Annotated in this window: 52 protein-coding genes, 1 tRNA gene and 1 pseudogene (2 of these 54 running past the window's edge); 21 read left to right on the top strand and 33 right to left on the bottom strand. The window is 36.8% G+C overall.

Annotated elements, in window-relative coordinates; genetic code table 11:
• The 4 genes from gyrB to PHO43_RS00515 all read right to left on the bottom strand — a co-directional run.
• Positions 1–343, bottom strand: the 5' portion of a protein-coding gene (gene gyrB / locus PHO43_RS00500) for a DNA topoisomerase (ATP-hydrolyzing) subunit B (protein WP_045089354.1). The gene continues 1,616 nt to the left of window position 1, outside the view; 343 of the gene's 1,959 nt are visible here — the first part of the coding sequence; its start codon is at positions 341–343; the stop codon falls past the left edge of the window.
• A 199-nt stretch (positions 344–542) separates the two neighbouring features.
• Positions 543–848 carry a Dabb family protein gene (locus PHO43_RS00505; protein WP_045089353.1) on the bottom strand — a complete coding sequence of 102 codons (306 nt, stop codon included), beginning with the start codon at positions 846–848 and terminating at the stop codon, positions 543–545.
• 113 nt (positions 849–961) lie between these two features.
• Entirely contained in the window at positions 962–1,216 is a 255-nt protein-coding gene (gene rpsT / locus PHO43_RS00510) for a 30S ribosomal protein S20 (RefSeq protein ID WP_045089352.1), read from the bottom strand.
• Positions 1,217–1,244: 28 nt separating this feature from the next.
• Positions 1,245–1,316, bottom strand: a tRNA-Glu gene (locus PHO43_RS00515).
• 456 nt (positions 1,317–1,772) lie between these two features.
• Between PHO43_RS00515 and rpmH the strand changes: the two genes are divergently transcribed.
• The 6 genes from rpmH (at position 1,773) to PHO43_RS00545 (ending at position 6,718) form a co-directional block, all read left to right on the top strand.
• Positions 1,773–1,919, top strand: coding sequence for a 50S ribosomal protein L34 (rpmH, locus tag PHO43_RS00520; protein ID WP_045089351.1), 147 nt, complete (start codon positions 1,773–1,775; stop codon positions 1,917–1,919).
• A gap of 188 nt (positions 1,920–2,107) precedes the next feature.
• Positions 2,108–2,773, top strand: coding sequence for a PASTA domain-containing protein (locus PHO43_RS00525; RefSeq protein ID WP_045089350.1), 666 nt, complete (start codon positions 2,108–2,110; stop codon positions 2,771–2,773).
• A gap of 11 nt (positions 2,774–2,784) precedes the next feature.
• On the top strand, positions 2,785–3,870 hold the full coding sequence (locus PHO43_RS00530; protein ID WP_082057345.1) for an RluA family pseudouridine synthase: 1,086 nt from the start codon (positions 2,785–2,787) through the stop codon (positions 3,868–3,870).
• Between the two features lie 58 nt (positions 3,871–3,928).
• Entirely contained in the window at positions 3,929–4,924 is a 996-nt protein-coding gene (locus PHO43_RS00535) for a D-alanine--D-alanine ligase (protein ID WP_288010965.1), read from the top strand.
• Positions 4,925–4,937: 13 nt separating this feature from the next.
• On the top strand, positions 4,938–6,089 hold the full coding sequence (locus PHO43_RS00540) for a 1-acyl-sn-glycerol-3-phosphate acyltransferase (RefSeq protein ID WP_053826501.1): 1,152 nt from the start codon (positions 4,938–4,940) through the stop codon (positions 6,087–6,089).
• An 8-nt stretch (positions 6,090–6,097) separates the two neighbouring features.
• Positions 6,098–6,718: a NigD1/NigD2 family lipoprotein gene (locus PHO43_RS00545; RefSeq protein ID WP_045089347.1), complete on the top strand. Its 621-nt coding sequence runs from the start codon at positions 6,098–6,100 to the stop codon at positions 6,716–6,718.
• On the opposite strand, the gene PHO43_RS00550 is transcribed toward PHO43_RS00545, so the two are convergent.
• The 3 genes from PHO43_RS00550 to ahpC all read right to left on the bottom strand — a co-directional run bounded on the left by PHO43_RS00550 (position 6,701) and on the right by ahpC (position 9,864).
• On the bottom strand, positions 6,701–7,558 hold the full coding sequence (locus PHO43_RS00550) for an energy transducer TonB (protein ID WP_045089346.1): 858 nt from the start codon (positions 7,556–7,558) through the stop codon (positions 6,701–6,703). The genes PHO43_RS00545 and PHO43_RS00550 overlap by 18 nt on opposite strands.
• Positions 7,559–7,645: 87 nt before the next feature.
• The gene (gene ahpF, locus PHO43_RS00555; protein WP_053826503.1) at positions 7,646–9,202 is read right to left on the bottom strand and encodes an alkyl hydroperoxide reductase subunit F; all 1,557 of its coding nucleotides are present in this window, start codon (positions 9,200–9,202) and stop codon (positions 7,646–7,648) included.
• A 95-nt stretch (positions 9,203–9,297) separates the two neighbouring features.
• Complete coding sequence (ahpC, locus tag PHO43_RS00560) at positions 9,298–9,864, bottom strand: alkyl hydroperoxide reductase subunit C (protein ID WP_045089344.1); 567 nt, start codon at positions 9,862–9,864, stop codon at positions 9,298–9,300.
• Between the two features lie 269 nt (positions 9,865–10,133).
• Here ahpC and typA point away from each other — a divergent pair, with 269 nt between their 5' ends.
• Positions 10,134–11,936 carry a translational GTPase TypA gene (typA, locus tag PHO43_RS00565; protein WP_053826504.1) on the top strand — a complete coding sequence of 601 codons (1,803 nt, stop codon included), beginning with the start codon at positions 10,134–10,136 and terminating at the stop codon, positions 11,934–11,936.
• Between the two features lie 147 nt (positions 11,937–12,083).
• Here the strand turns inward: typA and folE are convergent, their stop codons facing one another.
• The 7 genes from folE to ndk all read right to left on the bottom strand — a co-directional run bounded on the left by folE (position 12,084) and on the right by ndk (position 17,603).
• Entirely contained in the window at positions 12,084–12,662 is a 579-nt protein-coding gene (gene folE / locus PHO43_RS00570) for a GTP cyclohydrolase I FolE (protein ID WP_045089342.1), read from the bottom strand.
• Between the two features lie 18 nt (positions 12,663–12,680).
• Positions 12,681–13,190: an SPOR domain-containing protein gene (locus PHO43_RS00575; RefSeq protein ID WP_045089341.1), complete on the bottom strand. Its 510-nt coding sequence runs from the start codon at positions 13,188–13,190 to the stop codon at positions 12,681–12,683.
• 95 nt (positions 13,191–13,285) lie between these two features.
• The gene (gene tpiA, locus PHO43_RS00580) at positions 13,286–14,041 is read right to left on the bottom strand and encodes a triose-phosphate isomerase (RefSeq protein WP_288010968.1); all 756 of its coding nucleotides are present in this window, start codon (positions 14,039–14,041) and stop codon (positions 13,286–13,288) included.
• Positions 14,042–14,072: 31 nt separating this feature from the next.
• Positions 14,073–15,320, bottom strand: a complete 1,248-nt coding sequence (locus tag PHO43_RS00585) for a BT_3928 family protein (protein ID WP_052673114.1) — start codon at positions 15,318–15,320, stop codon at positions 14,073–14,075.
• Positions 15,321–15,373: 53 nt separating this feature from the next.
• Positions 15,374–15,955, bottom strand: coding sequence for a DUF1599 domain-containing protein (locus tag PHO43_RS00590; protein ID WP_045089338.1), 582 nt, complete (start codon positions 15,953–15,955; stop codon positions 15,374–15,376).
• A gap of 114 nt (positions 15,956–16,069) precedes the next feature.
• Positions 16,070–17,092: a peptidoglycan DD-metalloendopeptidase family protein gene (locus tag PHO43_RS00595; RefSeq protein WP_053826506.1), complete on the bottom strand. Its 1,023-nt coding sequence runs from the start codon at positions 17,090–17,092 to the stop codon at positions 16,070–16,072.
• Positions 17,093–17,141: 49 nt separating this feature from the next.
• Positions 17,142–17,603 carry a nucleoside-diphosphate kinase gene (gene ndk, locus PHO43_RS00600; protein ID WP_045089336.1) on the bottom strand — a complete coding sequence of 154 codons (462 nt, stop codon included), beginning with the start codon at positions 17,601–17,603 and terminating at the stop codon, positions 17,142–17,144.
• Positions 17,604–18,096: 493 nt separating this feature from the next.
• On the opposite strand from ndk, the gene PHO43_RS00605 reads away from it, so the two are divergent.
• The 11 genes from PHO43_RS00605 (at position 18,097) to pdxA (ending at position 32,416) form a co-directional block, all read left to right on the top strand.
• Positions 18,097–21,567 (top strand): glycosyltransferase family 117 protein, encoded by a 3,471-nt coding sequence (locus tag PHO43_RS00605; protein ID WP_288010970.1) that lies wholly within the window; start codon positions 18,097–18,099, stop codon positions 21,565–21,567.
• A gap of 77 nt (positions 21,568–21,644) precedes the next feature.
• Entirely contained in the window at positions 21,645–22,271 is a 627-nt protein-coding gene (locus PHO43_RS00610) for a polysaccharide deacetylase family protein (RefSeq protein WP_045089334.1), read from the top strand.
• A gap of 215 nt (positions 22,272–22,486) precedes the next feature.
• Positions 22,487–23,209 carry an ABC transporter ATP-binding protein gene (locus tag PHO43_RS00615; protein ID WP_045089333.1) on the top strand — a complete coding sequence of 241 codons (723 nt, stop codon included), beginning with the start codon at positions 22,487–22,489 and terminating at the stop codon, positions 23,207–23,209.
• A complete protein-coding gene (locus PHO43_RS00620; RefSeq protein WP_053826509.1) occupies positions 23,206–24,468 on the top strand; it encodes an ABC transporter permease in 1,263 nt (420 codons plus the stop codon). The genes PHO43_RS00615 and PHO43_RS00620 overlap by 4 nt, the downstream gene beginning before the upstream one ends.
• Before the next feature lie 20 nt (positions 24,469–24,488).
• Positions 24,489–25,736 carry an ABC transporter permease gene (locus tag PHO43_RS00625; RefSeq protein WP_053827221.1) on the top strand — a complete coding sequence of 416 codons (1,248 nt, stop codon included), beginning with the start codon at positions 24,489–24,491 and terminating at the stop codon, positions 25,734–25,736.
• Between the two features lie 33 nt (positions 25,737–25,769).
• Positions 25,770–26,873: an efflux RND transporter periplasmic adaptor subunit gene (locus PHO43_RS00630; protein ID WP_053826510.1), complete on the top strand. Its 1,104-nt coding sequence runs from the start codon at positions 25,770–25,772 to the stop codon at positions 26,871–26,873.
• A gap of 51 nt (positions 26,874–26,924) precedes the next feature.
• A complete protein-coding gene (locus PHO43_RS00635; protein WP_288010972.1) occupies positions 26,925–28,238 on the top strand; it encodes a TolC family protein in 1,314 nt (437 codons plus the stop codon).
• A gap of 48 nt (positions 28,239–28,286) precedes the next feature.
• Entirely contained in the window at positions 28,287–29,003 is a 717-nt protein-coding gene (locus PHO43_RS00640; RefSeq protein ID WP_045089329.1) for a head GIN domain-containing protein, read from the top strand.
• Between the two features lie 145 nt (positions 29,004–29,148).
• Positions 29,149–30,180 (top strand): dual-specificity RNA methyltransferase RlmN, encoded by a 1,032-nt coding sequence (rlmN, locus tag PHO43_RS00645; protein WP_045089328.1) that lies wholly within the window; start codon positions 29,149–29,151, stop codon positions 30,178–30,180.
• A 102-nt stretch (positions 30,181–30,282) separates the two neighbouring features.
• Positions 30,283–31,284, top strand: coding sequence for a DUF4837 family protein (locus tag PHO43_RS00650; RefSeq protein WP_288008676.1), 1,002 nt, complete (start codon positions 30,283–30,285; stop codon positions 31,282–31,284).
• Positions 31,285–31,324: 40 nt separating this feature from the next.
• Positions 31,325–32,416, top strand: a complete 1,092-nt coding sequence (gene pdxA / locus PHO43_RS00655; RefSeq protein WP_288008674.1) for a 4-hydroxythreonine-4-phosphate dehydrogenase PdxA — start codon at positions 31,325–31,327, stop codon at positions 32,414–32,416.
• Between the two features lie 140 nt (positions 32,417–32,556).
• On the opposite strand, the gene ilvC is transcribed toward pdxA, so the two are convergent.
• From ilvC to PHO43_RS00700, 9 genes are all read right to left on the bottom strand, one after another.
• Positions 32,557–33,603, bottom strand: a complete 1,047-nt coding sequence (gene ilvC, locus PHO43_RS00660; protein WP_045089325.1) for a ketol-acid reductoisomerase — start codon at positions 33,601–33,603, stop codon at positions 32,557–32,559.
• 84 nt (positions 33,604–33,687) lie between these two features.
• Entirely contained in the window at positions 33,688–34,278 is a 591-nt protein-coding gene (ilvN, locus tag PHO43_RS00665) for an acetolactate synthase small subunit (RefSeq protein ID WP_045089324.1), read from the bottom strand.
• 58 nt (positions 34,279–34,336) lie between these two features.
• On the bottom strand, positions 34,337–36,097 hold the full coding sequence (ilvB, locus tag PHO43_RS00670; RefSeq protein ID WP_082057344.1) for a biosynthetic-type acetolactate synthase large subunit: 1,761 nt from the start codon (positions 36,095–36,097) through the stop codon (positions 34,337–34,339).
• 26 nt (positions 36,098–36,123) lie between these two features.
• Positions 36,124–37,968, bottom strand: a complete 1,845-nt coding sequence (gene ilvD, locus PHO43_RS00675) for a dihydroxy-acid dehydratase (protein ID WP_045089323.1) — start codon at positions 37,966–37,968, stop codon at positions 36,124–36,126.
• Positions 37,969–37,976: 8 nt separating this feature from the next.
• Complete coding sequence (leuB, locus tag PHO43_RS00680) at positions 37,977–39,047, bottom strand: 3-isopropylmalate dehydrogenase (protein ID WP_045089322.1); 1,071 nt, start codon at positions 39,045–39,047, stop codon at positions 37,977–37,979.
• A gap of 70 nt (positions 39,048–39,117) precedes the next feature.
• Complete coding sequence (locus tag PHO43_RS00685) at positions 39,118–40,650, bottom strand: hydroxymethylglutaryl-CoA lyase-like TIM-barrel protein (protein ID WP_288008662.1); 1,533 nt, start codon at positions 40,648–40,650, stop codon at positions 39,118–39,120.
• An 84-nt stretch (positions 40,651–40,734) separates the two neighbouring features.
• Positions 40,735–41,331 (bottom strand): 3-isopropylmalate dehydratase small subunit, encoded by a 597-nt coding sequence (leuD, locus tag PHO43_RS00690; RefSeq protein WP_502867163.1) that lies wholly within the window; start codon positions 41,329–41,331, stop codon positions 40,735–40,737.
• 11 nt (positions 41,332–41,342) lie between these two features.
• Positions 41,343–42,725 (bottom strand): 3-isopropylmalate dehydratase large subunit, encoded by a 1,383-nt coding sequence (gene leuC / locus PHO43_RS00695; RefSeq protein WP_053826516.1) that lies wholly within the window; start codon positions 42,723–42,725, stop codon positions 41,343–41,345.
• Positions 42,726–42,790: 65 nt separating this feature from the next.
• A complete protein-coding gene (locus PHO43_RS00700; protein ID WP_045089318.1) occupies positions 42,791–44,278 on the bottom strand; it encodes a 2-isopropylmalate synthase in 1,488 nt (495 codons plus the stop codon).
• Positions 44,279–44,766: 488 nt separating this feature from the next.
• Here PHO43_RS00700 and PHO43_RS00705 point away from each other — a divergent pair, with 488 nt between their 5' ends.
• Positions 44,767–45,750 carry an aminodeoxychorismate synthase component I gene (locus tag PHO43_RS00705; RefSeq protein ID WP_288010974.1) on the top strand — a complete coding sequence of 328 codons (984 nt, stop codon included), beginning with the start codon at positions 44,767–44,769 and terminating at the stop codon, positions 45,748–45,750.
• 69 nt (positions 45,751–45,819) lie between these two features.
• The gene (locus PHO43_RS00710) at positions 45,820–46,371 is read left to right on the top strand and encodes an aminotransferase class IV (protein ID WP_288010976.1); all 552 of its coding nucleotides are present in this window, start codon (positions 45,820–45,822) and stop codon (positions 46,369–46,371) included.
• Between the two features lie 81 nt (positions 46,372–46,452).
• Here PHO43_RS00710 and nqrF read toward each other — a convergent pair whose 3' ends face one another.
• The 8 genes from nqrF to PHO43_RS00750 all read right to left on the bottom strand — a co-directional run bounded on the left by nqrF (position 46,453) and on the right by PHO43_RS00750 (position 54,548).
• The gene (nqrF, locus tag PHO43_RS00715) at positions 46,453–47,733 is read right to left on the bottom strand and encodes an NADH:ubiquinone reductase (Na(+)-transporting) subunit F (protein ID WP_045089315.1); all 1,281 of its coding nucleotides are present in this window, start codon (positions 47,731–47,733) and stop codon (positions 46,453–46,455) included.
• A gap of 52 nt (positions 47,734–47,785) precedes the next feature.
• Complete coding sequence (gene nqrE, locus PHO43_RS00720) at positions 47,786–48,400, bottom strand: NADH:ubiquinone reductase (Na(+)-transporting) subunit E (protein ID WP_045089314.1); 615 nt, start codon at positions 48,398–48,400, stop codon at positions 47,786–47,788.
• A gap of 27 nt (positions 48,401–48,427) precedes the next feature.
• Positions 48,428–49,060 carry an NADH:ubiquinone reductase (Na(+)-transporting) subunit D gene (locus tag PHO43_RS00725; protein WP_045089313.1) on the bottom strand — a complete coding sequence of 211 codons (633 nt, stop codon included), beginning with the start codon at positions 49,058–49,060 and terminating at the stop codon, positions 48,428–48,430.
• A gap of 3 nt (positions 49,061–49,063) precedes the next feature.
• The gene (gene nqrC, locus PHO43_RS00730; RefSeq protein WP_045089312.1) at positions 49,064–49,771 is read right to left on the bottom strand and encodes an NADH:ubiquinone reductase (Na(+)-transporting) subunit C; all 708 of its coding nucleotides are present in this window, start codon (positions 49,769–49,771) and stop codon (positions 49,064–49,066) included.
• Between the two features lie 2 nt (positions 49,772–49,773).
• Positions 49,774–50,982, bottom strand: coding sequence for an NADH:ubiquinone reductase (Na(+)-transporting) subunit B (locus PHO43_RS00735; protein WP_045089311.1), 1,209 nt, complete (start codon positions 50,980–50,982; stop codon positions 49,774–49,776).
• 28 nt (positions 50,983–51,010) lie between these two features.
• A complete protein-coding gene (locus tag PHO43_RS00740) occupies positions 51,011–52,357 on the bottom strand; it encodes a Na(+)-translocating NADH-quinone reductase subunit A (protein ID WP_288008652.1) in 1,347 nt (448 codons plus the stop codon).
• Between the two features lie 194 nt (positions 52,358–52,551).
• Positions 52,552–53,316: a zinc ribbon domain-containing protein gene (locus PHO43_RS00745; protein ID WP_045089309.1), complete on the bottom strand. Its 765-nt coding sequence runs from the start codon at positions 53,314–53,316 to the stop codon at positions 52,552–52,554.
• Between the two features lie 137 nt (positions 53,317–53,453).
• Positions 53,454–54,548, bottom strand: a complete 1,095-nt coding sequence (locus PHO43_RS00750) for a Nif3-like dinuclear metal center hexameric protein (protein ID WP_288010979.1) — start codon at positions 54,546–54,548, stop codon at positions 53,454–53,456.
• A 122-nt stretch (positions 54,549–54,670) separates the two neighbouring features.
• On the opposite strand from PHO43_RS00750, the gene PHO43_RS00755 reads away from it, so the two are divergent.
• Positions 54,671–55,903 (top strand): PNGase F N-terminal domain-containing protein, encoded by a 1,233-nt coding sequence (locus tag PHO43_RS00755; RefSeq protein ID WP_288010981.1) that lies wholly within the window; start codon positions 54,671–54,673, stop codon positions 55,901–55,903.
• Positions 55,904–55,992: 89 nt separating this feature from the next.
• Here the strand turns inward: PHO43_RS00755 and PHO43_RS00760 are convergent, their stop codons facing one another.
• Positions 55,993–57,234 carry an NAD(P)/FAD-dependent oxidoreductase gene (locus PHO43_RS00760; protein WP_045089307.1) on the bottom strand — a complete coding sequence of 414 codons (1,242 nt, stop codon included), beginning with the start codon at positions 57,232–57,234 and terminating at the stop codon, positions 55,993–55,995.
• A 435-nt stretch (positions 57,235–57,669) separates the two neighbouring features.
• Positions 57,670–57,671, bottom strand: a pseudogene (rplQ, locus tag PHO43_RS09800) (50S ribosomal protein L17) (its annotated part continues 478 nt past the right edge of the window); the annotation flags it as partial.

Consider the following 57,671-nt stretch of genomic DNA (forward strand, 5'->3'; position numbering starts at 1 on the left):
TTCCCTTATCAAATTTACCACCTGCATGAAGAACAGTCAGTACCACTTCAAGTGCAGACTTCTTCTCTTTCTCGTGGTAATCTACAGGAATACCGCGACCATTATCTATAACTGTAATTGAATTATCTTCGTTGATTACTACATCAATCTCATCACAATATCCTGCAAGCGCCTCATCAATAGAGTTATCTACAACCTCGTTTACCAAATGATGCAAACCTTTTTCACTTACATCTCCTATATACATTGCAGGGCGTTTACGTACTGCCTCAAGACCTTCAAGAACCTGAATATTTTGAGCGGAATAGTCAACGCTTGCTGATTTTCTTTCTTCTTCTGACATGTTATATGATTAATTAAATCTTTCTTAAAATTAGGCTATTACAATCAAGTAATAATTGCAATTTAAACAGAGCAAATATACGAAAAAATCGCCTCTTCACCAACCCTTTTTTGCTTTTTTACGGCCGATTTACATAGTCAGTTTACAAAAAAAGAGCGAGCAAATAGCCCACTCTTACATGTACTTTAAACAATCAATGTCAGAACTCGTAATCAATTGCAGCTCTTGATGTTCTAACCTTTGCAATGAATTCACCCACCTTTATATGCTCCGGGTGAACAGCATAAGTTCTTACATCCTCCAGGGTATCAAATTCACTCTCCAGAATTACATCATGATTATCTGCAGACGCTTCTGAAAGATTTATCTTCACTTCGATCTTTCTTATTACAGGGATAGTGTTTTTCAACTCCTCAAGTCTCTCTTTTATTATAAGAGCATTCTCTGCTTTCGACCTACCTTCGGCCTCATCAGCAAGTTTAAATAAAACTATATGTCTAACCATTTCTTATATATCTTTTTAAATGATTAATTATAATACATCTTATTCATAAAAAACAAAAAAGCCGAACAAAATGATCGGCTTTCTGTATATGTAGTTTGACATTTAAGTCTTAATTAACTCAACTGATTCATATGAGCAGCTAATTTAGACTTCAGATTGTTTGCTTTATTCTGATGTATAACATTTTTCTTAGCCAGCTTGTCTAACATTGAACAAACCTCAGGATACATCTTTTGTGCTTCCTCTTTAGAATCAGTAGAACGGAATTTACGAACTTTATTTCTAGTTGTGCGTGAAACATATCTGTTTCTTAGTCGCAAAGCTTTTGCTTGTCTGATTCTTTTTTCTGATGATTTATGATTTGCCATTTCGTTGACTTTATTTCTTTTTTATTAGTAGCCCATAGGAGAATCGAACTCCTCTTTCAAGAATGAAAATCTTGCGTCCTAACCGATAGACGAATGGGCCATTGTAGGCGTTAACCTTTTTAATCTGATAGCCGAGGCTCAAATTGCGGGTGCAAATATAGAGCGTTTTTTTTAAACTGCAAAACTTTCCTGCAATTTTTCTTTATTTTTTTCGAATCAAATTAAAAAAAACAACTTTTGAAGTGCCTATGCAATATATTAATGTGTAATCGCAAATATAGTGCAGATAAATAGTTTTCACAAACCTCTTTGAATATTATTTTATTTCCCTTACAATACTTAGTCATAAAAGAAGAATATAAGAAGAATATAAGAAGAATGTAAGAAGAAGATAATAGCAATGTAATATTATATATTAATTCGGGATATCAATTACAATACTTTTTCCGTTTAATAAAATTGGTACTTTTAAATATTTTATCTATTTTTGCACCCCGTAATGGATTTGAATTAAACGGATCAATAGAATTTGAAAAGTAAATAATAATATAGTCAAATGAAAAGAACATTCCAGCCGTCAAACAGAAAGAGAAAAAATAAACATGGTTTCCGCACCAGAATGGCTACAAAGAACGGTAGAAAAGTACTTGCCTCACGTCGTGCAAAAGGTAGAGCAAGATTAACTGTATCCGACGAATATTAATTATTCCGTAACTGTAACAGTCGGAGTCGGAGAAAGAACTATACCCGCAATATATCTTAACAGATTTGCGGAAGAAACAGGAATTCGGTATATCCGCATTTCTGTTTTTTTGTATGTTCTTCCTCTGCTATCATTTTTTTAGTACTTTTGTAAAGCAAATCGTTTACGCAAATACTAACGCTGTAGTTATGAGCAAAAAAAATGCTGACAGACCAATTTTCGGTAATAATATTTTAAAAAATATATTAGTTATGATCATAACCGGAATAATTCTAGTTGTGATCGCATTATTATTACTTAATTTCTACACCAGACATGGACATAATGTTGTAGTGCCCCGATTAGAGGGTTTACAGATAGAAGAGGCAAACATTATTCTAAAAGCAAAAGGCCTTCATGCCGAGATTGTAGATTCCGTTTACAACCGTGATGCGGTTCCCGGAGCCATATTGGATCAAACTCCAAAAGCAGACAATAAGGTAAAAGAGGGTCGTTCTATATATGTTACAGTATACTCAAAGAATCCTCAGCAAATAGCGGTACCGGGGCTGGTGGACTACTCTACCCGTCAGGCTGTTGCTCTACTCAACTCTTTAGGTTTCACTCAGATTTCAATACAAGAAGTGCCATCGGAATATTCAGGACTGGTTATGGCAGTTGAATATCGAGGCCGGGCACTATTACCTGATGAGAAAATCCCAGCAGGATCGCCTTTAAATCTGGTTGTAAGCAGTAGCACTCTTGCTGACTCATTAGGTGTAAACGATGAGATAATTATTGCTCCAGGAATATCAGATATTGACACAGGAAATCAATCCTCAGGTGAAGGTATATTCGACGATTCATTTTTCTAATACGGTACTTTGTGACAGAAAACGATTATAACAGCATCGATTTTTTGGCGGAGGATGAAGATGAAATTATTGAAGACTCCGTCGAACAAAATCAAAAATATGAACATTATAGATTCGTTGCCGACAAAGGGCAAGGACTGCTCAGAGTAGATAAATTTTTATCTGTTCGCATAGAAGGTGCATCTAGAAATCGCATACAACAGGCTGCCGAAGCCAATTCAATTCTCGTAAACGGCATTCCTGTAAAATCTAACTATAAAGTAAAACCACTGGATGTAATTACTCTTGTTCTTGACTTTCCCAAACGTGAACTGGAGATCATACCTGAAAATATTCCTCTTAATATAGTATATGAAGATGACTATCTGATAGTGGTTAATAAACCACCAGGATTGGTTGTACATCCAGGTCACGGAAATTACACAGGCACACTAGTTAATGCACTGGCATATCATCTTGGATATAAAAACATCAAAGATGTTGATGATCCCAGGCTGGGATTAGTACACAGAATTGACAAAGATACATCGGGCTTACTGCTAATAGCCAAAACTCCAGATGCAAAAACTGACTTATCGAGACAATTCTTCCGGAAAGAGACAAAGCGACTCTATACTGCACTTGTCTGGGGAAATATAGCCGAAGACAGTGGTACAATAGAGGGAAATATTGGTCGCGACCCCAAAGACCGTATGCTCATGAAAGTATTTCCTGATGGAGATCAAGGCAAAACAGCCATAACACATTATCGTGTACTTGAGCGATTTGGCTATGTAACTTTAGTAGAGTGTAAACTAGACACTGGTCGCACCCACCAGATACGTGTTCACATGAAACACCTGGGACACACACTGTTTAATGACGAAAGATATGGTGGAAACGAAATACTTCGTGGCACACGCTTTGCAAAATACAAACAATTTATATATAATTGCTTCGAAATTTGTCCAAGACAATGTTTGCATGCACAAACTCTTGGATTTATACACCCCTCTACACGTGAGGAATTAAATTTTAAGAGTGAACTGCCCGACGATATGCAAGCAGTGATTGAAAAGTGGAGGATTTATACATCTTCAAGAGATTTCGAAGGTTAAAACAGAGACTTGAAAAAAATTAGACAAGGTATCCTATTAGCTCAATTTATAAAAGTATATGAATAAAAATATTGCTGTTGTCTGGGGTGGATATTCAAGTGAAAAGGTTGTCTCAGAGAAGAGTGCTGAAGGAATCAGCTCTTTCATTGATAAGGACAGATATAATATCTACAAGGTAAGAATCGACCGTGAAAGCTGGATGGTAGAGTATAATAATGATTTTATCCCAGTTGACAAGAACGATTTTAGTTTTGTTGCAAACGAAGAAAAGATAGTTTTCGATTTCGTATACAACACAATTCACGGCACCCCCGGAGAAGATGGACTGCTGCAAGGCTATTTCGACATGCTTGGTATACCCTACTCCAACTGTGGTGTACTTGCATCTGCAATTACTTTCAACAAATATACATCAAACAACTTCCTCAAGAATTTTGGCATCAAGGTGGCCGACTCTATATTATTACGAAAAGGTGACAATATTGATATTGAGGCGATTGAAGCTCAATTGGGACTACCTGTTTTCGTTAAACCTAACGTGGGTGGATCAAGCTTTGCAACCAATAAAGTAAAGGATGCAGCTAAAATGATGGAGGCGATCAATGAATCATTCATAGAGGCTCCTGAAGTGATTATTGAGAGTTTTGTGAAAGGCGTAGAAGTTACCTGTGGATGCTTCGAAACAGAAAAAGGTTTAACCGTATTGCCATTAACAGAAGTGGTCACCCAAAATGAGTTTTTTGACTATAGCGCAAAATATCTGGGAGAGGTGGAAGAGATTACACCCGCCCGCATATCAGAAGAACTAACTCATAAGATACAGTCACTGACAAAGCAGATTTATAAGTTAATCGGAGCTAAAGGAATTATAAGAGCTGACTATATAATCAGAGAAGAATCACCGGTTTTACTGGAGGTAAATACCACCCCGGGAATGACAACTACAAGTTTTATACCCCAACAGGTTAAAGCTGCAGGCTTAGAGATGAAGAATGTAATGACAGAAATTATTGAAACAGAAATCAATAAAATAAACAGCACTCCATCACACTAAAAAAATCAGCATTATGAACATTTCAGATAATCAGTTTGATGATATTAGGCCTCTGAATGATAACGAAGTGGCAGAAGCAATAGCTCAGCTTTTAGTTGATGAAAGATTCAAAAAGGCTGCAGAGCAGATAGTAAAACCATATACATGGGAGCAATTCGCTTCTCTGCTATCAAGTTGCAAAACAAAATTTGACTTCCAGAAAAGGGTCATTTATCCTACAATGAATCGGTTTATCGAGAAGACCACAAAGGAGATGAACGGATATGGATGGGAAAATATAAATGAAAACGAAAGTAATCTTTTCATTTCAAACCATCGTGATATAGTACTGGATGCCGCATTCTTCAATATTCTCCTTTTTGATCAGAATAAAGAGACTACCGAAATAGCGATTGGCGACAACCTGCTTATCTATCCATGGATTGAGAAACTGGTTCGCTTAAATAAAAGTTTCATTGTAAAGAGAGGAGTTTCTGTGAGACAGATGCTTATAGTTTCAAAACATCTGTCAGATTATATCCACGACACAATAAGAAACAGGAAACAATCAATCTGGTTGGCTCAAAGAGAGGGACGCGCTAAGGATTCTGACGACAGAACACAAACAAGTCTGTTGAAGATGCTAACACTACATGACAGCTCAGATCCGTTGAATACTATAAAAGAACTTAATATTATACCTCTCTCAATTTCATATGAATATGACCCTTGCGATTTTCTAAAAGCAAAGGAGTATCAGCTTAAGCGAGATAACGCAGAGTATAAAAAAAGTCAGGCCGATGACATTGAGAATATGTATACCGGTATAACAGGATATAAAGGCAGGGTGCATTTCCGGCTAGGTAAATGTATTAATTCTTTTTTAAGTGAAATCCCATCAGACACCGGAAGAAATGAGATGCTTGATAAAGTTGCAGAGATAATAGACAGAGAAATATTCAGAAACTACACATTTTATCCTATAAACTATATAGCATATGATTTGATGACCGGTACTGAAAAGTTTTCTTCTGAATACAATAAAGAGGAGAAACAAAACTTCATCAGTTATATTAATTCGCAGGTTGAAAAGATCGACATACCAAATAAAGACTTGGATTTTCTTCGCAGAAAGATTATCGAGATGTATGGAAATACAGTAAAAAATAACTTAAACATAAAATAATATCTTTAATGAAGCAGATAGCATTCACTCTTCTGGTTATATTATCTCTTACCCTTATTCAAGGTTGCGATAAAAAGCCTGAAAGAATGGATGATTTTCTTGCCGAGTTCGCCACAGTGATTAAACAGGGTGACACCTACCGTTTCAAATTAGATAATGGTAAAGTACTATCACCGATTGAAGTTAAAGATTTTCACGGTAGTGATGGCGACAGGGTTATTTTATACTGGACACCCTTGAATGGTGATAAAATAGAAATTAAAAATATTACACCAGTATTCTCAGGTGATGTGCTTTTTGAAGGCTATCCCGAGAATTATAAAAATGACCCATTAAAAATTATAAGTGTGTGGGTTGAAGGTGACTATCTGAATTTAATTCTTGAGATTGAATATCACAGTACACCACATACAATTGCTCTTTATAAAGACACTTCAACAGAAGGTACAGATCTATATCTTTCTCACTCAATGAATAATGATCCTCCCGGATACTTTCAAATTATGTATGCTTCATTCAGACTTAGCAAACTAAAAAGTCTGAACGAAACCGAAGTTCCATTCAGACTTTTTATATATTCAAATAAGGAATTGCGTCAATTCAATTTCACCCTAGTTGGAGCTGGTTAATGGTGGAATAGGCTGTTCATCAATAGTAAAATCTATCGGAAGCAGACACTTTACATTCACTTTTTCACCATTATTTTCACCCGGAGTCCATTTAGGCATTAAACCCAATACACGAATAGCTTCATTATTAAGAGCCTCATTTGATCCGCTCACAACTTCAATATTTGATATAGAGCCATCCTTGCCCACTATAAAGGAGCATAATATCCTGCCCTCAATACCCTGCTGTAATGCCTCTTTCGGGTAGCGCATGTTATATGATATAAAATTAGCCAGTTCCTTTTCACCATACTCATACACCGGCATTTTATCCACTATCGTATAAATCTCACTATTTTCCAGGATTGACTGGTCGGTCTTCGCATACGCTCTTGCTGTAGCAGAACTTGAAGTTCTTGTTGAGTACTGAACATTCTTGTTAAGTTTAAAATACATTGGAACATAAGTTTCCGACCTTACAATCTCTCCATTATGACGTGCAGGTCTCCATGGTGGCATATTTTTTAGAATACGCAACGCCTCTTCATTCAAGAGAGGATCTGCACGATGAATTATATTAAAATTGGAGAGTGAACCATCTTTTTCAACTACAAATGTATAAACTACCAAACCCTGTGCATTTCGTTCAGCAGCATCTGCCGGGTAACTTAATGTATTGGAAATAAAGCGGTGCATCTCAGCCGTTCCACCAGTAAACATAGGAACGATATCAGGATTTTCTACAATCTTGTCACTTTGAGATACCGGAACATTTTGAGCAATTGCATCTATTGTAGATAAAGAAGTAAAGCAAACTATAAAGAATGTTGCTATAACAGTGTGAATTTTACGTAGTTTCATGTAACAATTTTCTCTTAACTAATTTATTGCATTAATGTTACAAACTTACATAAAAAATATGATTTTCCTGTTACTGCAACAGCTCTTTTAAGATAAAACACCTCTAATTCTGTCATCAAAAGCAGTAAGGGCAGCTTTAGCTCCTTCACCCATGGAGATTATAATCTGCTTGTAAGGTACAGTTGTAACATCACCCGCTGCATATATACCCGGAACATTAGTGCGACAATGAGAATCTGTCTCTATTTCTCCGAATCTGTTAACATTAACAACACCTTTAAAAACAGAACTGTTTGGGGCTAGCCCTATCTGTATAAATACCCCATCTACATCTACAACCCTCTCCTCTTCAGTTTTTCTGTCTTTCACTTTCAAACCGCTAACTTTATTACCATCGCCAAGCACCTCCATTGTTTGAGAGCTTAAAAACAGTTCTACATTTGGCAAAGAGGCAACTTTCTCCTGTAGCACCTTATCAGCTTTAAGTTCATCAAGAAACTCAAATACAGTAACCTTTGAACATATTGCAGCTAAATCAATTGCAGCCTCAATACCTGAGTTTCCTCCACCTATAACAGCTACATGCTTATCTTTATAAAACGGTCCGTCACAATGCACACAGAATGCAACCCCTTTACCAATATGATCAGCTTCTCCGGGAACATTAAGCTTTTTCCAGTTAGCACCAGTTGCAATTATAAGAGCACCAGTTGCAAACCTCTCACCCCCTTTAACATGTACAATTTTCTCATTACCATCTACCTCAACTTTCTCAACAATTCTATGCTCAAGAATCGAGATAGGATACTCCTCCATATGTTTTCTAAGATCAACAGTAAGTTTTTCTCCAGTTGTCTGGGGTACTGAAATCATATTCTCGATTCCAGTAGTTTCCTTTACCTGTCCTCCTACTGTCTGAGCCAGCACTGCCACATTCAGCCCCTTTCGTGCAGAGTATATTGCCGCAGAAGCGCCTGCAGGACCTCCACCTACAACTAAAACATCAAACCTCCTGATTTCCGAATCAGTGGTCTCTTTTTCTACAACACCATACTTCTCTTCAAGTTTAGTCAATAGTGTTCCAAATTCACCCCTGCCCACATGAAGCAGTTCTCCATCAGCATATACAGCAGGTACAGCCTGAATCTTCAATGATTCAACCTCCTCCTTATAAATTGCACCGTCAACCATCTCATGTGTTATATCAGGATTGATAATTGCCATGAGATTAAGGGCCTGTACAACATCCGGGCAATTTGTACATGTTAGTGAAACATAAGTTGTAAGATTAATCTTTCCCTTTAATGATTCTACCCTCTTTCTTATAAATTCGTCAGGTTGATTTTTCCCTTTGCCATCACTATTCAGCACGGCCAACAGAAGTGAAGTAAATTCATGACCATTGGGTATACCTCTGAAGACCACACCTGTCTCTTCTCCATTTTTCAGCAGATTGAATGCAATGTAGTTTCCTTCATTTATTTTCAGAGAAAACTTTGGTGAACTTGCAACTACATCCTCCAGCAGCTCAACCAGTTCACTATAGCTTTCATGATCCTGAGATGCATATATATCAAATTGATATTCTGATTCTAAATTTGCAAAAATTGCTTTTAATTGTTCTTTTAATGAATTGTCGAGCATAATAACTATTTCATTTTTTATATAAAAAGCCCTCTGTTAATATTTATGGCCTGGCCATAGAAGATCGATCAGAGGGCTTGATTATGAGTTTAAAATTAAATTTTTCCTACAAGATCAATGCTTGGTTTAAGGGTTTCCTTACCTTTTTCCCATTTAGCAGGACAAACTTCATCTTTATGTTCAGCCACAAACTGAGCAGCCTCTATTTTGCGTACGAGTTCTGCAGCATTACGTCCAATTGGTCCGTCATTCACCTCAAGTACTTTCACAATACCCTCAGGATTAGCAACAAATGTTCCTCTGTAGGCCAGATAATCTTCTTCGTTAAGTACGCCAAACGCACGGCTTAACTCACCTGTATGATCAGCCAGCATAGGATACTTAATTTTATTTATGCTCTCTGATGTATCATGCCATGCCTTATGAGTGAAATGAGAGTCTGTACTAACAGAATATACCTCCACTCCGATTGATTGCAGGTATTCATACTTTTCTGCAACGTCTACAAGTTCTGTAGGGCATACGAAAGTGAAGTCGGCTGGATAGAAGAAAAATACCGACCATTTACCTAATGTGTCCTTATCTGTAATTGTTTTGAACTCACCATTGTGGTAAGCTTGTACTTTGAATTCCGGAATTCTTGAATTAATAATAGGTTGCATATAAATTAACTTTTAATATTAATAAACAGTGCAAAGATAAGATAGTGCTGACCTATTAAAAAGCTATACAATATCAATAATATCTATTTGTGGAAAATGCTTTTCTTATAACGTTCAAATGAGGGAATTACTAAAATCAGATTAAAGCTATATTGACTATTTTGTTTGTTAGTAATATAATAATTATTAATAGACATTTCATATTATATATAAATTTAAGAGATTCTCGTGTAAAAAACCTATCTTTGCACCCTAAAAAGATTGTTTTTATGTATGACATCCGAAATATCGCCATTATCGCACACGTTGATCATGGTAAAACAACCCTGGTTGATAAAATGTTGCTGGCAGGACACCTATTCAGAGAAAACCAGCAAACAGATGAGCTGATTTTAGATAATAATGAGCTTGAACGCGAACGTGGTATTACAATACTTTCCAAAAACGTTTCAATAAAATATGGAGACACAAAAATCAACATAATTGATACTCCGGGACACGCCGATTTTGGAGGTGAGGTTGAACGTGTACTTAACATGGCTGATGGTTGTCTGCTTGTTGTTGATGCATTTGAAGGACCAATGCCTCAAACAAGGTTTGTGTTGCAGAAAGCTTTGGAAATTGGACTGAAACCCATATTGGTTATTAATAAAGTTGACAAGCCCAACTGCCGTCCTGAAGAGGTTCAGGAAGAGGTATTCGATTTAATGTTTAGTCTGGATGCAACTGAGGAGCAACTTGATTTCCCTACGATATATGGTTCTGCAAAACAGGGATGGATGTCTGATGACTGGAAAAAACCTTCAGAAAATATCATACCACTGCTGGATGCTATTGTTAAACATATCCCTGCTCCAAAAGTATTGGAGGGTACACCGCAAATGCTAATTACATCTCTCGACTATTCTAACTATGTTGGAAGGATAGCTGTAGGCAGAGTACACAGAGGCACAATTTTCAATGGTAAAGATTATGCACTTTGCAAACGTGATGGTAGTATTAAGAGAATACGTATAAAAGAACTTGATATTTTTGAAGGATTAGGCCGTACAAAAGTAAACGAGGTAAACTCGGGCGATATATGTGCATTAATTGGAATTGAAGGATTCGAAATTGGAGATACAATTACAGATATAGATAAACCTGAACCACTTGATCCAATTGCTATTGATGAGCCAACCATGTCTATGTTATTCACAATAAACAACTCTCCATTTTTTGGTCAGGATGGTAAATATGTAACTTCAAGACATATTTATGAAAGATTAATGCGTGAACTTGACAAAAACCTTGCTTTGAGAGTGGAAGAGACTGAAAGCTCAGACTCATGGATAGTTTACGGTCGCGGTGTACTACACCTCTCTGTCCTTATAGAAACAATGCGTCGTGAAGGTTACGAGCTGCAGGTAGGTCAGCCCCAGGTAATCATCAAAGAGAAACATGGCGAAAAACATGAACCGGTGGAACAGTTAACAATAAACCTTCCTGAAGAGTATTCAAGTAAAATTATTGATGTTGTTACACGCCGAAAAGGTGAACTCCTTACCATGGAAAGTAAGGGTGACCGCATGCATATGGAGTTTGTGATTCCATCGAGAGGGATTATAGGCTTAAACAATATTGTACTAACCCTTTCAGCAGGTGAGGCTATTATGGCGCACCGATTCCTTGAATTTCAGCCCTGGAAAGGTGAAATTGAAAAAAGACAAAACGGTTCAATTATTGCTGGAGAATCAGGTAATGCTTATGCATATGCATTGGATAAACTGCAAGACAGAGGTCATTTTTTCATCTACCCACAAACAGATGTATATGCCGGTCAGGTAGTAGGAGAACAAAATAAAGAAGGCGACCTGGTAGTTAATGTTACCAAGTCAAAAAAACTTACCAACGTTCGTGCATCCGGTTCAGATGATAAAGCACAATTAGCTCCACCTGTTATCTTTAGTCTTGAAGAGGCTCTGGAATATATAAAGGATGATGAGTATGTTGAAGTCACTCCTAAACATATGCGAATAAGAAAAATACTTCTTGATGAAAACGATAGGAAAAGAGCATCAAAGAAATCTTAAAACCATAAAAATCAGATAAGCTATACTGAAATTAAGAGTAAGTTTAATTTAATAGAATAGCCGGTTATTAATGATTATAACCGGCTATTATTATAAACAGATCTCTACCTTATTGATCAGTTTATTTTATTCTGTATTTCTGCAAACTTATTTCCTATTAATAAGATTAACAAACTCCTCTCTTGTTTTTTGCTCACGGAATATACCAGTGAAGTCTGATGTAGTAGTAATTGAATTTTGCTTTTCTACTCCACGCATCTGCATACACATATGCTTAGCCTCAATAACAACCATCACACCCATAGGATTAAGTGTATTTTGAATACAATCTTTAATCTGCGTTGTCAATCTCTCCTGCACCTGCAGTCTTCTTGAAAAGACATCTACCACTCGTGCTATCTTACTTAGACCGGTGACATAACCATTGGGGATATATGCAACATGCGCTTTACCAAAAAACGGCAGCATATGATGCTCACACATTGAAAAGAAGTCGATATCCTTCACAATTACCATCTGGCGATAGTTTTCCTTAAACTGAGCAGAACGAAGTATCTCTTCAGGGCTCTGCCAATAGCCTTTAGTCAGATATTGCATAGCCTTAGCTACTCTGTCCGGGGTTTTAATAAGTCCCTCGCGAGAAACATCTTCGCCAAGCAGAGAGAGGATCTCTCTCATGTGATCCGAAATAATGGATTTGTTTTTTTCTAATTCTTCAGATGACATTTTATTCCATTTATGAGGTTAGTTGACAGGTATTTTCACCTCATCTACAACAATATACATTTCTCTACCAAATGATGGAAATGATTCTCTTAATTTATGCAAAGCCTCTTCTGCTTCTCCCCGGTTTTCAAAATTACCTACCCTTAATCTCCAGAAAGGAGATTCAAAAAGGACCACTGTCTCCAGATCTGGATATAACTGATTTATTTGGCTCTGCTTCCTGTTAGCCTCATCTCTTGATGTGCGTTGGTTATTGCCGGAGAACGCCTGTATTTTAAAACCTCTTGTTTTGTAATACTGTACTGCACCGTCTGCGGTTGTATATACAGTTCTTGGAGGCCCCACTGGTCTTCCCAGTATATGAGAAATACTCTCATCCTGATAAACAGTAACATCTCCTTTACCCTGAACATCTTTGTTCAACTCTTCAAGAATCTCATTTTTTTGTAATGATGTTTGTGCATTAACACCTGCAGATAGAAGAATTATTGCAATAAGAAGAATTCTATGGTTTGGGAAATATTTCATATTCTTTTTTTCTATTACTTCGCACAAAGATAAATAAATACCACAGACTCATAGTGAATCTGTGGTAAAATGTATAATAAATTTCTTTTAAAGTATTAAAAAGCTTCAATTATTGGCATGAATTTGTCAACACCCAGCGAAGCTCCACCTATTAAACCTCCATCTACATCAGGATTTGAGAATAGTTCTTTCGCGTTGCCTGCATTTGCACTACCTCCATAAAGTATAGAACAGTTATCAGCAACTTCGTTGCCATACTTTTCAGCAATTGTCTTACGGATAAATGCATGCATCTCCTGAGCTTGATCAGGAGTGGCTGTTTTCCCTGTTCCAATTGCCCATACAGGTTCGTAAGCAAGAACTAGTTTACCGAAATCTTCAGCTGAAAGATCAAAAAGTGATTCTTCGATTTGTGATTTCACTACTTCGAAATGCTTTTCAGACTCTCTTTCTTCCAACACTTCACCTATACAGAATATTGGTGTAAGACCGTTTTTAAGAGCCAGCAATACTTTTTCTTTAAGTATTTCTGGGGTTTCGTGATAATATGCTCTGCGTTCGCTATGACCTAAAATAACATATTTGGCTCCTGTTGAAGCGACCATTGCTGCAGACACTTCACCGGTATATGCACCAGATTCTTTATCTGCACAGTTTTGTGCTGCAACTCCTATTTTTGTTGTATCAACTACATTTGCTACTCCTGCAAGATGAATAAATGGTGTACCAATAATTACATCGCAATTTACAGTTTTGCCTTTCAGTGCTTCGTTTAACTCTTCTGCAAGCTGAATTCCCTCCTGAAGGGTTTTGTTCATTTTCCAGTTTCCTGCTACTATATTCTTTCTCATGTTTATATAATTAATTTATTATTAATTTCAATTACTTTTTTCTGTATGACACCTTAAGAATTAACAAAGGTACGAAAAAGAGGATTATAGATATTAATAACTCAGTCCCTTTTCCCTGATCAGGTTTTTTAATTAACAGATTTTCAGGTGATGGCACTTTGCTATCATCCCATTTATTGATTACAGTACCCTCTTTTATTAACATTAATCCGGGGTTAGCCCTAATCATTGTTTTCAAAGTTCTCTCGTCGGCATGACAAAACTGAACTCCAGTATTATGCTTAGCCTCCCACTCTTTTACAGAGTTAGTTGATGATGCAGTAAGAAGATAAAATGGATACCCTTTTTCATCAGCATAATTTACAATATCATTAAACCTGGGAAGATACCTTTCAGACATTTTTTCTAGTGAATATGAAACCATGATGAATGTATATGTGGTATCTGAAAGAATTAAATCTGTAATATCTCCCCCTACATTCCACTCACCGGACTCATCCAAATATAAAGATTCAATTGCGAAATCCTCTATCGCTGGTTTTATTCCCTCTTTTACCAAACGAGTTTCCATATCTATAAAAATCCATGATGAATCATTCCATGGGTAATCCGACTCGCTAAACTCTTTCTCAACACCATCCTTACTATATATGAATATAGTCTCGTATATATCTGCTTTATCAGGATCAACAAACATCTGATCTGGGATATTTGCTCCTATTTTATATGGACGGAAGTCAATAATTGGTAGATTATAAGTGTTGTGCAGAGAAAAGAGCAGTCCATATAGAATAATAAAAAAAGAAGCAATAATAGCTTTTTTTGCTGAGAACAGTGGAGTAATCTTTTTCCATTTAATTACCAAAAAAGCAATTCCTGCAAAAAGTATGATGTTTTTATAGAATGAGACCCAGTTACTAATAACCAGTGCATCACCAAAACAACCACAATCTGCAACAGGATTTGTTAAAGCAATCCAAAAAGTCAGTGGAGTAAAAAACACCATAAATAACCCTATAAGTCTGGTAGTCACTTTACTGTTTATCCCTAGAAGAAGAAACACTCCTAAAACGAACTCTGCAACTACCATTATGATAGCTAACGGGAGTGCAATTGAAAAAAGGCCTTCAAGATTAAGAGAGATGAGGTAATCTTGCATTTTATAAGTGAAACCAAGTGGATCCACAGCTTTTACAAAGCCGGAAAATGCAAATGTAGCTCCAACTATCACTCGGGACAGTTCTACTATAATTTTTTCTAAAACAATTTTCTGTTTCACCCGATTAAAATCTTGACTTATAGATTATTCCTAGTTTATATTTTGATTTTCGATCAATGCAGATCATTAACCTGCTTATTTGAATCGGTACAATCTTCCGGGAAATGAAGTTTAATCAATCCAAAAATTGCATAGTTTATCATGTCCATATAATTTGCATCTACTCCTTCAGATATCAACGTTTGACCGTCGTTGCACTCAATCTCTTTAGTACGGTATATTTTCATAAGGATGAGATCTGTGTAGGAGCTTACTCTCATGCTTCGCCATGCTTCATCATAATCATGATTCTTAGCATACATCAGTTGTTTAGTATTTTCAAGAAACCCGTCATATAACTCAAGCGCTTTCTCGTTTGTAATATCAACAGTATCTGCAAATCCTAATTTAAGCTGGATGAGTCCGATAATCCCATAATTAACTATTGCAATGAATTCAGGAAAAATACCTTCATCAACCATCTTCTCTTTTTTGGTTTCAAGTGTACGAATTCTGTTTGCCTTGATAAAAATTTGATCTGTAACAGAAGTTGGTCGTAATATTCGCCAAGAGGCTCCATAATCTTGTAATTTACGGGCAAAGATATCGCGACATATTCCAGCTACTTCGTCGAACTGAATATTAGTTATATTCATTGGATTTCTCTTTATTTATTTTTTAACGTAAAACAACCTAACAAAGATAAACAAAAAAAAGGTACAAGTTTGATATCCTGTACCTTTTTTAAGACATATACGCCTTTTATTTTATTATGAGACTCGTATAGATTTACCTACACGCAGTACTGTTTTTGTAGTCATATTGTTTAAAGTACATAGTTTACTTACACTAGTACCATAACGTTTGGAAATAGCGCCCAATGTATCTCCCTTTTGTATTCTGTGATACTGTACTTCTCCTGATACAAACTTATTGGAAGCATTTTCAGGCTCTTTGTAATTATTACTATCTTCCGATGTTCTTATTACTGATCTGCTGCTGGAATTTGTTTTCTTGTAACTTGAATTGGTAACAAGATACTCATCCTTGTGAACAGTTTTATTTGGGAAGTCTATAATAAAATTGGGGTTGATTGGTTTACCCAAGAAACGTGTTTCAAAATGCAGATGTGAACCAAATGAACGTCCAGTATTTCCTGCAAGTCCTATAGGCTGACCAGACTTAACAAAATCATTCTCTTCAACCAGAAACTTTGAAAGGTGTCCGTAAACTGTTTCCAGTCCATTCACATGTCTGATAACCAAATAATAACCATAACCACTTCTTTCAAAACGCTTAACTCTGATTTTGCCGTCGAATGCAGCATAAATAGTGTCTCCTGTCTGAGCCTTTATATCAATACCATAGTGATAACGACGACTACCTCTTCTTCCAAAGTTGGATGTCATGTGTCCATCAGCAGGCATGGTAAAATTATCCAAATCTACTATAAATGTATCCGGCGCATTCTTAAGACTGCCATACATATTGACATATCTGTTTTCCCACATACCCCCGTATAAATCATCAGCAGGTATATCATTTGGATTAAATTCCTCTCTTTGCTCTTCAGCATCATCCAGTACAGACAAATCAAGTTTAAGCTTAAGTCCATCAGCAAACAGACTCTGCTTTTCATTTAAGTTTGAACTATGTACTTGCTTATAATTAACTTCTGGTCTGCTTTTTTCAGCAGACTCCTGTTTAACTTGTGAGAATGAGTTTAATGAAACAAACATCAAGGCTGCCGGTAGTAAAACTCTTGCTTTTGAAAACAAATTATATATCTCCATCGATACCTTGTTTTATATCAAATTTCATATAATTACTTTTTTATTGCAATTAATATTCATCGTTTGCATAAATACTCTGAATATTTATTTGCGGATAATCAAAGATTTCATCTGTAGTAAAGAATCGTGCTAATTCGGTTTGTGCAGTTTCATAAGAATCAGAAGCATGTACTATATTTTCCTGGACACTAATGCTATAGTCTCCCCGGATCGTGCCCGGCTGAGCATCTCTTCCATTTGTCACTCCGGTGATTTTCCTTACAACATTCACAGCATCAACTCCTTTTAGTGCCATAACAACTACAGGGCTAGCCTGCATTGAATCTTTAATACGCCCATAAAAAGGTTTGTTGACTAAATGAGAATAGTGAATCTTCAGTACCTCATCCGACAGGTTAATCATTTTCATTCCTACAATCTGGAGGCCTTTTTTTTCAAACCGAGAGATGACTTCTCCCAGTATTGCTCGCTGAATAGCGGAGGGCTTCAGAATTACTAATGTTACCTGCATTTAATTAAAACTACTACTTAACAACTTTTTTATTACAGATTTTTTTCCTTAATCGATGTCAAAGTAAAGTTTTTATTATTTGAACTCCAAATTATCGACTAGCTTTTTTCACATGTAACATTTGAATAAGCCTCTTAAATTCGACCTACAACTCTGTTTTTCAATATATTAACCATAAACATGTTATAGAACACATTTTGTCGATTTTAAGATCATTATACTATTATTAAATATCAATTTACAACTTTTTCACTCAAATCAGTTTCAATAAGTCATTAACACGATAAAAAAATTATTACACTATTAAAGTGGTAATTAATCAGCATATTAATATATGGAGAATAGAGGCGCAATTCACGTTTTTTAATAAGAAAGACTTAAAATCCTCTCAAAACAGACAATCGTATAAAGAGATTTAAGTATCTTTGCTCCACTTTTTATATTAAATCTGTATGATTCAGGTTGATGCCATGAATCAAAACTAATAAGAAAAATGTCTAAATACAAGCTTATCAATAACATCTCGGGTTGGGTGGTTTTTGCGATTGCTGCCACAGTTTATCTTCTTACAATAGAACCTACAGCCAGTTTCTGGGATTGTGGAGAATTTATAACATCAGCATACAAGCTTGAAGTTGGACATCCACCAGGTGCTCCTTTTTTTATGCTTGTTGGCAACTTCTTCACACAACTGGCAAAAGATCCTTCGCAGGTAGCAATGATGGTAAATATTATGTCCGCTCTTATGAGTGCATTTACTATTTTGTTCCTTTTCTGGACAATAACTCACCTAACTAGAAAACTATTACAAAAAAGCAGTGATGTTGTTTTAAATGCTGGTCAAACTACCGCAGTTATTGGAAGCGGAATTGTAGGTGCACTTGTTTATACCTTTTCTGATACATTTTGGTTTTCAGCAGTTGAAGGTGAAGTATATGCCTTTTCATCAATGCTAACTGCACTTGTATTCTGGTTGATTCTAAAATGGGAAGATAATGCAGACAAACCACACTCAGATAAATGGTTAGTACTCATTGCTTATGTAATGGGGCTCTCAATAGGCGTCCATCTGCTAAATCTGTTGTGTATACCTGCAATTGTTCTTGTATACTATTTTAAGAAAAATGAAAAAGCCAACTGGAAAGGGGCTTTAAAAGCTCTTCTAGTTTCATTTGGACTTATCATAATATTGATGTGGGGAGTAATACCAGGTTTCACTAAAATTGGAGGATGGTTTGAACTTCTGTTTGTTAACAGCTTTGGATTACCATATAATTCAGGAGTATTATTTTATTTACTGATACTGGTTGGAGCAATTACAATGGGACTTTACTACACCATATCTTCCAGTAGTAATGAAAGAAATGCAAGAATTGCATTCTTTGCTACACTGGCTTTGACTGGTGTATTGTTTATAAGTGGAAGTCCCTGGCTTTGGGTAATACTTATTGCTACAGTCGCATATATAGTTTTCAAATCCAAGAAAATAAGCATGAGGTTTATAAACCTGTCAATTTCATGCTTCATGGTGATTCTAGTTGGTTTCTCAGCTTATGCTCTGATACCAATAAGATCAAGTGCTAACCCACCGCTCGATCTTAATTCACCCGAAGATATATTCTCACTTGGAAGCTACCTGAATCGCGAACAGTATGGACAGACTCCGCTGATACATGGTACAACTTATGCGTCTAAGATAGCGAGAAGTGCAGACGGTACTGCAATTATAGAAGGTGAGCGTGTAAGTTATAAACAGGTTGTGAAAAATTCCCCTGATGAAAAGGATCGTTATGAGAAGACCACTTCACCAATATATAAATACACTAATACAATGCTCCTGCCAAGGATGCATTCAAACCCTAATAATCCAGCATTTCAGAATCATATTATGGGTTATGAGAGATGGGGAGGTGTTACAGATCAAAACAAGAAACCTACATTTTTTCAGAATCTGAAGTTCATGTTTGGTTACCAGTTCAATTATATGTACTGGCGATATTTTATGTGGAATTTCTCTGGGAGACAAAATGATATACAGGGTGATGGAGGAATAACTGCAGGTAACTGGATTACCGGTATTTCCTTTATTGATGAACATGTACTGGGTCTTGGACCTCAGGATGATATTGCTCCTGATATTGTTAATAACAAAGGAAGGAATAAATACTATATGTTGCCACTCATATTAGGTATCATAGGTATTTTATATCAGCTAAAGCTAAAAGAAAGAGGAATGCAGAGCTTTATAGTTGTATTTCTGCTGTTCTTTATGACAGGTCTGGCAATTATTCTTTATCTAAATCAGACATTCATGGAGCCAAGAGAAAGGGATTATGCCTATGCAGGATCATTCTACGCTTTTTCAATATGGATTGGAATGGGAGTTGCAGGGATATCTCTATTCCTCAAAAAATATATAAAAAACACTCGAGTTGCTACTGTAGTTGCATCTGTAGCCTGCTTGTTTGTTCCAATACAGATGGCATCTCAGAATTGGGATGACCATGATCGTTCAGGCAGAACTCTTGCTCGTGACACAGGAATGAATTATCTGAGTAGTGTAGGAGAAAATGCTATTCTATTTACAAATGGGGATAATGATACCTACCCTCTGTGGTATGTTCAGGAGACCGAAGGCTTCAGAACAGATGTAAGGGTTACAAATTTGAGTTTCCTGCAAACGGAATGGTATATAGATCAGCTTTTAAAGCCTGCTTATGAATCTGAACCATTACCAATAAAATGGTCTCGCCCAAGATACTCGGGTGATGATGGTAGTGCGGCTTTTGTCATTTCAAAAGAAGAAATTGAAAGTGTACTAAGGCAGAGTGAGATTCCTTCTGTTTCTTATGGTAATTATTACGACAGAAACGCGTTCCGTGATACAATCTCACTGAAACAGACTATGGAGAATTTAAGGACAGGTGAAAACTCTCGACCTGCAAATCCTTTTAACACAGGTAATACACAGGTTATTCCTGGTGATATCCTTTATCTGGATGTTGACAGTTCTGCCGTTGACTGGAAAAATATGGCTGCTAAACCTACTGACAAGATGCTGATAAATCTTTCAGGGAAACAGGCTGTTTACAGGCATGAACTGATGGTTCTGGAGCTTCTCACTAATCTTAATGATGACAACTGGAGTAGACCACTCTATTACGCTACAACAATCACTCCTTCACTATATATGAATTTGCAGGATCATAACTTCTCTCTGAATGGTCTCGCCTATCAGGTAGTTCCGGGAGAACCTCTTAATAATGGTGTGAACCTGGAGGCTGCATTCGATAATATGGTTAATAAATTCAGATGGGGTGGTCTTGAAAATGATCCTGATATTTATATGGATCAAACCAGTAGAAGAATGTTGTCAACATTCAGGTTATATTTCACTCATTTGGTTGATGCTCTAGTCGATGCAGGGGAAAATGAGAAAGCTTTGACAGCTCTCGATAAAATCACTTCAATGATACCTGACAGTGCTGTTTCATATGGAACTGACGGTGTTATCTTTGCTAGAGCATACTACAAGCTTGGTGAATATGAAAAAGCAAATGAGCTTATCACAGAAATCCATAACAGGATTAATGCAAACCTAAACTGGTTCGAGAGATTAAAGCCTGTACAGATTGCAAATACAATGACTGATATTATATATAATAATGTTAGTCCGCTAATGCTAGTTAAAAATATTTATCAGCAGTATGATAAAGAGAAATATAAGCTGTTGACAGATGACCTATTACAAAGAGCACAGGTTTACTATATGAAAGGTATTCCTTATGTAGGAGATACTATTTTAAGAGAGATCACTGATAGTGCAGTAAAGGGTTATTACTCCGTACCTTCTGATGATACAATACGTCGTGCCGAAGAGGAAGAGATTATGCAAAAAGCAATGGGTGTAATGAAGCAATTTAATCCTCGATTACTCGAACAATATAGTAGTTCAACACAATAGTAGAAATATAATAAGAGTGCCGGGTAGTGTAGTGATATATTACCTGGCATCTCTTGTGTTAAATAAACGTTCATTATATGCTAATTGAACAACCACCAATACTATATAGGTTATTATTTCCAAATTCGATCTGGCGACTTAGAGTACCGGATAAAAAAACTGTATATCTTACATTTGATGATGGCCCTATACCTGAAGTTACACCTTGGGTACTGAGCATATTAAACAAATATAATATAAAGGCAACCTTCTTCTGTGTTGGAGATAATGTTCGCAAATATGGTCATATATATGATCAGATTATAAAAGAAGGACACATAACCGGCAATCACACTTTTCACCACATGCAGGGATGGAAAAATTCGCCTAAGAAGTTCCTGAGTGATACAAATGATGCCGGTAAATTAATAAATTCACAACTATTTAGACCACCTCATGGTCATATGATTTTTCCTCAACCAGGTTTATTGAAGAAAAATGGATATAAAATTATAATGTGGGATGTGGTGACTCGAGATTATAGTAGATTTATGACACCTGAGCAGGTACTCGCAAATGTAAAAAGGTATACCCGTGACGGATCGGTGATTGTATTTCATGATTCACTAAAAGCAGAAAAGAATTTAAGATATGCTTTGCCTCTTGCAATTGAATGGTTGCTTGAGCAGGGATACTCTTTTGAATTGATCCCTTCTTATAGATAGTTAAAATCACCTTTTTCAAAATAATATTTTTAAAGTTTCTGTTTATATAATGGAAACTAGTGTTTTATTGTTGTCAAGAGAGACAATAATAGGGTTTTTTGTGTTAAATAATGTTATTTTGATGAAAAATGATAGTATTATGCATTGCATAGTACAATATTTGGCATACATTTGCACTATTCAAAATTTAGTGTAACTTAAAATTAAAGCGCCGAATGATAACAATCAGGCAATTACATAAATCTTATCACACCGAAGCACTCCCACTTCACGTACTTAAAGGAATAGATTTACAAATAGATAAAGGTGAATATGTTTCCATAACAGGAGCATCAGGTTCAGGCAAATCAACTTTGCTTAATATTATCGGAATATTGGACACTTATGATTCGGGTGATTATTACCTGAATGGCAGCCTTATAAAAGGTTTATCAGAAACCGAAGCTGCACATTACAGAAATGAAATGATAGGATTTGTGTTTCAATCTTTCAATTTGATTAATTTCAAGAATGCTCTCGAAAACGTAGCTCTCCCACTCTACTATAAAAAAGTAAGCCGCAAAAAACGCAATATTATTGCAATGGAGCATCTTGATAAAATGGGATTAAAAGATTGGGCTCATCACTTACCAAATGAAATGTCGGGTGGACAAAAACAGCGTGTAGCAATAGCAAGAGCAATGATTTCAAACCCTAAGATAATATTAGCGGACGAACCTACAGGTGCACTTGACAGTACAACGACTAAAGAGGTTATGGAGGTACTAACTAATCTTAATAAAGAGGGAATTACTACCATAATTGTAACTCATGAGAAATCTGTTTCTGAAGCCACCAATCGTATTATCCACCTGAAAGATGGTATGATTGAGTATGAGACCAGAAAGGATAATGGTATTCATGTTACAACTCAAAATCTAAATTATCAGTCTTTATGATAGACCTTCTGCAGGAAATATTCGAGACACTCAAAAAAAACAAGATGCGTACTACCTTGACAGGCTTGTCTGTCTCATGGGGTATATTCATACTTATTGTTCTGCTTGGTGCGGGCAATGGTCTGCAAAATGGTGTAATACAAAATTTCAGTTCAAGAGCTGTGAACCGAGTTAATCTATACCCGGGAAGGACCTCTATACCTCATAATGGACTCAAATCCGACCGACAACTTTCATTCACTAATGAAGAGGTGGATTTTATTAGAGAGGAGGTTTCTGAAAGCAGGCTGATAACAGCACGACTTAACAACACTATGAATATTACTTATGGTAATGAATTCGGGTCTTACGAAATAAGGGGGGTAATGCCTAACTATTGGTTAATAGAAAAATTAATAATCAAACCAGGTGATGGCCGCTTTATTAATCACCTCGATATGAAAGAGCATAACAAGGTAATAGTACTTGATAAAAAAATAGCCGATCTATTGTTTCCCGGTGAATCTGCTTTAGGTAAAACTGTAAAGGTGGGCAACCTAATGTTTAAAGTTGTTGGAATAAATTCTAAGAAGGAGGACTGGGGTGGTTCAAGAGCCTATATTCCATTCACAACTTCCCAGTCGATATTTAATCCAAGCGGGAAATTCTACAACATTGTATTTACTGTTGATGGGCTTAATACAAAAGAGGCTAATGATAAATTCAATGAAACTTTGAGAACCATGATGAGCAGGAGGCTCAATTTCAATCCTGAAGATGAGCAAGCTCTTTGGATTAGTAATGCCCAGTCAGAGTATGTTGAAACAATGAAGATATTTGGCGGTATAACTCTTTTTGTAACTATAATCGGGATATTAACTCTTATTGCCGGAATAGTTGGTGTTAGTAATATTATGTTAGTCTCTGTAAAAGAGAGAACACGTGAAATTGGCATACGCAAAGCTATAGGTGCCAAGCCATCATCAATATTAAAGACTATAATACTTGAATCTATTATAATTACAACAATATTTGGCTATATCGGATTAATAATGGGTATTGGTCTCACTGAAATTGTTAATTTCATCATGGAACAGGCTGCAAACGGACAACCGGTTTCTGACGAACCCCAAATGTCGGTTTTCACCAATCCAACAGTAGAGATTGGCTATGCAATCTTTGCAACTATTGTACTTATTATCTCAGGTGTAATTGCAGGATATCTGCCAGCTCGCAAAGCTGTAAAGGTGAAGCCCATTGAGGCCATGAGACAGGAATAAAATTTAAGAAATCAATGAAAATATTCGATTTAGATAGATTACAAGAGATCTGGATTACCATAACTCATAATAAATCCAGAAGTGTACTCACTGCCTTTGGTGTTTTCTGGGGAATGTTTATGCTTGTGTTAATGGTAGGTGCAGGATCTGCGCTTGAAAGTGGAATATCTTCTCAAGTTGAAGGATTTGCAACCAATTCTGCATTCTTCGCATCTTCTCCAACTTCACTTCCATATAAAGGATTTCAGAAAGGCAGAAACTGGAATATGACAAACAGTGATATCCCAATTATCAAACAACGTGTTGATGAACTGGAATATTTGTCCCCTGTGCTTTTTGCCGGTGGTAGTGATGAAAATGTGGTGAGAGGAGAAAAAAAAGGTTCCTATCTAGTTAAAGGATGCTACCCTGAATATGATCTCATAGAAAAAAGTAAACTATTGTATGGTAGGTATGTAAATGATATAGATATAGCTGAAAGAAGAAAAGTTTGCGTAATTGGAGAACGTATTTATGAAGTACTTTTTCAGAAAGGACAAGACCCTACAGGTCAACAGATCAGGGTTAACGGCATTTACTTTCAGGTAATAGGTGTAGCCAGAAGCACTTCGGGTGTTAGCATTGGAGGTCGCACTGAAGAAACAGTTGTTCTACCTTTTTCTACAATGCAGCAAGCTTTTAATCAAGGTAATATAATACACTTTTTAGCTGCTACAGCAGATAGAGGTGTCCCTGTGAAGATAGTTCAGGATAAGATTCTTGAAATACTTAAACAACAGCATCAAATTTCGCCGGATGACAAGGAGGCTGTATTTACTATGAATATAGAAGAACAGTTTAAGATGTTCAACTACCTTGGGATAGGAATATCAGCATTAATATGGATTGTTGGGTTGGGGACACTGTTTGCAGGTGCAATAGGTGTAAGTAATATAATGTTGGTTACTGTACGTGAAAGAACTAAGGAGATTGGTATCAGACGAGCTTTGGGTGCTACTCCACGAAACATCATTGGACAGATACTAAGTGAAAGTGTTGTACTTACTGTAATTGCAGGAGTAACTGGAATTATAGTAGGAGTAGGACTACTCAGGGCTACAGGTATCGTTTTGAGTCAGGGTGATCAGTTCTTTAAAGATCCGCAAATCTCATTTTCAATGGCAGTAATCTCATTAATCATACTTATTGTTATTGGAACATTTGCAGGATATATCCCTGCACAGCGAGCTATGATGATTAAACCGGTTGAAGCAATCAGTGAAGAATAATTGATACTAAAAACAGATAACTAAATAAAACTTATGAAACGAATTTTGAGAATTATTGGATTAGTGCTTTTAGGCCTTTTGGTAATATCCACTTTTATGTTTTTATGGCAGAAATCACGACCTAAAGTGGTTCAATACACAATTGTAACCGCTCAAAAAGGTGACATACAAAAAAGTACTGTAGCTACTGGTAAAGTAGAACCTAGAAACGAAATTCTTATAAAACCACAAATGTCAGGAATCATTTCTGAAGTTTATAAGGAGGCGGGTGATATGGTTAAGGCTGGAGATATTATTGCTAAGATTCAAGTAGTTCCAGATATGGTTAACCTAAGTAGTGCCGAATCAAGAGTAGAAAGGGCTAAACTTGCTGCTAATCAAAGTCGCAGTAACTATGAGAGAGATCTCAAACTATATCAGAATGATGTCATCTCGAGAGAGGAGTTTGAAAAGGTAGAACTACAATATAAGAACGATGAGGAGGAGCTTCGTGCTGCAACTGATAATCTTAGTTTAGTAAGAACAGGTATTACACAAAGTTCAGCACAGACAAGTAATACACTTGTCAGATCAACAGTAGACGGTACTATCCTGGATATACCTGTTAAGGTTGGTAATTCAGTGATTCAGACAAATAACTTTAACGATGGAACAACTGTTGCATCTGTAGCTGACTTAAGCGACATGCTCTTTATTGGCAAAATTGATGAAACTGAAGTTGGACGCTTAACATCGGGTATGCCTATTGAAATTACAATTGGAGCTATTCAGGGACGTACAATTCCTGCAAATTTGGAGTATATATCTCCAAAAGGAACAGAAGAAAGCGGTGCAATTCTTTTTGAGATGAAAGCGGCTCTTAAAATACCCGAGGACCTGTTTATCAGAGCTGGATATAGCGCTAATGCAAATATTATATTGGATAAAAGAGAACAGGTATTAACCATACCAGAAAGCTCACTTGAATTCAGTGGTGATTCTGCATTTGTTTATATGGTTAAGAATGAAGAACCACAAGAATTTGAACGTCATTTTGTTAAGATTGGTTTATCTGATGGGATAAATATTGAGGTAACCGAAGGACTTAAAGAAAATGACAGAATACGGGGGTCAGAGATAATTGAGGAAAGAAAATAATAGATATTTATTTTGAAGTTATACTCAAAACAGTTTCAAAAGTAAAATAATATGCAACTCAGATATAGATTATTATACCTATTTATTGCTGTTGGTTCACTAATTACAGCAGCGGGTCAGCAACAATATACATTGCTTGAATGTATAGAGATAGCACTTGAAAATAACCGTGATATCAAACAGCAAGAGCTGAATAAACAACAGCGAATGGTAGCATACAGTCAAGCCCGTGCTGATCTGTTGCCTGCTGTTAATGCATCTGCTGGTCACAACTTTATTTTTGGACGTTCAATTGGTCTCGACAACACCTATCAGAATACAAACTCAACTCAATCAAATTTCAATATTGTTGCTGATATAACTTTATTTGATGGTTTACGAATGAAGCATAATATTGATGCCCGAAAAGCTGATATGATGGTTTCAGAAGCCAACCTGGAGAGAATACAGGATGAAATTATAATGAGTGTGTCGACTGCATTCTTACAAGCCTTGCTAAACAGAGAATTGCTTACTATTGCCGAAAACCAAATCCAGACAACAAGAGAGAATCTAAAAAGAAGCACTGAACTGGTAAACAGTGGAAAAATGGCAAAGGGAGAGCTGTATGAAATTGAGGCTCAGCTTGCCAAAGAGGAAGTAAATCGTGTACAGGCAGAAAATAACTATAAACTGGCATTATTGGATCTTGCACAGATTATGGAACTTGAAAAATTTGATGATTTCGAGATTGTTTCTCCCTCTGCAGAGGCATTAATTGATGAAACACCTCTTTTATCATCTCAAATGGTTTATGAAAGTGCGCTAGTAAACAGACCTGAAATCAGAAGTTTACAATATCAGCTCGAAAGCAGCACAAAGGAAATGTTGATGGCAAAATCGCAGTACTTTCCGACATTAAGCTTCGGTGCAAGTATGGGTACAGGATACTATAATATGAATGGCAGGGATAATGATCCTTTTGCTACTCAACTTAGAAACAATATAAGTAACTCACTCGGATTCAGCCTCAGGATCCCCATATTCAACAGATTTCAGATAAAGAATAGTGTTCAAAATGCACAAATTGCAATTGCGAACAGTCGTTTAGAAATGGATAAAACAAAGCTTGAACTGCGTAAACGAATTGAACAGGCTTTCTATAATGCTGTTGGAGCTGAGAGCAGATGGGAAGCTGCTAAGAAGTCGGTTACAGCCAGCAATGAAGCATACAGATTTGCGGAAGAAAAGCATGAAAGCGGGCGAGCAACTTCTTATGAATTGTTTCTTGCAAAAAATAATCAAACACAAGCATTAGGAGAAGAAGCTCAAGCTAAATATGAATATGCATTCCGATTGAAAATATTAGAATTGTTAAAAGATTGATTTTTTGTAACCGACATTATTTCTTTTATGTCATAAAATAAAAACAATATGAAAACAGTAATTAAATTAGCAATAATCGCAGTTGTACTTTCAATTAGTACTATGGCATGCACTCAGACAAGGTATGCTACTGATAAGTTTGAAGTAACAGCTTTTACTGCAATTGAATCTTCAATTGTGGGTAATATTATTATCCGTAAAGGTCAAACCACAGAAGTTACTGCAGAGGGTAGTGAAGAAATGCTTAATCTATTAGAGGTTGAAATTTCAAACGGTACTTTGGAGTTAGATATGGAGGATCGTTTGCTTAAAAGGTTAAATAGAAATGCAAACAGGTTAACAGTCACAATAATTACACCCAACCTCACTTATATTGATAATGAAGGTGTAGGAAATATTGTAATAGAAGGTACATTTGATACTCCTGAACTTACCATAGACTCAGAAGGTGTGGGAAATATTACTGCAGAGAACTTACAGGCAGGGTATATAAAAGTTGACTCTGAAGGTGTAGGCAATATTATTCTTAAAGGTTCAGCAAATAATATAGATATTAAATCTGAAGGTGTGGGAAATATTGAAGCAGAGCGTCTAAAAGCAAAAAGTGTTACAGTCTTTTCTAAAGGTGTTGGTAATGTAAGTTGCTTTGCATCTGAATATATAAAAGCGTCATCTGATGGTATTGGTAATATTACATATTATGGTAAACCACAGAAAACAGATGTGTCAAAAAATGGTATAGGAAAAGTAAAATCAGGCAATTAGATTATTTATATAAACTCTACTTTTAAATTTCAGAAATTTGAAACCGGGGACTTGTGAAAGCGCCCGGTTTTTTTTACTCTTTTTTTATACGATGCATATATTTGCAAAATCCTCTGTATCTTTGTAGTTCAATTAAAGGAACATAATGGAGTCAAAACAATATTTACTAGGCATGACGCTTGCCGAAATAACAGAAAGCGTACTGGAATTAAACCTCCCTAAGTTTACCGGTAAACAGATAGCAGATTGGATTTATGTAAAGCGAGTGAAATCAATAGACGAAATGACCAACATCTCGCTGAAAAATAGAGAAATTCTTTCTGAGAATTTTGATATTGGCAGATCTGACCCTCTGGATGTAAAGACTTCAGTTGATGGAACACGCAAAATGCTGTTCAGAACTCACAATGGCAAGTTTATTGAGACTGTTACAATACCTGAAGATGACCGATTAACAATTTGTGTTTCATCGCAAGTAGGATGTCGTATGAATTGCGATTTCTGTATGACAGGTAAACAGGGCCTGCAAGACAATCTGACCGCTGGAGAGATTCTCAACCAGGTTTATTCTGTACCTGACTCTGAAGATATTACCAACCTTGTTTTTATGGGAATGGGCGAACCTTTGGATAATTATAAGAATGTAAAGAAAGCTTCTGAACTGCTAATGGCGGAGTACGGACTTGCATGGAGTCCAAAAAGAATAACTCTTTCTTCAATTGGATTAACTTCCAATCTCAAAAGATTTCTTGATGATAGCAGATGCCACCTTGCAATCAGTCTTCACAACCCTATACCGGAGGAGCGATTATCAATAATGCCTATAGAGAAATCTGCTCCAATTACTTCAGTGATAGACCTTCTACGTGATTATGACTGGAGTCATCAACGCCGCTTATCATTTGAATATATAATGTTTGATGGGGTTAATGATTCACCTCTTTATGCCAGAGAACTTGCTAAATTGCTTAATGGATTGGATTGCAGAATCAACCTCATTCGTTTCCATGTTATTCCTATGAGTAAGCTTAGACCTTCAACAGATGAAAACATGATTAAATTTCGTGATACACTTTCATCAAAAGGTTTTATCTGCACAATTCGTGCATCTAGAGGTGAAGATATTTTCGCAGCATGCGGTATGCTTTCAACCTCGAAGATTGGTAATAAGAGTTGACTTTTTATCATAAATTAAAACCATACTGCTTCTTTTCCACGTAAATAATTGTATATTTGTTTTATAAAGTGGAATTTAGTGAAATCTCAATAAATAAATATTATGAAACATCTGGTAGGTTTACTATCTCTTTTAGCATCAATTATTTTTTTGTCTTCATGTAACGGCGGTAGTGGTTTTTTTTCTGCTTCAGGGGCTACAAACGAAGTTATGGTAATCATGGATGATTCTTCATGGGAGGGAACTTCAGGAAGAGCTTTATTTGATGTGCTTAATTCAAATACAAAAGGTTTACCGCAACCTGAGCCAAACTTCAGGATTCTTCATATTACACCTGAAAATTTCACTAGTACATTTAAGATGGCAAGAAATATAATAATTCCTGTAATTTCAGAGATGTACAGTCAACCAAAACTTGAAGCAGAACTCGATACTTATGCAAATGGTCAGGTAATAATGAACATAAAGGCACCTGACAGCACCTCATTTGCTGAATATGTTACAGAAAATAAAGATGTTATCATAAACTATTTTATCGAAAAGGAGCTTGAACGCAACGCAAAATGGCTAAAGAGTGAGATCAAAATTCCAGTTGTACGTGCTCAGCAAATGTTTGGTATTAACATCCACTTCCCAAAAGGATTGTCGAATTATGAGGAGTTTAATAACTTCCTATGGGCTACAAACAATGCTGGAAGAGGTCGTCAGGATATAGTAATTTATCAGTTTCCATACACCTCTGAAACTATTTTCGAAAAAGATTCACTTATTAAAGTACGAAATGAAGTATTAGGTAAATATATAAAAGGATCATTTGATTCTCAGATGTCAACATCAACTGCATATCCGCCAGATTACAGGAGGTTTGTTGTAGATGGAGTATTCCGTGCCGAATTGAGAGGATTGTGGGAAATGACAACAGATATGATGGGAGGTCCGTTTGTTATGCATGCTTTCGTGAATGAAAATACTGGAATGGTTATTGTTGTGGAAACATATGTATACGCACCGGAAAGCAATAAACGAAACCTAATGCGTAATCTTGAGGCCACATTGTATACCATTAGTTTGCCAAAACCCGAAGAAGCTATTATTGAAGGATAGCAATTAAAAAAAATTAGATAAGAGAATTAAAAAAATATACATGTCAGAGCTAATTAAAGTAGGCATTACACATGGGGATGTCAATGGTGTTGGATACGAAATATTGTTTAAGACATTTTCAGATATTCGATTGCTTGAATTATTTAATCCAATAATATACGGATCATCTAAATCTGCATCCTATCATCGTAAGGTGCTAAATAACAATACAGTAAATTTTAATATAATTAATAGTGTTGAAGAGTCAAGAGAGGGGAAGATAAATCTTTTAAATTGTGTAAAAGATGAAACTCGCATTGACATTGGTAAACCTTCAGCAGAAGCGGGTGAATCTTCATACATAGCATTAGAATGTGCCGTAAAGGATTTGCAGGAAAAGAAGATTGATGTTCTGGTTACATTACCAATCAATAAAGATTCAATTCAGAGTGAGCAATTTAATTTTCCCGGTCACACTGAGTATCTTGAAGAAAGATTCGCAGCAGAAGGTGAAAAAGCCCTCATGATAATGGCTACACAAAATATGCGTGTAGCATTAGTGACTACTCATATTCCTCTTAAAGATGTTTCAGCATCACTTTCAAAAGAACTTATTGCAGAGAAAATAAGAACCCTGAATAATACACTTAAACGTGATTTCAGTATTGATGCCCCTCGAATTGCTGTACTCGGACTAAATCCCCATGCAGGAGAGAATGGTATGCTTGGCAATGAGGAAAATGAAATAATTGCTCCGGTAATAAGGGAAGCCCAAGAGGAATGGATATTATGTGCAGGGCCATATCCTCCGGATGGGTTCTTTGGTAGTGGAAGGTTCAAGGAGTTTGATGCTATACTGGCAATGTATCATGATCAGGGTTTAATTCCGTTTAAAACAATGGCAATGGATATGGGGGTTAATTATACTGCAGGACTTCCAATCGTTCGCACTTCGCCGGATCATGGTACCGCATACGATATTGCCGGTAAGAACGAAGCATCAGATGAATCATTCCGCCAGGCTATATATATGGCAATTGATATATACCGTAATCGCCATAATTATGATGAAGCACGTAAAAATCCACTTAAAAAGTTGTTTTACGACCGTGGAAGAGATGATGAAAAACTTGATCTTATGAAAGAGGAGTAGACCTCTGATTTAAGAAAAGAAGATTTTCTAGAATATAACTCAGATAATTTAAGCCTGAATGTTTAAATCAGGTAAACAAAAAAAGAGACCAAGATTTAAACTTAGTCTCTTTTTTATGTTTATGACTACTTTACTTTGAATCAGTTGTTCTCTGGTCTGAGTTTACGTACTACAGCACCAGTTTGCCACATCTCACTCTCGCGAAGTGCTCTCAGCTCCTCTTCAAGCTTTACTCGATAATCAGGCTGAGAGTTACTATCAATAGAACGCTGAGCCTCGTTACCATTTGCCACCTCTTTATAAAGCTTTTCAAAAACAGGTTTTGTAGCATCGTGAAATGGTCCCATCCAGTCTAATGCACCACGTTGTGCAGTTGTTGAACAGTTTGCATACATCCAGTCCATTCCTTTTTCAGCAAACAGAGGCATAAGAGATTGAGTAAGTTCTTCAACTGTCTCATTGAATGCTTCAGAAGGAGTATGACCGTTTTCACGAAGAACTTCATATTGTGCAAGCAACAATCCCTGAATTGCACCCATCAAAGTACCACGCTCTCCTGTTAGGTCAGAAAAAACTTCTCGTTTAAAATCTGTTTCAAATAGATATCCTGAACCAACACCAATTCCTAATGCAACAACGCGATCATACGCTTTGCCAGTTGCATCCTGAAATATAGCATAGCTGGAATTCAGACCACGTCCTTCAAGAAACATTCTGCGAAGACTGGTCCCTGAGCCTTTTGGTGCAACCAAAATAACATCTACATCTGCAGGTGGAATTATTCCTGTTCGTTCTTTATAAGTAATTCCAAAACCATGTGAGAAATAAAGTGCTTTACCGGGTGTCAAATGTTTCTTTACAGTATCCCACAATGCGATCTGGGCAGCATCAGACAGTAGATATTGAATAATTGTAGCTCTCTCACAAGCTTCTTCAATTTCGAATAGAGTTTCTCCAGGAACCCACCCATCGGTTACTGCTTTGTCCCATGTCTTGCTTTCTTTACGTTGTCCAACAATTACATTAAAACCGTTATCACGCAGGTTCATCGATTGACCGGGACCCTGAACACCATAACCTATAACTGCAATTATTTCATCCTTTAACACTTCCTGAGCTTTACTCAAAGGAAATTCTTCGCGGGTTACTACATTTTCTTCTACTCCGCCAAAATTCATTTTTGCCATTTTGTTTGATTTTTGTCTCACTTATACTCTTGTAGAGAATAAGTTTTGGTAATATTACTAATTAAAATATTTTATCTCTTATTTTTAATCTGTATAACCATGTATACTGCTTAATTGTTTATCTCCACTCTTATTTGATAGTTCCCTTTTCGACAACATATCGCTCAATCTCTCAACTTTTGATTTTGTGATAGCTATCCTTCCTGAACGTACAAACTGTAGAACACCAATCTTCTCGGCCAATTCTTCAAAAAGACTCTGAGTTTCAATGTAATGACCTGCTTTTAGAAAGACTATACAGTCATTAGAGATTTCCAGAATCCTAACATTGTACTTTCTTACCAGATATTCAATTGAACCATGCTCAAGTACTTTTTCAGTAGCCAACTTATAAAGAGCCAGTTCCTGGTGAACAAGATCTTCATCTGTGTTATAATATGCTTTTAGAATATCAACTCTTTTATCGATAAGACGTACAAGTTTTTTCATTACCTCCTCATCATTAGAAAAAGTTGTAATAGTAAATTTATGAATACCTTTAATTGCTGAAGGAGATACAGAAAGAGTTTCTATATTCAACTGTCTGCGTGTAAAAATTGTTGTTATCTGGTTTAGTATACCCACCGTATTCTCTGAGAAAATGGTCAATGTATACAATGTTTTATTGTCTTCCATTATTATTGATTTTTAATTTGATTTATCAAACATCTCATAAAATTTACAGTTACCTGTCTTACAACTTGTGTCCGTTTCCAAGTAAAATATTGGTAACACTACCACCGGCAGGTACCATAGGATAAACCATACCTTTTGTTTCTACAACAACCTCAAGAAGATATGCTCCCTTATGATTAAGCATTTCATTAACAGCATCATCAAGCTCCTCGCGTTTTGTTACTTTACGACCTTTTATATTATATGCATCAGCAACTTTTATAAAGTCAGGATTTTTAAGATGGGTTTCTGAATATCTCTCATCGAAAAATAACTCCTGCCATTGACGTACCATTCCAAGATAATTATTATTAAGCAGAATTATTTTCACATCAATGTCATATTCCATAATTGTACCAAACTCCTGCATAGTCATTTGCAAACCTCCATCACCAACAAAGATGCAAATAGTTCTGTCGGGTGCACCATATTTGGCACCAATACCTGCGGGAAGTCCGAAACCCATAGTCCCAAGACCACCAGAGGTAACCATACTTCTTGATTTGGTATATTTAAAATAACGAGTACTCATCATCTGGTGCTGACCAACGTCTGTTACACATACAGCCTGATTACCGGTTGCTTCTGTTACTTTATTGACAACTTCACCCATCTTGATCTCACCACCATTTTCTGGAAATAATTCATTTTGTATTATGCAGTCATACTCTTTTTGAACATAAGGATCAAACTGTGAAATCCATTCATCTCGTGATCTGTTTTCAAGTAGATCTGTGACACGTGGGATCGTATGTTTAGCATCTCCAACCACCTTTACAGTTGTCTTCACATTCTTATCCATCTCTGCAATATCAATATCAAAATGAATTACCTTGGCCTGTCTGGCATATGTCTTCAGATCCCCGGTAACTCTATCATCAAACCTCATTCCTATTGCAATCAGAACATCACATTCGTTGGTCATCATATTTGGTGCAACATTACCATGCATTCCCAACATTCCAAAATTCAAAGGATGATCGCTTGGTATTGCTGATAGGCCCAGAATAGTTGAAGCAAAAGGAATGTTAGCCTTATCTATAAATGCACGAATCTCATCTTCTGCCTTTCCAAGAATAACACCCTGCCCTATCAGAGCCAGAGGTTTTTTAGCACTGTTAATTAATTCAGCCGCTTTTCTTATATTTTCATCCTCTATGTCGGGTACAGGTTGATAACTGCGTAAAAATGTAGTCTTTTGATAGGCATATTCGCAACTGTTGATCTGAGCATCTTTGGCAATATCAAGAACTACCGGACCGGGTCTTCCGCTGGATGCAATATAAAATGCTCTTGAAACTGCCCATGCAATATCTTCCACACGTCTTACCTGATATGCCCATTTTGTGATTGGTTGCGTAACACCTATTACATCGGCTTCCTGAAATGCATCAGAACCCAGAAGTGCAGAGCTAACCTGCCCTGATATTACCACAAGTGGTGTACTATCCATCATTGCATCTGTAATCCCTGTAATTGTATTTGTAGCACCCGGACCTGATGTAACAAGTGCTACACCTACTTTCTCTGATACCCTTGCATAACCTTGTGCTGCATGAACAGCCCCTTGTTCGTGTCGAACCAGTATATGTTTAATTTCATTCTTATGGTCATAAAGTGCATCAAATACAGGCATAATGGCACCTCCCGGATAACCAAATAATGTGTCAACTCCTTCCGCTAAAAGTGAACGTATTAAAATTTCACTTCCCGTTATAACCTCTGCCTCCGGCTTTTTTGCGTTGGGCGTAGTCGATTGAGTCTGAATATCTTTGTTCATAATAATTACTCTAAATGTGATGTATATTAAATAATCCTTACTGCTCCTTTGTCTGCCGAACTAACAAAGTGAGAGTAAACCTTTAATGCATTTGAAATATTTCTGTTTCGTAAAGGTTTGAAGGCTTTATCTCCTTTTGTCTCCTCTAATAGTCTTCTATTCTGAAGCTCCTCATCGCTTACTTTCAAATTAATAGATCTGTTAGGAATATCTATTTCTATTATATCTCCATCGCGTACCAAGCCAATGTTTCCACCTGCTGCAGCTTCTGGTGATATATGTCCTATTGATAATCCTGATGTGCCACCTGAAAAACGTCCGTCAGTAATCAATGCACACTCTTTTCCTAAATGCTTTGCTTTAATGTATGATGTTGGATAAAGCATCTCCTGCATACCGGGTCCTCCCTTGGGACCCTCATAGACAATTACAACTACATCTCCTGCCTCTACTTTGCCATTTAGTATACCTGCACATGCATCATCCTGTGACTGAAACACTTTTGCTTTACCTATGAATTTCCATATACTTTCGTCAACCCCTGCAGTTTTTACTACACAGCCATCCTGTGCAATATTTCCTCTAAGAATTGCCAGTCCTCCATCAACAGTATATGCATTTTTCACACTTCTAATACAACCATTTTCTCTGTCGATATCTAACTCTTTATAGCGGGCATCCTGTGATCCCATAACAAGATTAAAACGGTTACCGGGTGCAGACGAATAGATATTAATTGCTTCTGCATCAGGACAATCTTTTACTATATCGTATTTTTCTATTGCTTCAGCAAGTGTGAGACCATCTACACGATATACTGATGTATCAATAAGGTTAGCTTTTGATAATTCATTAAGGATCCCCATAATTCCACCTGCACGGTTAACATCTTGAATATGGTATTTTTTAGAGTTTGGTGCAACCTTACATAAGCAAGGTACGCGTCTTGATAAATTTTCAATATCATCAAGATTGAACTCTATTTTTCCTTCATGTGCTATTGCCAGTGTGTGCAGTATTGTGTTTGTAGATCCACCCATAGCAATATCTAATGTCATAGCGTTAAGAAATGCCTGACGGGAGGCTATATTTCGCGGAAGTACCGATTCATCTCCTTCAAAATAATACTTCTCTGCATTCTCCACTATTTGCTTAGCCGCTTTTACAAACAATTCCTTACGATTGACGTGAGTTGCCAGTATAGTACCATTGCCGGGTAAAGCAAGTCCAATTGCTTCATTAAGACAGTTCATAGAGTTTGCTGTAAACATTCCGGAACATGAGCCGCATGTAGGACATGCTGAGATTTCAAGTTTAGAAACTCGCTCATCTGTTACTGAATCATCTGCCGATTCAATCATTGCATCAATAAGATCGATCTGTTCGTCATCAATCTTACCGGCTTCCATCGGACCACCAGAAACAAAAATAGTTGGTATATTCAGTCGCATTGCTGCCATAAGCATTCCGGGAGTTATCTTGTCACAGTTGCTGATACATATCATTGCGTCAGCTTTATGGGCGTTAACCATATACTCTACCGAATCTGCTATCATATCACGTGAGGGTAATGAGTATAACATACCATCATGCCCCATAGCAATACCATCATCAACTGCAATTGTGTTAAATTCAGCTGCAAAGCAGCCTAATTTCTCAATCTCACGTTTTACATTCTGACCTATGTCATGCAGATGTACATGTCCGGGTACAAACTGGGTAAATGAGTTAACAATGGCAATTATTGGTTTACCCATCTGTTCTCTGGTCATTCCATTTGCATGCCATAATGCTCTTGCACCTGCCATGCGGCGACCTTGTGTACTTGTTGCACTGCGCAGTTTTGAAATATCTCTTTGACGATTATTCATTATGCTATTTACTTGTTTTTTATATATTCAGTAATCCACTCACCTACTTCACTTAGTTTGTATATTTTACCTCCATCTGCAATATCTTCTGTAACAATACCTGCTTCAAGACTTGCATTTACAGCTTCTCGGATCATGGCTCCTTCTTCATTAAGATTAAAGCTATATTCAAACATAAGTGCAGCTGAAAGAATCATAGCAAGAGGATTTGCTATATCTTTTCCTGCTGCCTGGGGATATGAACCATGAATAGGCTCAAAGAGTGAGGTATGAAGCCCAATTGATGCAGAAGGAAGAAGACCCATTGAACCTGTAATCACTGAAGCTTCATCGGTTAGTATATCACCAAACATATTTTCTGTTACCATCACATCAAAACTTTTGGGCCATTGAATGATTCGCATAGCAGCATTATCTACGAAAAGGAAATCAGTTTCAATATCAGGATACTGAGGAGCAATTTCCTGAGCAATCTGACGCCAAAGTCTAGATGTAGCAATTACATTTGCCTTATCAACAACCGTGAGTTTTTTACGTCGCTGTCCGGCAAATTTATATGCCAGGTGAAGAACTCTTTCTATCTCATCACGGGTATAGACACATGTATCATATGCAGTATTTCCATCCTCACTTCTTCCCTGAGGTCTGCCAAAATACATTCCTCCTGTAAGTTCACGAATACATACGAAGTCGGCACCCTCAACCAAATCAGATCTTAGAGGTGATTTGTGAATAAGTGAAGGAAAAGTCATTACAGGACGTATATTGCCATATAAACCAAGTTTTTTACGCATGTTGAGTAAACCTTGCTCTGGTCTCACTTTTGCATTTGGATCATTATCATATTTGGGATCCCCTATAGCACCAAAAAGAACAGCATCGCTATTCATACAAAGCTCATGTGTCTCTTCCGGATATGGATTACCGGTTGCATCAATAGCACAAGCACCTACAACTGCCTCTTTATATGTTAATTCATGACCAAATTTATCACTAACTGCTTTCGTAACGTTTAAAGCTTGTGTCATTATCTCGGGACCAATCCCATCGCCCGGTAATACTGCTATATTCAATTTCATTATTTTAGTTATATTTTGATGTCTGTTTTTTTTCCAATTTGTTTTAACTCTTAAAGTGAATTACTGGAGCTTATGGTAACTCCATATAGTTCATTTTTGGTATGTTGCCGCTTTCAAGCATATTCAGCATCTTCATTGTTGCTTTTATGGCTGCTACTGTCTGGTCAATATCAAGTGCCCTTGTTTTAAACACTTTACCCTCAAACTTCCAGGTTATGACTGTTTGCACATATGCATTTGTTTTTCCGCCAGGTGGTATTACTACCTCGTAATCTATAAGCTCAGGAACCGGTTTATTCAGACTTCTGTATATCTTGAACATGGCTTTGGAAAAAGCATGATACTGTCCTTCTCCTGCAGCTGTTTCCTGATAAACTTTACCCTTTATTCCAATCTTTACAGTGGCTGTCGGCCTTAGTCCATCAGTTAATGTCAAGGAGTAATTCAACATCTGAATCTCTTTAAAATCATTACCATTCTTAAGAACATCTGATACTATATATGGTAATTCGTCAAGACTAACTACTTCCTTTTTATCACCAAGTTCTATAATTCTGGCTGTAACTTTACTCGTTGCTTCTTCATCAAGCTCAATACCAAGTGCTTCGAGATTTTTTACAATATTGGATCTGCCTGAGTTCTTTCCTAATGCGTATTCACGATAGCGACCAAATCGCTCTGGCAGCAGATCATTGAAGTAAAGATTTTTCTTTTTATCACCATCCGCATGAATTCCTGCAACCTGAGTGAATACGTTATCCCCTATCAGTGGCTTGTTATTCGGAATTCTTACTCCGGAATAGCTTTCTACAACCTTACTTACATTATAGAGTTTAGACTCATCAATATTTGTCTTAAATCCCAGATGATCATGAATAAGTGCTATAACACTTGTTAATGGGGCATTTCCGGCTCGCTCTCCAAGACCATTTACCGTAACATGGACGCCTTTAACTCCAGCCTTAAGTGCCTCATACACATTGGCTACTGCAAGATCATAATCATTATGGGCATGAAAATCAAAATGAATACCAGGATAACGTTTAATCATCTCAGAACAAAATCTGCCTGCTTCATCCGGATTTAAAATACCTAAAGTATCGGGTAGCATAAAGCGGGTAACTGGCTCATCTTTTAGGCCATCCATCATCTTAAACACGTAATCTTTAGAATCACGCATTCCATTTGACCAGTCTTCAAGATAAAGGTTAACCTTCAGACCCATTTCACATGCACTGTTGATACTTTTCTTTACATCTTCTAAATGCTGCTCAGGTGACTTTCTTAACTGATATGTACAGTGCTTTAATGAACCTTTGCTTAACAGATTGACAACTTTACATCCTGCTTTGGCTATCCACTCGAGTGAAGTTGTCCCATCAACAAAGCCTAGTACTTCCAATTTATCTATATAGCCATGTGTTGTGGCCCATTGAGCCATTTTCTGTACTGATTTGAACTCGCCTTCTGATACTCTTGCTGATGCGATCTCTACTCTGTCAACTTTCAGTTCATCTAATAAAAGACTTACAACACTCACCTTTTCCTGTGCAGCAAAGGATACTCCCGATGTCTGTTCTCCATCGCGCAGGGTAGTATCCATAATCTCTATTTTTCTTGATTCTTGCAAAACAATCAGTTATTTGAAGTTCTTTGTTATATCTATAACAGTTTAAATTATATGGTTTTAATATGAGAATGCTCGGCGTTTCTCATACTCCAGTATCTTATCTCTGTTGGACAGAAGAAAATCTATGTCATCAAGACCTTTAAGTAGGCACTCTTTCTTATATGCATTTATTTCGAAAGACTCTGTACGGCCTGTTTCATTATTCACTATTGTCTGCGCTTCTAGGTTTACAGTAACTGTAGATTTTGGATTTTTTCTTGAACAGTCAAACAGTTCACTAAGAAATTCATCGGAAATTACTACTGGAAGTATACCGTTATTAAGAGCATTGTTTCTAAATATATCTGCAAAAAAGCTTGACACTACTACTTTGAAGCCATAACCACCTATTGCCCATGCTGCGTGCTCGCGACTACTTCCACTACCAAAGTTTTTACCTGCTACTAATACTTCGCCTGAATATTTTGGATCATTAAGTACGAAATCTACTTTAGGGTTTCCCTCTTTATCATAGCGCCAATCGGCAAATAAATTATCTCCAAAACCTTCTCTGGTAATTGCTTTCAGGAAGCGGGCAGGTATAATCTGATCGGTGTCCACATTCTCTATCGGAAGTGGAACGTATGTTGATGTTATTGTTTTAAATTTTTCCATTATTTCTAAAATTAGGGTTGGGTTATTTTACCATTTACTGCAGCAGCTGCGGCTACTAAAGGACTTGCCAATATTGTTCTGGCTCCCGGACCTTGTCGTCCTTCAAAATTACGATTAGATGTAGACACTGCATATTTTCCAGCTGGCACCTTATCATCGTTCATTGCAAGACAAGCTGAGCAACCTGGTTGCCTGATTTCAAATCCTGCTTCCTGAAGTATCAGATCAAGCCCCTCTTCCTTTATCTGTTTTCTTACCTGCCAACTGCCGGGCACTAGCCAGGCTGTGACATTTTCAGCCTTCTTTTTGCCTTTAACGTATTCTGTAAACTGGCGGAAATCCTCAATACGACCATTCGTACAACTTCCAAGAAATACAAAGTCGATCTGTTTACCTTCGAGCTTCTCTCCTGGTTCAAACCCCATATATTTAAGTGATTTCTCGAAAGAAATTTTTCCTGCATTGTCAATATCCTCAAGTTTAGGAATAGTTCCATCAATAGGCATACCCATACCCGGATTAGTGCCATAGGTTATCATTGGAGGAATTTTCCCTGCATCAAATGTTACCTCTTTGTCAAACACAGCACCTTCATCAGATTTCAATGTCTTCCAGTATGCTAAAGCCTCTTCCCATCTCTCACCCTGTGGGGCAAACTGACGTCCTTTTATGTAGTTGAATGTAGTTTCATCTGGAGCTATCAATCCACCACGTGCACCCATCTCGATACTAAGATTACAAAGAGTCATTCTTTGCTCCATAGTCAAATTACGTACAGCTTCACCGGCATACTCTACAAAATAACCTGTTGCACCACCTGTGGTAAGTTGCGATATCATATATAGTGCCATATCCTTGGCACCTACATTTTCACTAAGTTTACCTTCAAAGTTGATGCGCATTGTCTTAGGACGTGTCTGAAGAATACATTGTGATGCCAAAACCATCTCCACTTCACTGGTTCCGATTCCAAATGCAATAGCACCAAATGCTCCATGTGTAGATGTGTGACTGTCACCACAAACTATTGTCATGCCTGGCTGTGTATACCCGTTTTCAGGTCCTATAACATGTACAATACCGTTCTTGGGATTCCCCAGCCCATAATATGTAAGTCCAAATTCACGGGCATTTTTTGCAAGTGTCTCTACTTGGAAGCGAGAGATAGCATCACGAATTGGATTCTCCTGGCCCATTGTAGGAATATTATGATCTGCTGTCAGAGTGGTTTGCTCAGGCCTGAACACACTTAAACCTCTTGCACGAAGTCCAGCAAAAGCCTGTGGACTGGTCACTTCATGACACAAATGACGATCTATGTATAGTTGTGTGGGACCGTCCTTAACTTCTGTTACAACATGTGCGTCCCATACTTTATCGAAAAGAGTCTTCATATATTATTTAATTGCTTATTTGTATTTTATTTTTCTATCTCGTTCTTATTTGAATTGTAATTATTTTATTCAACGAATTTATTTACAGCATCTATAAATGCTTCTACAGAAGCTGCAACAATATCTGTATTGGCTGCAAATCCATAGTAGACAATGTCATTATGTTCAACCTGCATGTGTACTTTTCCTATATCATCACTGCCACGATCTATTGCCTGGATAAGAAATTCCTGAATCTTCATTTCACGACGTATGATACTTTTCACAGCTCTGATGGCTGCATCAACTGGTCCATTACCTGAAGCTGTTGCTTCAAAATGTTCACCTGCAATATTCAATCCTATGCTTGCTACATCCCTTACGCCAATACCGCAAACCACCTGCAGATAGTCAACTTTTATACGATTCAAACGGGCTTCTTTCCCAACAAGCATCAGTATGTCATCATCATTTATGCTCTTTTTTCTGTCTGCCAGGTTAAGAAATTTCTCGTACACCTTATCAAGTTCTGCGGATTCAAGTTTAACACCTAAAACTGATAGACGGTTTTTAAGTGCGGCACGACCACTACGGGCAGTCAGAACTATTGCATTATCATCTATTCCCACATCTTTAGGATTGATAATCTCGTAGGTCTCAACATTCTTTAGTACACCATCCTGGTGAATACCAGAGGAGTGTGCGAAGGCATTTCGACCAACTATTGCTTTATTTGGCTGAACAGGCATGTTCATTAAACTCGAAACAAGGCGACTGGTTGAATATATGTGCTGTGAATTAATATTTGTGTCGAAACCTCTGTCTTTATGACTTCGTAGTGCCATAACCACCTCTTCTAGAGATGTGTTACCTGCGCGTTCTCCAATACCGTTTATGGTAACTTCAACTTGACGAGCACCATTTATAACACCTGAAAGTGTATTTGCAGTAGCCATACCTAAATCCTGATGACAGTGTGTAGAAAGTATTGCATTTTTTAGATCTACATTATCTATCAGATATTTTATTTTTGCTCCATACTCATCTGGAAAGCAATATCCTGTAGTATCGGGAATATTGATAACAGTTGCTCCGGCATTAACAACAGCCTGAACTACTTTTGCCAGATATTCATTGTCTGTACGACCTGCATCTTCTGCATAAAACTCTACATCATCTACAAAATTTCGGGCATATTTTACAGCTTTTACAGCTCTCTCCAGTATTTCCTCACGATTGGAATTAAATTTATGCTTTATATGAGAGTCTGAAGTCCCTATCCCAGTATGAATCCTTTTACGTTTCGCATACTTTAGTGCTTCAGCTGCAACTTCAATATCCTTCTCTACAGCTCTTGTCAGTGCACATATTGTAGGCCAGGTTACGGCTTTGGAAATCTCAACTACGGAATTGAAATCACCTGGACTTGAAACCGGAAATCCGGCTTCTATTACATCTACACCTAATAATTCTAGAGCCTGAGCTATCTGAATTTTCTCAATTGTGTTTAATTGACAACCTGGTACTTGCTCACCATCTCTTAATGTTGTATCAAAAACATAAATTCGTTCCATTTTATTCTACCTGTTTTCTTATTTCTTTAATAAAAAAATAACCCTTCCCACCGGGTGAGAAAGGTTATCTGTATTTTTACTAGTTTAGTCGTTATTTTTGATATGCCAGTCTCACCCTCCGAATTTTTCCAGAAGTAGAATAGAAATGACTAGAATATCTATATTTTGATACATAACGCTAAACATTTTCTGTTTGATGAATACAAAGTAAAAGTAAAAAACCTTACAAACAAAATATTTCAACAAATTTCTTCACTAAAATACTCCAATTTATTACTTATACACTCATATATATGGTAATTCGTAAGTAAATATGGAGATTATTTAAAGAATAATTCAACTGAATTCTGATCTAAGAAAGTACTTCCGAATAAGACTTATAAATTTTCTATTTATAGAACATCCCTCAGTTAAAAGTAAAAACAGTTTTCTTTGCTTTTTGTTTATAATTAATGAAGAAATTGTGAAAATTGATATATTTTTATTTGATGTACTTTAATACTGAAATAATAAAAGCTAAAATGAATGATGCAGGAGGCAAAAAAAACCCCTTCCTGTTTGGAGTAGATTTCGAGATGAAAGAGGGTTTTTTTATTGCTGATCCTTTGTCTCAAAGAGATATACTATTTTATGTCAATGGTATCGGGAATTTTGATGGTATTGATTTTCTACAATCAATTAATTACAACGATTATCAATTTGAAATATTCCCGGAAGAGCTTACTGAATATAAGAAGCGCTTTAACAGGGTAATGAGTGGGTTAAAAAGGGGGGAAAGCTATCTTGTAAACCTGACAATAGAAACACCACTGAAAACATCTCTAAACTTAAAAGAAATATTTTTTCATAGTAACTCTGATTACAGACTCTTGATACCTGATAAATTTGTATGTTTTTCTCCTGAGTGTTTTGTAAAAATTACTGATGGTAAGATCTATACATTTCCAATGAAGGGTACAATTGATGCTTCTGTACCTGATGCAGAAACAGTAATAATTAATGATGAAAAAGAGACTACAGAACATAATACAATTGTAGATCTGTTAAGAAACGATATTAGTCGCGTGGCTCATAGAGTACAGGTAAACCGCTTCAGGTATATTGATGAGATTCAAACAAACAGAAGCAGAATACTTCAGGTAAGTTCTGAGATTGAAGGTACATTGTCTACAAAGTATATATCTGAAATTGGTGATATAATTTTCAACCTGCTTCCTGCTGGTTCAGTTTCGGGTGCACCTAAAGAGTCTACCTTAAGGCTTATCAGAGAGTCTGAAAGTAGTTGCAGGGGATTTTATACCGGTGTTGCAGGTTATTTTGATGGAGCCAATCTTGACTCTTTTGTTTTAATACGTTTTATAGAACAAAATGAGGAAGGACTTGTTTTTCGAAGTGGAGGGGGGATAACAGCCGGTAGTGAACTTAACAAGGAGTATTCTGAAGCAGTACAAAAAGTTTACCTCCCTTTTTAAAAATTTATATATTTCTTATTTATATATAAAATTATGTTTCTGGAAACAATTTGTCTTATAAATGGAAAAGTGCAAAACTTAGATGCACACATCAGACGTATGCGTAAGACAGCCGACTACTTCAGGTTTGATGTTCCGGAATTACCTGACTTAGAGGAATTGCTTTCACCTGGCATGGAAAACTGCAAGGTGAAATGTAGTATACATTACCATTATGAGATCAACAGTATTGCTTTCGAAAGGTATATACCAAAGGTGATAAAGTGTTTGAAATTGATTAATGCATCTCCGGATTATACTTTTAAGTTTTCTGACAGAAGATCTCTTAATGATCTGCTTAGTTTAAGAGAAGATTGTGAAGAGGTATTGATAGTCAGAAATGGTTATATTACTGATACAACTTATAGTAATGTAGTATTGGAAAAGGAAAATTCACTGTATACTCCGCATCTTCCTATATTGAACGGAACTAAACGTCAAAAACTTCTTCATGAAGGCAGGATTTCAGAAAAAGAGATTAAGGTAAATAATTTGAAGGATTATAACCGGATTTATCTTATTAATTCTATGCTTGATATAGAAGATAATATATCTATACCTGCAGATCTGATAAAAGTTTAAATACTACAATCTAATAGAAAAGCAAAAGCGGTTCCTTTTTAAAATCATAGAACCGCTTTTATAATAATAGATATGAGAAGTCTATCCGAAATCGTCAAACATGATCATCTCTTTTGGAACGCCCAGGCTGTCCAGCATACGCTGTGCGGCGTTAGCCATTGGTCCAGGTCCACACATATAGTATTCAATATCTTCAGGAGCATCATGATCTTTTAAATAGGTATCATAAATCACCTGATGTACAAATCCTGGTGTGTATTTAATGCCAGCTTCATCAGCTTTTGGGTCTGGTCTGTCGAGTGCCAGATGGAATGAGAAGTTAGGGAACTCTCTCTCCAGTTCATAAAAATCTTCAAGATAAAATGCTTCTATCAATGCTCTTGCTCCATAAAAGAATGACATTTTCCTGTCTGTAATTCTAAGGGTCTTTAGCAAATGCATAATCTGAGATCGTAGAGGAGCCATACCGGCACCACCACCTATCCACAGCATTTCTCTCTTACTGTCCAGAATTGGGTGGAATTCTCCGTAAGGACCTGACATCATTACCTTATCACCTGGTTTCAGGTTGAAAATATATGATGAAACAATTCCCGGATTAACATTCATCCATGTACCTTTAGCTCTGTCAAACGGAGGTGTTGCAACACGAACGTTTAGAGTTATGATATTACCTTCTGCGGGGAAGTTAGCCATTGAATAAGCACGTGAAGTATCTTCATCACTTTTACAAACCAAATCCCACATCTTAAATTTATCCCACTCTGGTTTAAATTTCTCGTCAATATCAAAATCAGAATATTTAATTGCATCAAATTTTGGAACTCTAATCTGGCTGTATGAACCCGGCTTAAAGTCAATAGTCTCACCTTCAGGTAGCTTAACCACGAATTCTTTAATAAATGATGCCACATTTCTGTTGGAAATAACTTCACACTCCCACTCCTTGATTCCAAAAATCTCTTCCGGTAAAACAATAGAAAGATCGTCTTTTACTTTTACCTGACAGCTCAGACGCCAATTGTTCATTTGCTCTTTACGTGTGAAGTGTCCTTTCTCTGTGGGCAGAATTTCTCCACCACCTGATACAACTCTGCATCGGCATTCACCGCAAGTTCCTTTACCTCCACAAGCAGATGAGAGATATATGTCCTTTGATTGTAGTGAGTTTAGTAAAGTTCCTCCTTGTGCTACTTCAAGCTCCTTTTCCGGATCATCGTTTATATTGATTTTTACATTTCCTGAAGGTATCAGTTTTTGTTTGGCGACAAGAATAACAATAACCAGTATAAGAATGATTAGCAAGAATACAATTACACTTGTCAATATCGTTAGTCCACCCACATTCATTAGTATGCTCATACTTGTATGCTTAAAATTTTTACTTTAATCTGTTTATTATCTTTTTTCCTGATTAAATACTAATGCCCGAAAAGCTCATAAATCCAATTGCCATTAAAGCAGTAACTATGAAAGTTATTCCAAGTCCTTTCAATGGTTTCGGTACATCTGAGTATTCAAGCTTCTCCCTGATTGCAGCCATACCAACTATTGCAAGAAGCCAACCTATTCCTGAACCAAAGGCATAAGCAGTTGCCATACCTATATTGGCGAATTCTCTTTGTTGCATAAATAGTGAGCCACCTAAAATAGCACAGTTAACAGCTATAAGTGGGAGAAATATACCTAATGAGGAGTATAGTGCAGGACTAAATCGTTCAATTACCATCTCTACCAACTGTACGATAGCAGCAATCACTGCTATGAAAATAAGTAAACTAAAAACACTTAAATCAACATTGGCAAATTGTGGCCCGAGCCATTCCAATGCTCCTGCTTTAAGAACATAGTTTTCCAGTAAATAATTCACAGGTAGAGTAATAACCAACACCAATGTAACTGCTAAGCCTAGACCTAGTGCTGTTTTTACATTTTTCGAAACTGCCAGGAATGAACACATCCCAAGGAAGTAAGCGAAAACCATATTGTCGACGAATATCGATCTTACAATCAGACTAATTGCATCCATATATTATATCTGTTTATTTACTGTTAATTAATTGGTTTCCTCCTGAAGATCTTTATTCTTCGAACGATGTACCCATATAATGCAAGCTACAATAAGAACTGCCATTGGAGCAAGCATCATAAGTCCATTATTCTCATACCCGGCATCATAAAATGCTTGAGGAATTACCTGATGCCCCATAAGTTCACCTGACCCTAATAACTCACGGAAAAAACCTGTAACCACTAAAATCCATCCGTAACCTAATCCGTTGCCTATTCCATCAAGAAATGATGGCCAAGGTCCATTTCCTAATGCAAATGCCTCAAGGCGACCCATCAATATACAATTAGTAACAATAAGCCCAACGAATACAGACAATTGCTTGTTAACATCATACGAATATGCTTTTAACACTTCACTTACTATCGTAACAAGTGACGCAACTACAACTAATTGTACAATAATACGTATGCGGTTTGGTATGGTCTTACGTAATAGAGAAATGATAACATTGCTAAATGACGTAACTATTACAACTGCAATAGCCATTACCAGTGATGGCTCCAACTTGGATGTTACCGCGAGGGCTGAACAGATACCCAAAACCTGTACAAGTATTGGGTTATTTTTACTCAACGGTCCTAACAATACCGCTTTAGTTTTACTATTTAATGCCATATCTTAATTTCTATTCAGTTTCATCAAAAAATTCTCATATTCACCCACACTGTTTAGAAGCATTTTATCAACACCCTGACTTGTGATTGTACCTCCTGAGATTCCATCTACATAATCACGTCGTGAATCTGTCTGACCTGGTTTAACCACAGCAACAGAAAGAAAGTTGCCATTTTTAATGATCTCTTTTCCTACGAACTGATTACCAAATGCGCTTTGAGCAATCTCTGCTCCTAACCCCGGTGTTTCTCCAGCGTGACCAAAGTCAGCTCCATAAATAGTGCTTCCATCATCTTCAACTGCCAGATATCCCCAGATTGCACCCCAAAGTCCGGCACCACTCATTGGAATGATATATACATTCTTTCCATCAATGGATACTTCATAAACGGGTAATCCTTGAGCAGCAGGATCACCAAGTTCTGTTGAAAAAGCAGGGTCAGCAGGGGTAGTACCTTCTGTACCTTCTATCTTATCACCTTCATCTGTTATTAAGTAGGCATTAGTTATGAGCTCAGCATAACGATCTTCAGCCTCACTTGCATCAGCAGTAATATTTAGTGAACGTAAAAGCTGCTGCATTTTATCAATATTCTCATTTGCAATCTGCTTATCTAACAGCGACTGGTGTGTAAGTGAGAGTCCTAATGCTACAATGATTACCATCACCGCAGCATATATAATTGTATAACCATTATTTTCTCTATTCATAGCTATGCTTTATTAGTTACCCTTTTCAATCTTTGTTTAATATTGGCATCAACCACATAGAAGTCGATAAGTGGAGCAAATGCATTCATAAACAGGATTGCAAGCATCATTCCTTCTGCATATCCAGGATTGAATACTCTGATAGTAACAGCGAGTAAACCTATTAAAAACCCATAAATCCATTTCCCTTTTTCTGTTCTTGCCGAGGTAACCGGGTCAGTTGCCATAAATACTGCTCCAAATGCGAAACCTCCAAGTAACAGATGGTACATAGGAGGCATTTCCATATATGCATTATGTGCAAAAACATTTAGTAATAATACAGTGAACGTACCGCCAAGGAATACCGAAAGCATTGTTTTCCAGCTACCAATTCCTGTTATAATTAATATAGCAGCACCAATTAATATTGCCAATGTAGAAGCCTCTCCAATTGAACCAGGATATAATCCTAGGAACATATCGGTAAATGTAAGTGGCTCACCGGTTATTCCTGTAAATGTAAAGTCGCTGAAGCTGGATACTTCTGTGGTATTAATTTGTCCAAGTGGTGTTGCACCTGAATATCCATCAATTACCTGTCCTCCACCCATACCAAAAGTATCACGTGTGCGCACCCATACCTGGTCGCCCGACATTTTGGAAGGATATGAGAAGAACAGAAATGCGCGTGCTATCAAAGCTACATTAAATACATTATAACCTGTTCCTCCAAATACCTCTTTAGCAAATATTACAGCAAATGCGGTAGCAACTGCAATCATCCAGAGTGGTGTATCTACAGGCAATATCATTGGAATCAGAATTCCTGAAACCAAAAAACCTTCGGCTACTTCCTCTTTTTTAAACTGCGCTACGGCAAACTCAATTCCTAAACCTACTACATACGACACAATCAGCTGTGGCAGGATGGCAAGCAAACCATAAATAAATTTCGTGAATATGTCTGCTTCAATTCCTACAGCTGTGTAATGCTGCAGACCAATATTATACATACCTACTAAAAGTGCAGGTATAAGTGCCAAAATCACGATAATCATCGTACGCTTCGAGTCGCGTGCATCGTGAATATGTACTCCGGATCTCGAAGTTCTGTTCGGTACAAACAGGAAGGTTTCAAATGCATCATATGTTGACCATAGCCAATGAAGCTTACCTCCTTCTTCGAAATTTGGTTTTATCTTATCAAGATACTTTCTTAACGCTTTCAAAGTTATATCATTTATAAGTTATTATTCTTTATTCCATCTCGTTACGAAGCAGATCCAGACCTGTTCGTATTATACGCTGAATTTCCAGTTTGGATGTATCCACAAACTCGCATAGAGCAAAATCCTCAGGTGCAACTTCGTAAATACCAAGCTGCTCCATTTTATCAATATTAAAAGCTAAAGTGGCTTTGATAAGTTGCTCAGGGAAAATATCCATTGGAAACACTTTATCATATTCATTAGAAACTATAATTGCTCTTGGTCCTCCCAACAAACGAGCATCCAGTCTATATTTTTTATTAAATTTCAGATATGTGCCTCCTGAACTGTATCTTTTTGGAGATAATGATGCCCAGCCAAAAGCTTCATGCACATCATCACCTTCAGGAATTACTGTTACCTGAGAATCATAAGCACGAAGTACTCCATCTTTTGCAATCTTACGTCCTGTCAATGGGTTACCACTAATATATCTTAAAGAAATACCTTCTGTTACATTGCCGTTAAAGATTGAACTAAGCTCAGTACCAATTAACATTTTATAGTAGCCTGTCTGTTTTACTTCTGAACCACACAGTGTTACTGTACGTGTGAGATCAACGCGACCTCTATTGAACAGTCTTCCAATAAGAGCTACATCCATAGCGTTAAGTGTCCAGACAACTTCACCACGGTTAACCGGTTTTATATGGTTAATCTGTACTCCTACATTTCCAGCAGGGTGAGGTCCGTTAAATTCAGTAATAACTACATTTTTTGCATCACGCAAAGCCTTACTTTTTGTTTTTGTGCTGATAGAGAGATAAACTTTACCGCTTGTAAGTTTAGCCAATGCATCCAATCCAGTCTGTAAGTCAGCTTCCTGACCTTCCAGCATAAAATCGTATGAAGGTGCTAGAGGGGCAGTGTCAAAACCGGTTACAAAGATATCTCTTGGCTGTTTTCCTGGTACTGCAACAACATCGTAAGGGCGTTGTTTAATAAGGAACCATATACCTGCTTCCAGTATTGATTGTTTAACCTCCTCAGATGAGAGTGAGGAAACATTTTTTATCCCAAAATCTTCATACTCGATTTCACTGTCTGCCTTGATTACAATGTTCAGAATGCGTCTTTTCTCACCTCTAACGACTTCTGTTACAACACCGCTAACTGGCGAAGCAAAGAAAATCTCGGGATGATCTTTGGAATAAAACAAAGTATTTCCGGCTTTAACCCTGTCATCAACTTTGACGGCCAGCTTGGGAGTGATGCCATGAAAATCTTCAGGACAAATTCTCACAAATTCACTTGTTACTTTGCCTCTTAAAACTTCTTCAGAAGCTCCAAGTAACGGAATTTGCAAGCCTTTCTTAATATTTATCAGATTAGCCATATAGTTTATAATAAATTACCTTTCTCTTAAACTTTTTTTGAACAATCAATTATAAATCAAAAGGTTCTAATTAAGCTGTGTATTAAATTAGAGCACCCTGCTTATTGAATTTGCAAAGGTACATTTTTTTGTACTCAAATAACATAAATTCTGAATAAATTAGTGAAATAATTCAGTATTTCAACTAAATATTATTATTCAGAAATTCCTGCAATATCCGGGTCAATCATAATTCTACCGCAATATTCGCATACAATAATTTTCTTTCTAAGTTTAATGTCCATCTGCTTCTGTGGCGGAATCTTATTGAAACAACCTCCGCAGGCTCCACGCTGAATAGGTACTACACCTAATCCATTGCGAGCATTCTTACGTATGCGTTTAAAAGCAGTCAGAAGACGTGGTTCAATAGTTGTTTCAGTCTTTTTAGCTTTTTCACGAATTTTTTCTTCTTTAGCTTTCGTTTCTGAAACTATATCATCCAACTCTTTTTTCTTGTGCTCAAGATCTGCCGTTTTTTCTTTCAGCAACTCATTTGCTTCTTTTATCTGCTCCTTAATTGAGTTTATCTCTTGTTCAAACTCACGGATATGCTTTTCAGAAAGAGCTATTTCAAGCGTCTCAAACTCAATTTCTTTTGAGAGATGATCATACTCTTTACTATTTCTCACATTGTCAAGTTGCTTATTATATTTCTCAATTTTAGCCTTGCTGGTCTCTATTTTTCCCTTCTGTAACTTTGTATTTTCTTCAAGCTGTTTCACTTCAAGCTGAAAGTTATTGATACGAGTTCCTAATCCGGCAATTTCATCATCTAAGTCTGCCACCTCAAGAGGTAATTCTCCTCGCAACGTTTTAATACGGTCAATCTCTGATAAATAGGATTGTAATTTGAAGAGTGATTTTAATTTATCTTCAACTGACACTTCCTGTTCTGCTTTAGCTTTTTTTGTAGCCATAATGTGAATTTTAAGTGAACGGTTTATATTTTAATTATTATATCAAACAAAAAATGCAGTAATTCTACGAGCTTACTGAAGATCGTTATATTACCACATTTAACTGTAACAGCGGGAACTAGTCAGACCGCCTCTTGTTACAGGTATTTCACGGGATTCGAATCGAATGCCGATTTATGTATCGCAAAGTTAGGAAATTTTCCTGAAATTACATCAAAAAATATATCTTTTGTGCATATCTCAGATTCGTAATGTCCTAATACTGCAAGTAATATTCGATCTTCAACATCATAAAAGTCGTTATATTTAGCTTCACCAGTTACAAAGGCATCAGCACCATAAGAAATTGCCTTGGGTATTAAGAAAGCGCCTGCACCACCACAAATGGCAACATCTCTGATCTCTTTACCCTCAAGTTTGGAGTGACGAATTGTTGGCAGATTAAAGATATCTTTCAATAAATATAGAAACTCCTGCTCTGGCATGGGCTCAGGTAGCACCCCCGCTACTCCACTGCCATGACGCGACCACTCATTTTCTAAAGGGTAGAGGTCATAAACAGGCTCTTCATAAGGATGCACAGCAAGAAGTGCACGAAGCACTTCCTCTTTTTTCATAACAGGTAATACAGTTTCTATTCTTACTTCAGGCTCAAAATGCATCTCTTCTATATTTCCAACATGTGGGTTTGCTCCAATGCCTGCTCTGAATGTACCTTCACCGGTGAGATTGTAACTACAGCTGTCATAATTGCCTATATGTCCTGCTCCAGCATTAAAAAGGGCATTTCTTACACTCTCAGCATGTTGAATCGGGACAGTAGTAACAAACTTTAAAAGTGCCTTTTCTTTAGGTTGAAGTATTTTAACATTTTCAAGTTCAAGCATGCTGGCTAGTTTGTAGTTTACTCCTTGAAGTGCATTATCAAGATTTGTATGGGCTGCATAAATAACAATGTCATTTTTAATTGCTTTAAGTAAACACCGCTCAACATAATTTTTCCCTGTTATTGATTTGAATGGTCTGAATGCCAAAGGATGATGCGATATAATCAGATTACAACCAAGTGAAATTGCTTCTTCTATGACATACTCAGTGATATCTATTGCTAACAGGACTCCGGTAGCTTCTCTGTTTATATCGCCAACCTGAACACCACTGTTGTCATAGTCTTCTTGAAGTGAAATAGGGGCTAATTGTTCTATAGATTGTAGAATGTCTTTTACTCGCATAACTTTTTATGAATTTTATAAAATGTTCTAAATTATTGAATTGGCCCTAAACATACAGCTACACAAATATAACTGATTTTTTGTACTTTTGTTCTAATTAATATTTTTATCCACTTTATTTTATGAAAAGACTAATTTCGGTCACTCTCTTACTGGTGGCATTTTTACAGCTTTCATTAGCTCAACGAACAAAAGATGTAATAAATAAGAAAGTTTTTAATGATACTCCAATTCTTTTTAATCCATCTGAATATCCTAACGGTGTTGTTGAAAAAGGGGATATAGTTTACCTGGGTAATGGCCGTATTGCTTTGAAAAAAATTGATATTCCAAAATTCACTAACTTCACTAATGTTGAGATTAAAATATCTCTGGTTTCTAATGGGGATCCATGGGATAAATCAGGTTCATGTTTCGTAATTCCGGCCGAATCAGGAATAAACATGATTGATATAGCAGCTGACCGACATGTTTACCCACAACAAGACACAACTCTGTATGAACACTTTAAAGGCATAGTTAGAGGTGAAAATTATAATCCTACAGTTGAACTGATGAGGTTTATGACACCTTTTGGTGTTGGCCATTTTAGTGCTGATGATGATTCTACTTCTGCAAAAAGGCGACCGGTATATGTTGATGGCTGGGCAAAAGAGGTTGTGTGGACTCAGGATATAACTGACCTGCTTTCACTTCTCGAAAGTGATGCTTATGTTGGTATATTTATAGATACATGGACTCCTGAAGGGTATATTGTTGATCTGGAACTTAAATTCACTGAAAGTGCTCTTGCTTGTGATCTCCGCCCTGAAGTTCATGTTGAGCCTCTGATTAATACAAACTATTATATCGGTCAGAGTCATCCCGATATATTCTCACGTAGAGATGTGGAAATTGCTTTTAACATACCTGAGAATGCTAAAAATGTTAGATTGAAATATATTACAACAGGACATGGTGGTCATTCGGGAGGAGATGAGTTTCGCCCGCAAAAAAACATACTTTCTATTGATGGAGAGGAGATTTTAAACTTTACACCGTGGAGAACCGACTGTGCCTCTTTCCGTCGTTTTAATCCCACTTCTGGTGTATGGCTAAGAACCAGACCTATGGCATATATTGGTCGTGGGGGAAAACGTGAAGTAAAAGAGATTGAAGAACCTCTGGCATCATCTGATTTATCGCGTAGCAACTGGTGCCCCGGAAGTGATGTAACGCCTGAAGAAATTAATCTGCAGGTTATCAAACCTGGCAATCACACATTAACTATAAGTATTCCTGAATCTACTCCTATCTCTGATGACAAGCTTAATCACTGGCTTGTATCTGCTTATCTTGTATGGGAAATACTATAAACCATAACTATTCATAAATAAAACGTTGACTTTATTATCCTCTCTTTTTTATGAGGATAATAAAGTCAATGATACACCTCTCTCAAAAATCAATCGCTGTCTTTCAGAATTAGTCGAAGTGAATTATTCTTAGTGACATAATTCCATGCCCAGTTTATAAAGACTACTAACTTGTTTCTTACGCTCAGTATAAGCATTAAGTGAAGGAACATCCACACTAACCAAGCAAAATATCCTTTGAATTTGATAAAAGGGAGATCCACTACTGCTTTATTTCTACCAATCGTAGCCATTGTACCCAGGTTCCGATATTCGTACTGTTTCAATGGCTTATTGGAGTTATCCTGCCTCATTAAATTACGTGCGAGGTTCTTTCCTTGACCTATGGCAACATTTGCTAGTTGTGGGTGACCATTGGGATATTTCTCGGTCTCCATATATGCTACATCACCTATGGCATAAACGTTTGAAAGTCCCTGTACCTTATTATACCTGTCAACTCTGACACGTCCATTTCGAAGAATGGATTCTTCAGGAATACCTCCTATTGAGTTACCGATGACTCCTGCCGACCATATTAGGTTCTTTGTTGGGATCTGTTCTCCGTTATTAAGAGTAACCATTTCACCGTCATAATCGGTTACAATGGTTCCGGTTTTTACTATTACTCCCATTTTCCGCAGTTGTTTCTGAGAGTATTTCTGGGCAAAAGGACTCATATTTGCCAGTGTGTTAGTTCCTCCTTCTAATAGATAAACATTGACCTTTTTTTTATCTATGTTGGGATAGTCCTTGGGAAGTATCTCTTTTGTCATCTCAGCAAATGCACCTGCTAGTTCAACACCTGTTGCACCTCCTCCTACAATTACGATATTGTAATGCCCTTCTTTGTTATCGACATATAGAAGTTCTTCAAAATTATGCAATATCTCATTACGTACGTTAATTGACTGATAGGTTGATTTTAACCCCAGTGCATTCTCTTCTACCTGTTTATTACCATAAAAATTAGTACTTGTTCCAGTAGAGATCACCAAATAATCGTAACTAAATCTACCAATAGATGTTTCTATATACTTTTCAGCATCATTTACTGAAATTACTGATGCCATTCTAATGCGTACATCTCTTCTATTCTGGAAGATTTTTCTGATGGGGAAAGATACCGTAGATGGTTCAATCTGTGAAGCTGCCACCTGATAAAACAGAGGTGGAAACTGATGATGATTTACTTTATCAAAAACTATGATATCATACATATTTTTTTTTAGATGGTTTACGAATTGTAATCCACCAAACCCGCAACCTGCAACAACAATCTTTTTTTTCATAACATATTATCGAATAAAGTTATGGTTACAACGCCTGAGACGGGATATTGTTCCATGAAAAAAGCGCTACGATCACTCGCGGCGCTTTCCTTAATGTTTAACATTTTAAAAATCACAGCTTCACTGTAGATACTATATCCACTGAGCTTTTAGGTCTCAGCGTGAATGACATTGTACCCACAATGTTTATCTTAGATATCAAGCTTTATCTTCAGAAGGAGTATCAACTTGGTCATCTGCGGCTACATTGTCCTCTTTAACCTCATTTTTAACTTCCTCTTTAGCTTCACTTGATTCAGTTTCTGCTTTTTGATCTTTCACTTCTTCTGTTACAGTAACTTCCTCAGAAGTTGCCACTTCAGATTTTGCTTCTGCTTCCTTGGTTTCAGCTTTTTCTACCTTAGCCTTAGCTTCAGTTTTTTTCGCTTTATTGGTTT

This window comes from Lascolabacillus sp., assembly GCF_028696275.1.
In the GTDB taxonomy this organism is placed as follows: Bacteria; Bacteroidota; Bacteroidia; order Bacteroidales; family Dysgonomonadaceae; genus Proteiniphilum; species Proteiniphilum massiliensis.

Bases quoted from the DNA above. Each gene is read 5' to 3' on its own strand.
- ilvB (WP_082057344.1), bottom strand. From the start codon at position 36,097: ATGAACAAAGATATTCAGACTCAATCGACTACGCCCAACGCAAAAAAG.
- PHO43_RS00760 (WP_045089307.1), bottom strand. From the start codon at position 57,234: ATGAAAAAAAAGATTGTTGTTGCAGGTTGCGGGTTTGGTGGATTACAA.
- PHO43_RS00550 (WP_045089346.1), bottom strand. From the start codon at position 7,558: ATGAAACTACGTAAAATTCACACTGTTATAGCAACATTCTTTATAGTT.
- PHO43_RS00545 (WP_045089347.1), top strand. From the start codon at position 6,098: ATGAAGCAGATAGCATTCACTCTTCTGGTTATATTATCTCTTACCCTT.
- PHO43_RS00610 (WP_045089334.1), top strand. From the start codon at position 21,645: ATGCTAATTGAACAACCACCAATACTATATAGGTTATTATTTCCAAAT.
- PHO43_RS00525 (WP_045089350.1), top strand. From the start codon at position 2,108: ATGAGCAAAAAAAATGCTGACAGACCAATTTTCGGTAATAATATTTTA.
- ahpF (WP_053826503.1), bottom strand. From the start codon at position 9,202: ATGCTCGACAATTCATTAAAAGAACAATTAAAAGCAATTTTTGCAAAT.
- PHO43_RS00640 (WP_045089329.1), top strand. From the start codon at position 28,287: ATGAAAACAGTAATTAAATTAGCAATAATCGCAGTTGTACTTTCAATT.
- PHO43_RS00755 (WP_288010981.1), top strand. From the start codon at position 54,671: ATGAAAAGACTAATTTCGGTCACTCTCTTACTGGTGGCATTTTTACAG.
- PHO43_RS00590 (WP_045089338.1), bottom strand. From the start codon at position 15,955: ATGAATATAACTAATATTCAGTTCGACGAAGTAGCTGGAATATGTCGC.
- typA (WP_053826504.1), top strand. From the start codon at position 10,134: ATGTATGACATCCGAAATATCGCCATTATCGCACACGTTGATCATGGT.
- ilvD (WP_045089323.1), bottom strand. From the start codon at position 37,968: ATGAATAATCGTCAAAGAGATATTTCAAAACTGCGCAGTGCAACAAGT.
- PHO43_RS00725 (WP_045089313.1), bottom strand. From the start codon at position 49,060: ATGGCATTAAATAGTAAAACTAAAGCGGTATTGTTAGGACCGTTGAGT.
- PHO43_RS00605 (WP_288010970.1), top strand. From the start codon at position 18,097: ATGTCTAAATACAAGCTTATCAATAACATCTCGGGTTGGGTGGTTTTT.
- PHO43_RS00635 (WP_288010972.1), top strand. From the start codon at position 26,925: ATGCAACTCAGATATAGATTATTATACCTATTTATTGCTGTTGGTTCA.
- PHO43_RS00595 (WP_053826506.1), bottom strand. From the start codon at position 17,092: ATGGAGATATATAATTTGTTTTCAAAAGCAAGAGTTTTACTACCGGCA.
- PHO43_RS00615 (WP_045089333.1), top strand. From the start codon at position 22,487: ATGATAACAATCAGGCAATTACATAAATCTTATCACACCGAAGCACTC.
- PHO43_RS00700 (WP_045089318.1), bottom strand. From the start codon at position 44,278: ATGGAACGAATTTATGTTTTTGATACAACATTAAGAGATGGTGAGCAA.
- PHO43_RS00575 (WP_045089341.1), bottom strand. From the start codon at position 13,190: ATGAAATATTTCCCAAACCATAGAATTCTTCTTATTGCAATAATTCTT.
- folE (WP_045089342.1), bottom strand. From the start codon at position 12,662: ATGTCATCTGAAGAATTAGAAAAAAACAAATCCATTATTTCGGATCAC.
- PHO43_RS00630 (WP_053826510.1), top strand. From the start codon at position 25,770: ATGAAACGAATTTTGAGAATTATTGGATTAGTGCTTTTAGGCCTTTTG.
- rpmH (WP_045089351.1), top strand. From the start codon at position 1,773: ATGAAAAGAACATTCCAGCCGTCAAACAGAAAGAGAAAAAATAAACAT.
- nqrC (WP_045089312.1), bottom strand. From the start codon at position 49,771: ATGAATAGAGAAAATAATGGTTATACAATTATATATGCTGCGGTGATG.
- PHO43_RS00540 (WP_053826501.1), top strand. From the start codon at position 4,938: ATGAACATTTCAGATAATCAGTTTGATGATATTAGGCCTCTGAATGAT.
- rpsT (WP_045089352.1), bottom strand. From the start codon at position 1,216: ATGGCAAATCATAAATCATCAGAAAAAAGAATCAGACAAGCAAAAGCT.
- rlmN (WP_045089328.1), top strand. From the start codon at position 29,149: ATGGAGTCAAAACAATATTTACTAGGCATGACGCTTGCCGAAATAACA.
- PHO43_RS00745 (WP_045089309.1), bottom strand. From the start codon at position 53,316: ATGGCTACAAAAAAAGCTAAAGCAGAACAGGAAGTGTCAGTTGAAGAT.
- PHO43_RS00620 (WP_053826509.1), top strand. From the start codon at position 23,206: ATGATAGACCTTCTGCAGGAAATATTCGAGACACTCAAAAAAAACAAG.
- PHO43_RS00535 (WP_288010965.1), top strand. From the start codon at position 3,929: ATGAATAAAAATATTGCTGTTGTCTGGGGTGGATATTCAAGTGAAAAG.
- ahpC (WP_045089344.1), bottom strand. From the start codon at position 9,864: ATGCAACCTATTATTAATTCAAGAATTCCGGAATTCAAAGTACAAGCT.
- leuB (WP_045089322.1), bottom strand. From the start codon at position 39,047: ATGAAATTGAATATAGCAGTATTACCGGGCGATGGGATTGGTCCCGAG.
- ilvC (WP_045089325.1), bottom strand. From the start codon at position 33,603: ATGGCAAAAATGAATTTTGGCGGAGTAGAAGAAAATGTAGTAACCCGC.
- PHO43_RS00750 (WP_288010979.1), bottom strand. From the start codon at position 54,548: ATGCGAGTAAAAGACATTCTACAATCTATAGAACAATTAGCCCCTATT.
- pdxA (WP_288008674.1), top strand. From the start codon at position 31,325: ATGTCAGAGCTAATTAAAGTAGGCATTACACATGGGGATGTCAATGGT.
- nqrE (WP_045089314.1), bottom strand. From the start codon at position 48,400: ATGGATGCAATTAGTCTGATTGTAAGATCGATATTCGTCGACAATATG.
- PHO43_RS00505 (WP_045089353.1), bottom strand. From the start codon at position 848: ATGGTTAGACATATAGTTTTATTTAAACTTGCTGATGAGGCCGAAGGT.
- leuD (WP_502867163.1), bottom strand. From the start codon at position 41,331: ATGGAAAAATTTAAAACAATAACATCAACATACGTTCCACTTCCGATA.
- PHO43_RS00650 (WP_288008676.1), top strand. From the start codon at position 30,283: ATGAAACATCTGGTAGGTTTACTATCTCTTTTAGCATCAATTATTTTT.
- leuC (WP_053826516.1), bottom strand. From the start codon at position 42,725: ATGAAGACTCTTTTCGATAAAGTATGGGACGCACATGTTGTAACAGAA.
- tpiA (WP_288010968.1), bottom strand. From the start codon at position 14,041: ATGAGAAAGAATATAGTAGCAGGAAACTGGAAAATGAACAAAACCCTT.
- ilvN (WP_045089324.1), bottom strand. From the start codon at position 34,278: ATGGAAGACAATAAAACATTGTATACATTGACCATTTTCTCAGAGAAT.
- PHO43_RS00705 (WP_288010974.1), top strand. From the start codon at position 44,767: ATGTACTTTAATACTGAAATAATAAAAGCTAAAATGAATGATGCAGGA.
- ndk (WP_045089336.1), bottom strand. From the start codon at position 17,603: ATGCAGGTAACATTAGTAATTCTGAAGCCCTCCGCTATTCAGCGAGCA.
- PHO43_RS00740 (WP_288008652.1), bottom strand. From the start codon at position 52,357: ATGGCTAATCTGATAAATATTAAGAAAGGCTTGCAAATTCCGTTACTT.
- nqrF (WP_045089315.1), bottom strand. From the start codon at position 47,733: ATGAGCATACTAATGAATGTGGGTGGACTAACGATATTGACAAGTGTA.
- PHO43_RS00685 (WP_288008662.1), bottom strand. From the start codon at position 40,650: ATGGATACTACCCTGCGCGATGGAGAACAGACATCGGGAGTATCCTTT.